51 protein-coding genes (2 of these 51 running past the window's edge) are annotated in these 56,607 nt (G+C 70.3%); 27 read left to right on the top strand and 24 right to left on the bottom strand.

Going from position 1 to position 56,607, the window contains the following annotated elements; all coding sequences use genetic code 11:
• Nucleotides 1–5, top strand: the 3' portion of a protein-coding gene (locus ACIBVQ_RS33430) for a hypothetical protein (RefSeq protein ID WP_352012354.1). 304 nt of this gene lie to the left of the window's left edge; the window shows 5 of its 309 coding nt (coding positions 305–309); its start codon lies beyond the left edge, outside the window; its stop codon occupies nt 3–5.
• Between the two features lie 68 nt (nt 6–73).
• On the opposite strand, the gene ACIBVQ_RS33435 is transcribed toward ACIBVQ_RS33430, so the two are convergent.
• A complete protein-coding gene (locus ACIBVQ_RS33435) occupies nt 74–664 on the bottom strand; it encodes a hypothetical protein (protein ID WP_399182406.1) in 591 nt (196 codons plus the stop codon).
• A gap of 306 nt (nt 665–970) precedes the next feature.
• On the opposite strand from ACIBVQ_RS33435, the gene ACIBVQ_RS33440 reads away from it, so the two are divergent.
• The gene (locus ACIBVQ_RS33440) at nt 971–1,939 is read left to right on the top strand and encodes a pirin family protein (protein WP_399182408.1); all 969 of its coding nucleotides are present in this window, start codon (nt 971–973) and stop codon (nt 1,937–1,939) included.
• 67 nt (nt 1,940–2,006) lie between these two features.
• Here ACIBVQ_RS33440 and ACIBVQ_RS33445 read toward each other — a convergent pair whose 3' ends face one another.
• Nucleotides 2,007–2,387 carry a glutaredoxin domain-containing protein gene (locus tag ACIBVQ_RS33445; RefSeq protein WP_399182410.1) on the bottom strand — a complete coding sequence of 127 codons (381 nt, stop codon included), beginning with the start codon at nt 2,385–2,387 and terminating at the stop codon, nt 2,007–2,009.
• Between the two features lie 271 nt (nt 2,388–2,658).
• Between ACIBVQ_RS33445 and ACIBVQ_RS33450 the strand changes: the two genes are divergently transcribed.
• Nucleotides 2,659–3,987: an SWIM zinc finger family protein gene (locus tag ACIBVQ_RS33450; protein ID WP_399182412.1), complete on the top strand. Its 1,329-nt coding sequence runs from the start codon at nt 2,659–2,661 to the stop codon at nt 3,985–3,987.
• Nucleotides 3,984–7,208, top strand: a complete 3,225-nt coding sequence (locus ACIBVQ_RS33455; RefSeq protein WP_399182414.1) for a DUF6493 family protein — start codon at nt 3,984–3,986, stop codon at nt 7,206–7,208. Before ACIBVQ_RS33450 ends, ACIBVQ_RS33455 begins: the two co-directional genes overlap by 4 nt.
• Before the next feature lie 246 nt (nt 7,209–7,454).
• Here ACIBVQ_RS33455 and ACIBVQ_RS33460 read toward each other — a convergent pair whose 3' ends face one another.
• A complete protein-coding gene (locus tag ACIBVQ_RS33460; RefSeq protein WP_352012348.1) occupies nt 7,455–7,709 on the bottom strand; it encodes a hypothetical protein in 255 nt (84 codons plus the stop codon).
• A 418-nt stretch (nt 7,710–8,127) separates the two neighbouring features.
• Between ACIBVQ_RS33460 and ACIBVQ_RS33465 the strand changes: the two genes are divergently transcribed.
• The gene (locus ACIBVQ_RS33465) at nt 8,128–9,300 is read left to right on the top strand and encodes a helix-turn-helix domain-containing protein (RefSeq protein WP_399182416.1); all 1,173 of its coding nucleotides are present in this window, start codon (nt 8,128–8,130) and stop codon (nt 9,298–9,300) included.
• Between the two features lie 277 nt (nt 9,301–9,577).
• Here ACIBVQ_RS33465 and ACIBVQ_RS33470 read toward each other — a convergent pair whose 3' ends face one another.
• On the bottom strand, nt 9,578–10,261 hold the full coding sequence (locus tag ACIBVQ_RS33470; protein WP_399182418.1) for an alpha/beta fold hydrolase: 684 nt from the start codon (nt 10,259–10,261) through the stop codon (nt 9,578–9,580).
• Nucleotides 10,262–10,359: 98 nt separating this feature from the next.
• Here ACIBVQ_RS33470 and ACIBVQ_RS33475 point away from each other — a divergent pair, with 98 nt between their 5' ends.
• The gene (locus ACIBVQ_RS33475) at nt 10,360–10,956 is read left to right on the top strand and encodes a TetR/AcrR family transcriptional regulator (RefSeq protein ID WP_399182420.1); all 597 of its coding nucleotides are present in this window, start codon (nt 10,360–10,362) and stop codon (nt 10,954–10,956) included.
• A gap of 93 nt (nt 10,957–11,049) precedes the next feature.
• Here the strand turns inward: ACIBVQ_RS33475 and ACIBVQ_RS33480 are convergent, their stop codons facing one another.
• The 5 genes from ACIBVQ_RS33480 to ACIBVQ_RS33500 form a co-directional block, all read right to left on the bottom strand.
• On the bottom strand, nt 11,050–11,736 hold the full coding sequence (locus tag ACIBVQ_RS33480; protein ID WP_352012344.1) for a flavin reductase family protein: 687 nt from the start codon (nt 11,734–11,736) through the stop codon (nt 11,050–11,052).
• Nucleotides 11,737–11,943: 207 nt separating this feature from the next.
• The gene (locus ACIBVQ_RS33485) at nt 11,944–12,324 is read right to left on the bottom strand and encodes a hypothetical protein (protein ID WP_352012343.1); all 381 of its coding nucleotides are present in this window, start codon (nt 12,322–12,324) and stop codon (nt 11,944–11,946) included.
• Nucleotides 12,321–12,878: a MarR family transcriptional regulator gene (locus tag ACIBVQ_RS33490; protein WP_362782629.1), complete on the bottom strand. Its 558-nt coding sequence runs from the start codon at nt 12,876–12,878 to the stop codon at nt 12,321–12,323. Before ACIBVQ_RS33490 ends, ACIBVQ_RS33485 begins: the two co-directional genes overlap by 4 nt.
• A gap of 49 nt (nt 12,879–12,927) precedes the next feature.
• Nucleotides 12,928–13,635 carry a DUF998 domain-containing protein gene (locus tag ACIBVQ_RS33495; RefSeq protein ID WP_399182423.1) on the bottom strand — a complete coding sequence of 236 codons (708 nt, stop codon included), beginning with the start codon at nt 13,633–13,635 and terminating at the stop codon, nt 12,928–12,930.
• Between the two features lie 308 nt (nt 13,636–13,943).
• A complete protein-coding gene (locus tag ACIBVQ_RS33500) occupies nt 13,944–15,314 on the bottom strand; it encodes an aminotransferase class I/II-fold pyridoxal phosphate-dependent enzyme (RefSeq protein WP_399182425.1) in 1,371 nt (456 codons plus the stop codon).
• A 180-nt stretch (nt 15,315–15,494) separates the two neighbouring features.
• On the opposite strand from ACIBVQ_RS33500, the gene ACIBVQ_RS33505 reads away from it, so the two are divergent.
• The 8 genes from ACIBVQ_RS33505 (at nt 15,495) to ACIBVQ_RS33540 (ending at nt 27,369) form a co-directional block, all read left to right on the top strand.
• Nucleotides 15,495–17,207 carry an ABC transporter family substrate-binding protein gene (locus ACIBVQ_RS33505; protein WP_362782639.1) on the top strand — a complete coding sequence of 571 codons (1,713 nt, stop codon included), beginning with the start codon at nt 15,495–15,497 and terminating at the stop codon, nt 17,205–17,207.
• Entirely contained in the window at nt 17,197–18,687 is a 1,491-nt protein-coding gene (locus tag ACIBVQ_RS33510) for an ABC transporter substrate-binding protein (RefSeq protein WP_399182427.1), read from the top strand. The genes ACIBVQ_RS33505 and ACIBVQ_RS33510 overlap by 11 nt, the downstream gene beginning before the upstream one ends.
• Nucleotides 18,688–18,741: 54 nt before the next feature.
• Nucleotides 18,742–20,232, top strand: a complete 1,491-nt coding sequence (locus tag ACIBVQ_RS33515; protein WP_399182429.1) for an ABC transporter substrate-binding protein — start codon at nt 18,742–18,744, stop codon at nt 20,230–20,232.
• A gap of 24 nt (nt 20,233–20,256) precedes the next feature.
• Nucleotides 20,257–21,246: an ABC transporter permease gene (locus ACIBVQ_RS33520; protein WP_352012336.1), complete on the top strand. Its 990-nt coding sequence runs from the start codon at nt 20,257–20,259 to the stop codon at nt 21,244–21,246.
• Nucleotides 21,236–23,158 carry a dipeptide/oligopeptide/nickel ABC transporter permease/ATP-binding protein gene (locus ACIBVQ_RS33525; RefSeq protein WP_399182431.1) on the top strand — a complete coding sequence of 641 codons (1,923 nt, stop codon included), beginning with the start codon at nt 21,236–21,238 and terminating at the stop codon, nt 23,156–23,158. The genes ACIBVQ_RS33520 and ACIBVQ_RS33525 overlap by 11 nt, the downstream gene beginning before the upstream one ends.
• Nucleotides 23,159–23,192: 34 nt before the next feature.
• Nucleotides 23,193–24,170: a dipeptide ABC transporter ATP-binding protein gene (locus tag ACIBVQ_RS33530; protein ID WP_352012334.1), complete on the top strand. Its 978-nt coding sequence runs from the start codon at nt 23,193–23,195 to the stop codon at nt 24,168–24,170.
• 504 nt (nt 24,171–24,674) lie between these two features.
• Complete coding sequence (locus tag ACIBVQ_RS33535) at nt 24,675–26,108, top strand: MFS transporter (RefSeq protein WP_399182433.1); 1,434 nt, start codon at nt 24,675–24,677, stop codon at nt 26,106–26,108.
• Between the two features lie 43 nt (nt 26,109–26,151).
• A complete protein-coding gene (locus tag ACIBVQ_RS33540; RefSeq protein WP_399182435.1) occupies nt 26,152–27,369 on the top strand; it encodes a cytochrome P450 in 1,218 nt (405 codons plus the stop codon).
• Nucleotides 27,370–27,376: 7 nt separating this feature from the next.
• Here the strand turns inward: ACIBVQ_RS33540 and ACIBVQ_RS33545 are convergent, their stop codons facing one another.
• Nucleotides 27,377–28,561, bottom strand: coding sequence for an FAD-dependent monooxygenase (locus ACIBVQ_RS33545; protein ID WP_399182437.1), 1,185 nt, complete (start codon nt 28,559–28,561; stop codon nt 27,377–27,379).
• A gap of 66 nt (nt 28,562–28,627) precedes the next feature.
• On the opposite strand from ACIBVQ_RS33545, the gene ACIBVQ_RS33550 reads away from it, so the two are divergent.
• Nucleotides 28,628–29,212 (top strand): helix-turn-helix domain-containing protein, encoded by a 585-nt coding sequence (locus ACIBVQ_RS33550; RefSeq protein ID WP_352012329.1) that lies wholly within the window; start codon nt 28,628–28,630, stop codon nt 29,210–29,212.
• Between the two features lie 727 nt (nt 29,213–29,939).
• Here the strand turns inward: ACIBVQ_RS33550 and ACIBVQ_RS33555 are convergent.
• Nucleotides 29,940–30,896, bottom strand: a complete 957-nt coding sequence (locus ACIBVQ_RS33555) for an AraC family transcriptional regulator (protein WP_362913125.1) — start codon at nt 30,894–30,896, stop codon at nt 29,940–29,942.
• A gap of 89 nt (nt 30,897–30,985) precedes the next feature.
• Here ACIBVQ_RS33555 and ACIBVQ_RS33560 point away from each other — a divergent pair, with 89 nt between their 5' ends.
• Together ACIBVQ_RS33560 and ACIBVQ_RS33565 are read left to right on the top strand one after the other, a co-directional pair.
• Entirely contained in the window at nt 30,986–32,605 is a 1,620-nt protein-coding gene (locus tag ACIBVQ_RS33560; RefSeq protein ID WP_399182440.1) for an alcohol dehydrogenase catalytic domain-containing protein, read from the top strand.
• Entirely contained in the window at nt 32,602–33,159 is a 558-nt protein-coding gene (locus ACIBVQ_RS33565; RefSeq protein ID WP_352012324.1) for an NAD(P)H-dependent oxidoreductase, read from the top strand. Before ACIBVQ_RS33560 ends, ACIBVQ_RS33565 begins: the two co-directional genes overlap by 4 nt.
• A 271-nt stretch (nt 33,160–33,430) precedes the next feature.
• Here the strand turns inward: ACIBVQ_RS33565 and ACIBVQ_RS33570 are convergent, their stop codons facing one another.
• The 5 genes from ACIBVQ_RS33570 to ACIBVQ_RS33590 form a co-directional block, all read right to left on the bottom strand.
• The gene (locus ACIBVQ_RS33570; protein WP_399182442.1) at nt 33,431–35,242 is read right to left on the bottom strand and encodes a cellulose binding domain-containing protein; all 1,812 of its coding nucleotides are present in this window, start codon (nt 35,240–35,242) and stop codon (nt 33,431–33,433) included.
• A gap of 215 nt (nt 35,243–35,457) precedes the next feature.
• Nucleotides 35,458–36,231 carry a hypothetical protein gene (locus ACIBVQ_RS33575; protein WP_399182445.1) on the bottom strand — a complete coding sequence of 258 codons (774 nt, stop codon included), beginning with the start codon at nt 36,229–36,231 and terminating at the stop codon, nt 35,458–35,460.
• A gap of 262 nt (nt 36,232–36,493) precedes the next feature.
• On the bottom strand, nt 36,494–37,507 hold the full coding sequence (locus ACIBVQ_RS33580) for a HEAT repeat domain-containing protein (RefSeq protein ID WP_399182447.1): 1,014 nt from the start codon (nt 37,505–37,507) through the stop codon (nt 36,494–36,496).
• Nucleotides 37,508–37,513: 6 nt separating this feature from the next.
• Nucleotides 37,514–38,170: a HEAT repeat domain-containing protein gene (locus ACIBVQ_RS33585; protein ID WP_352012319.1), complete on the bottom strand. Its 657-nt coding sequence runs from the start codon at nt 38,168–38,170 to the stop codon at nt 37,514–37,516.
• A 34-nt stretch (nt 38,171–38,204) separates the two neighbouring features.
• Nucleotides 38,205–38,756, bottom strand: a complete 552-nt coding sequence (locus ACIBVQ_RS33590) for an Lrp/AsnC family transcriptional regulator (RefSeq protein WP_399182449.1) — start codon at nt 38,754–38,756, stop codon at nt 38,205–38,207.
• Nucleotides 38,757–38,762: 6 nt separating this feature from the next.
• Between ACIBVQ_RS33590 and ACIBVQ_RS33595 the strand changes: the two genes are divergently transcribed.
• Nucleotides 38,763–39,044: a hypothetical protein gene (locus ACIBVQ_RS33595; protein ID WP_399182451.1), complete on the top strand. Its 282-nt coding sequence runs from the start codon at nt 38,763–38,765 to the stop codon at nt 39,042–39,044.
• 15 nt (nt 39,045–39,059) lie between these two features.
• Here ACIBVQ_RS33595 and ACIBVQ_RS33600 read toward each other — a convergent pair whose 3' ends face one another.
• Nucleotides 39,060–40,271, bottom strand: a complete 1,212-nt coding sequence (locus ACIBVQ_RS33600) for an FAD-dependent monooxygenase (protein WP_399182453.1) — start codon at nt 40,269–40,271, stop codon at nt 39,060–39,062.
• Nucleotides 40,272–40,301: 30 nt separating this feature from the next.
• Between ACIBVQ_RS33600 and ACIBVQ_RS33605 the strand changes: the two genes are divergently transcribed.
• The gene (locus ACIBVQ_RS33605; RefSeq protein ID WP_386195214.1) at nt 40,302–41,042 is read left to right on the top strand and encodes a TetR/AcrR family transcriptional regulator; all 741 of its coding nucleotides are present in this window, start codon (nt 40,302–40,304) and stop codon (nt 41,040–41,042) included.
• Here the strand turns inward: ACIBVQ_RS33605 and ACIBVQ_RS33610 are convergent, their stop codons facing one another.
• Entirely contained in the window at nt 41,043–41,684 is a 642-nt protein-coding gene (locus ACIBVQ_RS33610) for an HD domain-containing protein (RefSeq protein WP_352012314.1), read from the bottom strand. It abuts the gene before it with no gap.
• Nucleotides 41,685–41,785: 101 nt separating this feature from the next.
• Here ACIBVQ_RS33610 and ACIBVQ_RS33615 point away from each other — a divergent pair, with 101 nt between their 5' ends.
• The 3 genes from ACIBVQ_RS33615 (at nt 41,786) to ACIBVQ_RS33625 (ending at nt 44,575) form a co-directional block, all read left to right on the top strand.
• Complete coding sequence (locus tag ACIBVQ_RS33615) at nt 41,786–42,724, top strand: GlxA family transcriptional regulator (protein WP_399182456.1); 939 nt, start codon at nt 41,786–41,788, stop codon at nt 42,722–42,724.
• Nucleotides 42,725–42,808: 84 nt separating this feature from the next.
• Nucleotides 42,809–43,249 carry a YybH family protein gene (locus ACIBVQ_RS33620; protein WP_399182458.1) on the top strand — a complete coding sequence of 147 codons (441 nt, stop codon included), beginning with the start codon at nt 42,809–42,811 and terminating at the stop codon, nt 43,247–43,249.
• Nucleotides 43,250–43,483: 234 nt separating this feature from the next.
• A complete protein-coding gene (locus tag ACIBVQ_RS33625; RefSeq protein ID WP_399182460.1) occupies nt 43,484–44,575 on the top strand; it encodes a hypothetical protein in 1,092 nt (363 codons plus the stop codon).
• Nucleotides 44,576–44,585: 10 nt separating this feature from the next.
• Here the strand turns inward: ACIBVQ_RS33625 and ACIBVQ_RS33630 are convergent, their stop codons facing one another.
• The 5 genes from ACIBVQ_RS33630 to ACIBVQ_RS33650 form a co-directional block, all read right to left on the bottom strand.
• The gene (locus tag ACIBVQ_RS33630) at nt 44,586–45,761 is read right to left on the bottom strand and encodes a low temperature requirement protein A (RefSeq protein ID WP_399182462.1); all 1,176 of its coding nucleotides are present in this window, start codon (nt 45,759–45,761) and stop codon (nt 44,586–44,588) included.
• 767 nt (nt 45,762–46,528) lie between these two features.
• The gene (locus ACIBVQ_RS33635; RefSeq protein ID WP_399182464.1) at nt 46,529–46,933 is read right to left on the bottom strand and encodes an arsenate reductase ArsC; all 405 of its coding nucleotides are present in this window, start codon (nt 46,931–46,933) and stop codon (nt 46,529–46,531) included.
• Entirely contained in the window at nt 46,926–48,029 is a 1,104-nt protein-coding gene (arsB, locus tag ACIBVQ_RS33640) for an ACR3 family arsenite efflux transporter (RefSeq protein ID WP_399182466.1), read from the bottom strand. The genes ACIBVQ_RS33635 and arsB overlap by 8 nt, the downstream gene beginning before the upstream one ends.
• A gap of 36 nt (nt 48,030–48,065) precedes the next feature.
• The gene (locus ACIBVQ_RS33645) at nt 48,066–48,425 is read right to left on the bottom strand and encodes an ArsR/SmtB family transcription factor (protein ID WP_399182468.1); all 360 of its coding nucleotides are present in this window, start codon (nt 48,423–48,425) and stop codon (nt 48,066–48,068) included.
• Nucleotides 48,426–48,525: 100 nt separating this feature from the next.
• Nucleotides 48,526–49,176: an arsenate reductase ArsC gene (locus ACIBVQ_RS33650; RefSeq protein WP_399182470.1), complete on the bottom strand. Its 651-nt coding sequence runs from the start codon at nt 49,174–49,176 to the stop codon at nt 48,526–48,528.
• Nucleotides 49,177–49,657: 481 nt separating this feature from the next.
• Here ACIBVQ_RS33650 and ACIBVQ_RS33655 point away from each other — a divergent pair, with 481 nt between their 5' ends.
• The gene (locus ACIBVQ_RS33655; protein ID WP_399182472.1) at nt 49,658–50,485 is read left to right on the top strand and encodes a sulfite exporter TauE/SafE family protein; all 828 of its coding nucleotides are present in this window, start codon (nt 49,658–49,660) and stop codon (nt 50,483–50,485) included.
• A 23-nt stretch (nt 50,486–50,508) separates the two neighbouring features.
• On the opposite strand, the gene ACIBVQ_RS33660 is transcribed toward ACIBVQ_RS33655, so the two are convergent.
• Complete coding sequence (locus ACIBVQ_RS33660) at nt 50,509–51,585, bottom strand: GNAT family N-acetyltransferase (protein WP_399182474.1); 1,077 nt, start codon at nt 51,583–51,585, stop codon at nt 50,509–50,511.
• Nucleotides 51,586–52,025: 440 nt separating this feature from the next.
• Between ACIBVQ_RS33660 and ACIBVQ_RS33665 the strand changes: the two genes are divergently transcribed.
• The 4 genes from ACIBVQ_RS33665 to ACIBVQ_RS33680 all read left to right on the top strand — a co-directional run.
• Entirely contained in the window at nt 52,026–54,779 is a 2,754-nt protein-coding gene (locus ACIBVQ_RS33665) for an AAA family ATPase (RefSeq protein WP_399182476.1), read from the top strand.
• A 126-nt stretch (nt 54,780–54,905) separates the two neighbouring features.
• On the top strand, nt 54,906–55,211 hold the full coding sequence (locus ACIBVQ_RS33670; RefSeq protein ID WP_399182478.1) for a putative quinol monooxygenase: 306 nt from the start codon (nt 54,906–54,908) through the stop codon (nt 55,209–55,211).
• Nucleotides 55,208–56,137, top strand: coding sequence for an alpha/beta hydrolase (locus tag ACIBVQ_RS33675; protein ID WP_399182480.1), 930 nt, complete (start codon nt 55,208–55,210; stop codon nt 56,135–56,137). Before ACIBVQ_RS33670 ends, ACIBVQ_RS33675 begins: the two co-directional genes overlap by 4 nt.
• Nucleotides 56,134–56,607 carry the 5' portion of a class I SAM-dependent methyltransferase gene (locus tag ACIBVQ_RS33680; protein ID WP_399182482.1) on the top strand. The gene runs 114 nt beyond the window's last position, so the window shows 474 of its 588 coding nt (coding positions 1–474); its start codon is at nt 56,134–56,136; its stop codon lies beyond the right edge, outside the window. Before ACIBVQ_RS33675 ends, ACIBVQ_RS33680 begins: the two co-directional genes overlap by 4 nt.

Consider the following 56,607-nt stretch of genomic DNA (forward strand, 5'->3'; position numbering starts at 1 on the left):
CCTGATCCACCCCTGTGAGCGAAGGCGGAACCCCCGGCGCGCGCCGGGGGTTCCGTCGTGCCGGGAGCCTCGCTCAGGCCGGCAGCGCTTCGGGAACCAGCCTGGGGACGAGGCGGACGAGGACGACCATCGCCACCAGTTCGACCAGGGTCTGGGTGACCACCGCCAGCGGCGCGATGTCGAGTACGGCGGGCAGGGCCAGGGCGAGCGGCAGCACGACCAGGGAGTTGCGGGTGGCGGCGGAGAACATCACCGCCCGGGTGGCCGCCACATCGAGGCTCGCCGTCCGGGCGGCGAGCCTGCCGACGGCGACGGCGACGGCGAGCACCACGAAGGCGGCGTACAGCGGGACCAGGCGTAGCAGGGCGAGGGCCTGGGAGCCGACCGCGGAGATCTGGGAACCGACGACGACGGCGAGAGTGGCCATCATCAGCGGCACCATGGATCCGGCCATGACCTCCTCGACGATCCGGCCGGCCCGGTGGCGGCGCGCGAGCGCCTGTACGACCGCCGCGGCGGCCAGAGGCGCGGCGATGAGCACACCGAACGCCTCCAGGAACGGGGTGACCTCGACCACGGCGAGCCCCGCGAACGCACCGGCGGAGATCGCGATCAGATAGAGGGGGATCTGGTGCCTGTCCCACCACTCCACGGCTCGGCTCATGTCCACGGAGTCTCTTCGTTCCTCTCGTCCCGAGGGCACGCGCGCGCCGCCTGCCCGGGCCGGTCGCGACCTCGGAAAACGCGCACGCCGGCAAGGCTAGGCCTTCGGGCCGGCTCGGCGGGTTCCTGCCCACGGCCGGTAACCGCACCGTCAAGAGCCGTGCCTCACGGCATGCTTGTGCCCGGAGATCACCTGGCGTCGAACCTTGCCACCGGACGATCACTGCGCGCGGCGGTCCACCGCCCCGGAATAGTTGAAACATCAACTGAGTTGTGAGTGGCGAACCACGCTGAAGGGAGCGCAGACATGCCCGCCGTAACCGTCGACAACGTCCTGGCCCTGCCCCGCATCCCGCAGGACCTGGGGATCGGCCGGAAGGTGCTCGCCGTCGAGACCGCGCCCAGCGGCTTCGAGGGCGAGGGCTTCCCCGTCCGCAAGGCCCTGGCGGCGATCAAGCTCGAATACCTCGACCCGTTCATCATGATGGACCAGATGGGCGAGGTGGACTACGCGCCGGGTGAGCCCAAGGGCACGCCGTGGCACCCGCACCGCGGCTTCGAGACCGTCACCTACATCATCGACGGCACCTTCGTCCACCAGGACTCCCACGGCGGCGGCGGTGTCATCGCCGACGGCGACACCCAATGGATGACCGCCGGATCCGGTCTGCTGCACATCGAGGCCCCGCCGGAGTGGCTCGTCCAGCAGGGCGGCCTCTTCCACGGCATCCAGCTCTGGGTGAACCTGCCCTCCAAGGACAAGATGCTCACCCCGAAGTACCAGGACATCGGACGTTCCAACGTCGCCCTGCTCAGCAGTCACGACGGCGGTGCCCTGGTCCGGTTGATCGCCGGTGACGTGGCCGGGTACGCCGGGCCCGGTGCGACCCACACCCCGATCACCCTGCTGCACGCCAGTATCAGCCCCGGGGCGCAGCTCACGATGCCCTGGCGCAAGGACTTCAACGCCCTGGCCTACGCGCTGTCCGGTAAGGGCAGCGTCGGCGCGGAGAAGGCGTCCATCACCGGCGGGCAGCTCGCCGTCTTCGAGGGCTTCGGCAACCGGCCCGGCCTGGCCACCGACGCCGAGACCATCACGATCACCGCCTCGCCCACCTCGGGCCTGGAGGTCATCGTCCTCGGCGGCGAGCCCATCGGCGAACCGGTCGCGCACTACGGACCGTTCGTCATGAACACCCACGAGGAGCTGGTCAAGGCCTTCGACGACTACAAGGCAGGCCGTCTGGGCTCGATCCCCGCGGGGGACCACGCCTGACGCACCCGTCTCCACCGTCTGGGCGGGTCTGACCCGCCCAGACGAACATCGGAATCTCCGGGGCCGGTCATGTTCCGGTTGACCTCCCGGCGCCGGGCATCAGGTGTGGGGCGTGCTCCCTGACCGCCTCGAACAGCCGACTCCTGGAGGGGTTCACCATCGCCTCCCCGGCCACGGTCACGGTCGGCACGGTCTCGTTCCCGTCCGCGACCGAGCGGACGAACGCCGCCGCGTCAGGGTCCTTCCAGATGTTGACCTCGCTGTGGCGCAGCCGTGTGAAGCGCAGCTGTGTGCGGAGCCTCATGCAGTACCTGCAGCCGGGGCGCCAGTAGACGACCACGCCCTTGTGGTCGGCGTCCCTGTACGACGTCGCCCGGCCTCGGCGTGGAAGGTTCGTGGCGATCAGCAACACGAGCACGATGACGAGGACGACCTGCGAAGAGGACATGGGGAAATCATCTCAAAGCCCCCTCCACATCTCGCTGGTCCCTGTCAAGGTGCGCATCACCCCGGCCCGCGGCCTCCGGACCTCGCGGTATCCGCGGCGACAGGCCGTCACGCACCACCGCGATCCGCACCGTCACGTCGGGTGCCTCCCACACCCGGCCAAGGCGGTCGCCTCGGCGAAGCGGGGCGGCGGCTCCTTCGCAAACGGGGCTCAAGCCTGGCCGGGTTCGCCGTCCCTGGGGTTGTCGGTGGGGTGATCTAGTGTCCCGGCCATGACTTCAGCGACGCAGGCGTACACGTACGCCGCGCCTTCCTCCCTTGTCGACGGCCGTCTCGGATTGGCGACCTCCGGCGGGCGGGCCCTGTCCGGCCCGGCCGTGGCCCCCCGGTTCTTCAGCGGCGTGGTGACCCAGGCGGCCCCCGCCGCGGCTGCCCTGCTCGGCGTCGCCGACGTGGCGCTGGCCCGCTACCACCAGCCGCAGGCGCGGCCCGGCTGGGTGCGTGACCCGGTGGTGACGTGCAACGGAGACCGGTTGCGGTTCGAGTCGTTCTCGGCCTGTGGTGGCGTGTACGCCCGGCTTGACCTGCTGGGCGGCGCGCTCGACGGTGAGGTGTTCGACCGGGGCACCACCAACGTCGATGTGAACGCGCCGCTCCGGGAGGCGTTGGCGCGTATCGGCGCGCGTGACCCGTTGCACCTGGGGGTCGGGCTCGACGAACTGGTCGTGACCACGATGGACGGCGCGGTGGTGGAGAAGAAGGTGCCGCTGCCCGAGCGTTGGCTACGCGGCTTCGCCGAGGTGCAGGTCATCGCCTCGGACATGGACCAGCGCGGTGAGCTGACCGGCATGGCGGCGGTGCGGTTCCTGCGTGGGCTGCCCAAGAAGGGCACGGTGTGGGTGGCGCAGGTGGGACGGGAGCTGAAGGTCTCCGACCGCAGGGTTCCCGGCTCGGTCCAGCTCGCCGGCCCCAACCGGCTCGGCACCCTCCTGCCGCTGCTGCGCTTCGCGAAGTCCCTGCGGGTGTACGGCCCGGCCGACGCCGCCTGCAGCGCCTGGGAACTGGAGCTCCCCGGTATGCGCTACACGCTCACTCTCTCGCCTGAGCGCTGGCGCGGCTTCTCCGGTGAGGGCGCGGTGCTCGACGACCTGGCCACCGACGAGGCCGAGAACGACGCCGACGTGGTGGGCATGTTGCTCAACTTCGAGCCCGAGATCGAGATCGGCCTGCTGGCCGACCGCGCGGGCATCCCCGCCGGCCGGGTGCGGGCCGCGCTGACGCAGCTCGGTGTCGCCGGCCGGGTCGGCTACGACCTGTCGGAGGCCGCCCACTTCCACCGTGAGCTGCCCTACGACAAGGACAACGTGATCCTGCTCAACCCACGGCTGGCCAAGGCGCGCAAGCTCGTCGACGCGGGAGCCGTACACCTCGAAGGCGAGCTGGCCACCGTCCGGACCTCGGGCGGAGCGCGCCGGGTCTCGCTGACCGACGGGTCCTGCACCTGTGAGTGGTGGTGGGACCATCGCGGCTCCCGTGGGCCGTGCAAACACGTGCTGGCCGCCCGGATCGTCGCCCGTGCCGCCGTGGAGGTCTCCCGATGACTCTCTGGGCGGAGATCTGTGACCTGGTCGCCCGTGACCAGGTCACCCGCCTGGCCGCCCGGCTGGTCACGCTCACCGAGGAGGAGCGCGCCGAACTGGGCGGGCGGTTGCCCGGCCTCGTCAAGGAACTGCGTCGTACCCTCACCGAGCGGGTGCGCGCCGATCACCCCGACGACTTCGAGGAGACGGCCTTCTGGGAGATCAGTGAACTGCTCGACAGACTGGCGGGCGGGCTGCTGCTGACCGGGGTCGGCGTCATCACCGGCCCTGCGGCGGCGGTGACGTGGATGACCGGCCGCGACGTCAACCGCCGCTGGGCCGAGGCTGTTGACGTCGCCCAGGTGTGCCGGGTGGCGGCCACCCGCCCCCAAGAGTGGCGTCGTGATGTCGCGGTCCGGCTGGTCCAGCGGGTGCGCCGTCCCGGCGACCGCATCGCGCCGCTGGCCGTGGCGCTGCTGCGTGAGTCCGGCGCGGTGCCGCCCGACCACGACCCGCTGGTGGCCGCCTGGCTGGCCGCGCCGAGCGTGGCCGGTGACCCGCTGACCCCCGTGCTGCTGCCTCGTGTCTTCGACGCCGACGGCGCGGGTCGCGCCCTCCGTGACGAGCGGTTGGAGCCCCGGCCAACCCGTTGGCTGGCCGCCGCCGCCCGCGAACTGCCCAGGAAACAGGCGCTCGACGGTTGTGTGAGCCGTTTCCTGCGTGGCGGCGAGGTGCAGGACCTGCGGTTCTTCGTCCGGCTGCACACGCTCCTCGCCCCCACTCCCGAGGAGTCCGCGCCCCGGCTACGTGACTACCTGCGGTTGTTGCCGTCGGCTCCGGGCACGGTCGCCGAACTGGCCGCCGAGCAGGTACGTGGGGCGATGCCGCTCGACCATGCCGACCTGGTCGAGGCCGTCGAGGCGCTCACCTTCCGGGATGAGGCCAAGCTCGCCGCCACGGGCCTGCGCTGGCTCGACCAGGCGATCCGGGCCACGCCCGAGACGGCCGCCGATTTCGTGACCGCGCTGACCACGGCGTACGCGCACAAGTCCTTCGACGTGCGCAACCGCGCGGTTGAGCTGGCCCTGAAGCACGCAGGCCTGTTCGCCGACCACCCTGAGGCGATCCTCGACGGCGTCCACCACCTGCCCGTCGATCTGGGGGTGAAGCTGGCCGAGCGGTTCGGCGGGGAGGTTCCGGTTGAGGAACCGCTGGAGCGCAAGGAGTTCCCGCCGCTGCCCGCGCCTCCGGAGGCGCGGAGGTTCCCCGAGCCGTCGATCTCCCCCGGCCACGATGAGCGTTGGGTCGGCCAGGAGCGCTGGCTAGCGGCCTTCGTCACCGGCATCGCCGACGACCGGGCGGAACTATGCCGCAGACTCAAGCCTCGTGTCGAGCAGAACCAGGGGTACTGGCGCTCCAGGGAGGCGCGTCTCGACCCCGACGACTGGCAGTCGGCGCTGTCCGCCGAGCTCGTCACCCCCGGAAGCGTTCCAAAGCTGCCGCCGGTCGAGCCGCAGAAGTTCTGGGACAGCGCGAACCACTCCGTGAGAGTACGTGTCCTCACCCGTGGAGAGGAACCCGATCCGGAGCCGGGGCCTCGGCGGATCACGATAGGCGGCGTCTACCGGCCCGGCCGCTACCTCGACGACGACACCCCGCTGCGCGCCTTCTTCATCACCTGGAACAGCGACGACGGCCCGGACGGGGCGACTGCCCGCGAGGGCGATGAGCGGGTCCCCTTCAGCGGGGGCCGGATCCACCTGTACGACTCCCCCGCCGACGACGAGCTGCCCCGTCCCTCCGACGCCTTCAACGACGAGGAGAACGACGACGAACTGCCGGATCACCTCCATCCGGCGCGGATGAGACCCGGTGTCCTGTACGACGACTCCGACGAAGCCATGCCGTCCTTCATCCTCGACCACGCCTACGAGCGCATGGCGGAGCTCGGTCTGGACCCCGCCAGGATCGCGGCGATGCGGGCGGGCGAGCGGGTACCCCCGCCAGGCCCGGACGAGCCGCTCGTGGAGGTGACCGTCGTCTTCGTCCCGTCCCGGCTGCGTTCCTTCATGCCCAAGGAGTTGCCCGAGCACGACGAGTGGCGGCGGCGCAACCACCTGCCCCACCCCAATCGTGTCTCCCCGCCCCATGATTTCCTGCTGCACCGCTACGCGGAACTCGCCGAAGCCCTCCGAAACGACACCCTGCCGCCCGTGCTGCTGGCCACGCCGACCTGGATGAGCGGCCACCTCGATCCCGACGCGCTGGTCGACCGGCTGGAGACCTGCGCCGCCGCCGGGGTCGAGCCGCCTCCGGCCGACCTGGCGCAGGCGTTGTTGCGGTTGCCCCGGGGCAGCCATCAGGCCGCGGCAGAGCGGGCCGCCAAGGTCGACTCGGAGGCGGCGCGTTCGGCCGCCCGCTGGCTCGCCGGTGACGGCATGGCCGATCCCGAGTGCGGCCACGTGTGGCGCCACATGGTGAACGCGTCCATGGTCGAGTTCGGCGACGGCGAACCGGAGCACTTCACCGATGTCAGGCTGCAGCCGGTGTTGCGGGTGACGGCCCCGACCGGCCATCGGCTGATCGACGAGGTGCTGCTGCGTCAGCCGTTCGACTGGACGGTCGAAGGGGCCGGCAGCACGCTCCGGGCGTGGCCCGCCATGCTGCCCTCACACCGCGAGGTCGCGGCTGTCAACTACCTGCCCTACCTGCTGGGCGGCTACTGGAGCACGCAGGTGACCCCCTCGGAGATCACCGGCCTGGAGATCGCCCAGGGCCCGATGGGCGAGTCCACGGCGGTGATCCTCGCTTACCTCCTGGCCGGCGGCGTGCCCGGTGTGATCCCGCTGGTCCTGAGCATGGCCGCCAGGGGCGAACTGCCCGCCGAGGCGATCGGCCGTCAGCTCGCGCTGGTGCTGCGCCGTACCTGGCTGGACACCCGTTCCGCCATCGCGGCCCTGACCGGGCTGGCCGACGCCGGTGGCCACCAGGAGGTGTGGAACATCCTGTGCGCTCTGCTGCCCGGGATGTTGCCGGGCGAGGGACAGCGCATCACCGTGACCCACGCAGAACTCGTCGCCTTCGCCACCGACGTGGCGCGCTGGACCGGTGCGAGCGGAGAGATTCCGGTCGTCGCCGTTTTCGCGCGCAGCCGCCGGAGGATCCGCTTCGTCCACGAGTGCAAGCGTCTTCACTCCCAGCTCACCGAGGGCACCGCGTTCTCTCCTGCTGGCCAAGGCTGAGACTTTTCGCCGGGCGACGGTGGTCGCCGTCTCCGAGGGGCGGTGGGAGGGCTGCGGCGCCGGAACCCTCGGCGGCATCGGCTCGGATCCGTCCGCCGGAGATGACTTTCCGGCCGCCGCCCGTCCGATGAGACCGGTTCGCCGCTCCGGCCGCCACGAACACATCGGGCCGCGCGGATTCCGCGCGGCCCGATGGAGGAGCGATGTGACACCGGCCGGTCGCCGATGCCCGTCCGTGCCGGAGGATCAGGCGATCTGCCCTCGGTACCCGACCGGCCCCTCACCGGGGAAACGGGCGGTCCCCTCGAACTTGGTGCCGTCGTCGAAGAAGGTCACCGAGCCGTTGCCGGCGTTGTCGCTGCTCCAGGTGACCGTGGTGCCCGTGGCCGGACGGCCGTCGCCGGGGACGACCTGGCCACGACTGGCGATGGACAGGATGAGAGGAGTGTCCTGCTGCCATCCGCCGCCACCCGTGTGGATCTCGGTGTTGTACCTGGCCACTGTTGTCTCCTTCGCTCGGTTGAAGATGGAGACGCGGTCGGGTCGTTCGGGAACCCTCGCGCGCCTTTTCATCCTGCCACCACAGACAGTGATTCATAAGTCACTTATAGTTGTCTCAGGGCGATGAAGATGTGACGCCAGAGACAGTTGGGGCAGTTCTGGCCACGCACCGTATGGCTTCACGAAGAATGGGGCGGTTTCGGGCGTGTCCGGCGGTGGCCTCCGCCGGCGTGTATCGCGCCTTTTCTCATGTCCGGTGCCGGTTCTCCAAACAATTCACCGGCCACCCGTGTCTAAACAGTCGCAGGAGACCCGCGCAATCTGGGACGCGAAAGGATCGTTTCGTGTGTGTCAGTGAATACGGGAGACCGATAACAATTTTTTTGACAGTGGCGAATTCTGTCATGGAAAACCAGCGATGAACGAGGCCGTGTCCCACAGCGAGGACCTGCCCGCCTCCGACCGGTTCGGCCGGTGGCATGAGACGGCGGACCGGTCCCTGATGCCCACCGTGGTGCACAGCGACCACGGGGCCGACTTCCGTGCCACCATGCGTGTGCTCGATCTCGGCTCGACGCAGGTGTACGCGGTGACCTGTCCGTCCCTGCGGTCGCGCCGTACCTCGGCGCAGGTTCGCGGGTCCGATCCCGAGACGTACTGCCTGTCGCTCTCTCGGCGCGGCACCACGCAGATCACCCAGTTTGGCAGGCAGGCGACCGCGGGGCCCGGGGACATGGTGTTCTACGACAACTCACATCCCTGTCACGGTGAGATCGTCGCCGACGAAACCGGCAGTTTCGAGGGGCTGGTCCTGCAGGTCCCCAAGGCCGCGCTGTCGCTGCCCGCCGACGCGCTCACCTCTCTGGCCTCGGTCAGCCTGCCCTCCCGCGACGGCGTCGGCGCCCTGCTGCACCGCTATCTGGAGGAGTTGATACGCAACGCCTCCGGCTACACCATGGCCGACGCCTCCCGCCTGTCGGCCGTCACCGTCGCCCTGTTCACCGCGATGTGCGCCCACCACCTTGAGGCCACCGAGGCCCTGCCGCCCGAGACCCACCGGCAGGTGCTGAAGACGCGCATCCACGCCTTCATCCAGCGCAGCCTCAGCGACCCGGCACTGTGCGCCGAGACCGTCGCCGCCGCCCACCAGATCTCCGTCCGCCACCTGTACCACCTCTTCGAGGAGCAGGGCCTGACCGTGGCGGCCTGGATACGCCGGTGCCGCCTGGAACGCTGCCGTCACGACCTGGCCGACCCGGCCCAGCGCTCCCTGCCGATCCACGCCATCGCCGCCCGGTGGGGGTTCGCCAGCAACGCCCACTTCAGCCGCACCTTCCGCGCCGCCTACGGTCTGTCCCCCGCCGGCTATCGCTCGTCGCGCGAATGGGTGTGGCACGGCCGTGACCGGCGGGGAGGTGGGAGACCACTGTCGCCGCCGGAGAGCGTGTTCTCCCGTGAGGCCGGGCGGGAAATATCAGTAACCGGTGCGGCAGCCGTCAATGACATACCGGCTATAAGCCGACAAACTAATCACAAGCTGTTTCCGAGCGAGGGGCAGGGCACCCAGGAGGCCGGTCCCATCGGTTCATGAACGGTCCCGCCGCGAGACCTTTCGCGTACGGTGGCGCGTGAGGCACCAACCCTCTCAAGCCCGGATCGGCGGGCGAGCCACGTACGCCCGCCGATCCGTTTACCCGTCGTCGTTCTTCGCTCCGAGGGTGATTCGCCGCATGCTCCCACTGCGCGAACCGACCGGTCCCCGCACATGGAACCCGCCCTCAGAACGCCCGGAACCCCCGAGGCGTCCTGAAGCACCGTAGGACGACCGCCGCCCCGGCCTCGGAAACGGAGGCCGGAGCGGTCTCCGATCAGGGCGTGACCAGACGTTCGCGAAGGAAGGCACGGATCTGCCCGGCGACCGCCTGGGGCGCGTTCAGGTCGGGGGCGTTGTGGTCCAGCCCGCGCGAGATCACGTACCGGGCGTCGGGCATCACCTCCGCCAGGCGGGGCAGCACGCCGGTCAGATAGCCGGGCGTCTTCTCCCCGCCCAGCAGCAACGCCGGGGAGGCGATGCCCGCGTATCTCGTGCCGTCGGAGTCGAGGCGGCCGATCTCGCCGATCTCCGCCGGAGTGGTCGCCATCATCGCCCGCATGTCGCGTCCCTCGGCCCCGCTCAGCATCATGAACGCCATCAACGCGGCCACCCTTCTGCGCAGCCCGAGATGCAGGGCCGTCAGACCTCCGTAGCTGTGCCCGAAGACCAGGTCCGAGCCCGTGCGCTCCATGACGGCGACCGCGTCGTCGACCTCGGTCTCGACACCGTAACCCGGGCCCTGCGGCCCGCTCAGGCCACGCCCCCGTCGCTCGATCACGTGCACCGCGTAGGTGTCCGAAAGCTCCCGGGCCAGGACGCCGTAGTGGTGGGCGCGCCGGTTGTTCCCGGGGATCACCACCAGCCCCGGCCCGTTTCCCTGGCTGAGAAACGCGATCGTCGTCCCGTCCGCGGAGGTCACCACGTCGTCATGCCACTCGATCTCCGCCCTGCCGCTCATTCGCCCCGTCCTCGGTGGAAACAGACGTCGTTGCCGCACGTGAACCGGTACGGCTAGGATATGAAGTGTACGGTACGGTCTCGTTCGGTTAGGTGGGCATGGTCAGAGGAATTGCGCGCGAACAGGCGATTTTGACGGCGACGATCGAGTTGCTCGGCGAGATCGGTTACCAGGCGCTGACGATGGACGCGGTGGCCCAGCGGGCACGCGCCAGCAAGCAGACCATCTACCGCCGGTGGCGGGGAAAACCGGAGCTGGTCAAGGCCGCGCTGGACGCGCGCGACGCCGTACAGGTGGCCGAGATCCCCTCTACCGGCACCTTGCGCGGTGACCTGCTGGCGGCGCTTGACACATTGTGCGCCCAGGCCGACGACCGGTACCTGACCATGATGACCGGGCTGATCCACGCGATGCGGACCGACGCAGAACTGGCCGAGACCTTGCGCTCGCACGTGGCCGACGAGGACCAGGGGCCCTTCCGGGTGATCGTGGAACGCGCCGTGGCCCGTGGCGAGGTGCCCGCGAGCACATCGACCGAGCTGGCGCATCAGGTGGCGGAGGGGCAGATCATGCGCCGGATGATCCTCAACGGCCCGCTCGACCACGAATTCCTGACCGGCCTGGTGGACGACCTGCTCATGCCCCTGCTGAACAGGAGCTTCCCCGTCGAGGTGGACGACCCGCCGGGCCGCTGAGGGCCGTCCTGGTCGTTGGGAGCCCGGCGCGGCGCGCGGCGGTGGTGTCAGGAAGCGGGGCCGGTTGTCTCGATGGAGGACCCGCTGCCCGCCTCAGCTGGGCACCGTGTCGGTGAGCGCGGCAGGTCCCTCGAAGGTGCGGGGTGTCTGGGTGCGGTAGGAGTGGCCGAGCTCCGGGCCGAGCCCGAAGTAGTGGCGGAAGTTGTAGATAAGGGGGCTCCAGGCGGCGGGGTCGATGTGGTCGGTGCCCGGAACGACGATGCGGGAGTCGGCGTGCACCTTGCACACGACGGCCTCGACGATGAGGAAGTCCTCGAAGAGATCCGGCCGTACCCGCTCGGCGCGGGCCTCCAGTTGGATTGGGCATCCGGCGACGCGAGGCGGCCGGACCAGATGGGAGGGTTCGCCGGTCACGCCTGCGGCGGCGAACTTGTCCGGCTCGAAGCGGCAGCCCTTGGGTTTGCCGGAGGGAACCGGATTCCGGCCGGTCAGCGGCGCCAGCCGCTCCACGGCCGGCCACTGGGCGGGGGCCGGCAGGCTGATGACCAGGTCGGGGCGGCTGCCGAGGTTGGACGCGGTCTGCCCGTCAAGCCCCAGTCCCATCACCACCGTCTGCCCAAGGGCCCATGCGGACGATATCGGGGCGAGGTTAAACGAGCCGTCCGGATTCTCCGTCGTCAGGAGCACCACCGGCGTCCCGAAGTACAGGATGCTCGGCTCGATCTCCAGGTGGGTCACGACCGTCTGTTCGGGCAGGGTGTGGGGAGATGCCGCGTTCATGGTGGCAGCCTAGGATCCGGTCGTTTCGGCCAGGGCCGAAACGTCGAAGGGGCCGACGGGCCGCACGGACACGCGGTGCGCATGCGGCCGGTCCCGGCCCGGCCATCGTGGCGAAGCTGCTGGCCGATGGTGTGTGAACAGGCTTTGCCCGGCTCTGCTCGACGGCCGGACTCGGTCGGCATGCTCTTGCCCGTGGCCGCCGACCTGTCACGGTTCGATGTGGGCCTTCATCGACTGCCAGGGGGAGGCGTCGAACAGCAGCATGATCGAGACGATCCTGCCGTCCTCCAGGCGGAAGTGCTCGGCGGTGCGTTGCGTGCCCACCGGTGTGGCGGTGTGCACGTCGTAGACGAGGGTCGCCTCCGCCTCGCCGTACAGCTCGCTGATCAGTTCCACACCGGTCACGATCGACACGAAACCCGGCAGTGTGGCCAGGTGGCCCGTCCGGTCGTCGGAGCTGATGAACGGGCTCTGGAAGTGGAACGGCTCCCCCAGGTGCTCGGCGGCGGCGGTCACGTCGCCGCGGAAGCGCGCCTCGTGATAGCCGCGTACGGCGTGGCGGGTTCGTTCCGGAGAGGAGGTGGTCATGAGCGGGGTCCCGTCTGGCGGAGGTGGCCGGTGAGGCGGTGCTGGTTGGCGGCGAGCCGCAGGCACAGGTCGCGGAAGGTGACGAGGTCGTCGGGGGTGAACCCCTGGAACATGGCCCGCATCGCCATCCGCGCGGGCTGGCGGAACGCCTCGATCCACGCCTGTCCCTCGGCGGTGATCTCGGCCAGGACCGAGCGCCTGTCCTCTGGGTCGGGGACGCGGCGGACAAGCCCGTCGCGTTCCAGGGTGTCCACCAGGCCGGTGACGTTGCGGGAGCTGACCCCGGCGGCGCGGGCGAGGTCACCGATGCTGATGCCCTGGCCGGCCGCGCCGAGCCGGATCAGCAGGTCGAGGGCGCCCGCGCTGACCCCCCTGCCCTCGGAGCCCTGGGCGCGCACGCGTTCCACGGAGTGGTAGGCGGTGCGGACGGCGGCGCCCGCCTCGAAGGCGAGCAGTTGGTCGCCGTCTTCGGCGAACCGCGCCATCGCCTCTCTGACGCGGGGGTCGTAGAGGGTCCCGTCCTCGTCGTGCCCGTAGTTGTGTACGTCATTCATAGTGAGAATGGAGATTAGTACCTACTTCCAGATCTCCGCAACGAGGCCGCTACGCCTTTTCGGAGAGCGGGCGAAAGGCCCCGCTCCGGAGCAGCAGGTGAAGGGCCAGCAGGCTCAGCCAGCACCACCCGATGATGATCGCCACACGCTGGAACAGCCCGCTGAGACCGGCCAGTCCTTCGGCCTGCTCGAAACCCAGGCTGGAGAGGGTCATCGCCACCGTGAAGGCGATCCCGGTGAACGCGGAGTAGACCGCCCATCCGCGTTCTCCCCAGCCGGCGAAGCGCCGGGTGAAGACGAAGCAGGCCGCCACCAGGGCCACGAAGGTGGCGAACGAGATGCCGTCGTGCAGGGCGGCGTGCGTACTGCCGTAGTGCGTGAGCCTGGCCGGGGTGCCCGGCGGATAACCGTTGATCGGGTCGGTGACGAAGATCCCGGCACCGAGCAGTCCCAACGCCCAGACCGCCACCAGTAGAGGCCCCCAGGTCGAGCCCCCGAGTGGCTGGAGCGCGCGCCGTAACCCGACGGCGAAGGCCAGGGTGAGCAGGCCCGCGACGAGGAAGTTGGCCACCTGTACCCACCCGAGATCACCCAGGGCGAGTGAACTGACCGGATGGCGCAACAGGTCGTAGCCGGCTCGGGCGGCGCCCGCGACGAGGAAGGTGAGGACGAACAGCGGGCCTGCGATCACCCCGCAGGCGAGGAGGGGGGCGGTCCGTGCCGCCTCGGCCAATCGGGAACGTGTTCGCGCTGACATGGATGGCACTGCCCCTCTGGGAATGGGTGACGATGCGGCTTCGTGTACCCGGTGGCGAAGAAGCGGGACGTGTCGCCTCCGGGTGTTTGTCAGTTTGGGTTGACAGCCGCCCATGTGTCAACCCGGGTTGACGCATGAGGGAAGTTCTCGAAGAGGCGCCGATCGTGCGGCAGGCAGCCCCCCTGCGCCCGCTCTGTCATCAAGCGCGAGCCACCTCCCGCGAGCGACCTGACCCCGCCGTGGCGTCGAGGCGACCACGCCTCGACGCCACGGCCGGACGCGGTCGCATACGACCGTGAAGGGCGGGGTCACCGCCTCCGGCGGGATCGAGGGCCTGACCCCAGGGCGAAGTCGGCGGCGTCGGCGATCGCGTCCGCGAAGTACTCGGTCGCCTGGGCGGCCGTACCGCCGTTCACATGAATGTGGTCCGGGGCGGCGGGCTGTTTCCTGAACAGGAACCCCGGCAATATGGAGACGCCTTTCCTGGCCAGCCGCGTCGAAACCGAGTGCTCATCGGGAACCGGCACCCAGACGCTTATTCCCGAGTCGCTTCCGATGTCGAATCCGCGTTCTCTCAACGCCTCGACGAAATCGGCGTGCCTTCGCCGGTAGGTGGCGGCCGAGGAGGTGACGGCCGCGACGGAACCGGCGTCGGTGAGATGGAACGCGAGGGCGTTCTGCAGAATCCGGCTCACCCACCTGCTCGAATAGGTGATCTTAAACCACATCCGCTCGACGTGGTGGTGCGTTCCACCGACGACCGCCACCCGGGAGTCGGAACCGTGGGAGAAGATGAAGTTCTGGACCTGGACGATCTGCCTGCCCAGATACGGCCCGAGCGACGGCACGCCGTTCTCGGCGAGAAAGGGGATGATGACGACCTCGATGACGGTGACGGACGATTCCGCGAGCAACGAGGCCGCCCTCTCCAGCCAGGCCGGAGTGACCGAACGCCCCAGCGGGACGTGGCCGAACGGCTGATAGATAAAGGCACTCGGTTTGTCGGCCAGTGCCTTTTCGAGAATGTCGAGATCCGGCCCTCCATCGCCATAGGGAATGGAGACGGGCGTCGCCCCGACGGATTCGACGATGTCGAAAATGCGGGGAAACGACGGCTCCTCGACCATCACACGGTCACTTGCCTTGACCGATGTGCCGAGCGCGAGGTCCACACCGTCCATTCCGCCGTGCACGACCAGGAAATCCTCCGCGGGGAACGGCCAGATCGGCTCGACCGCGTCGCGGAGCTCAGGGGTGATCAGCTCGGGTTCGAGCAGGTGCAGCTTGGGCGTCCCCGCCGCCGCGAGCAGCGCCGCCCGCGAGTCCGGTAGCAGCTCCGGGTCGTAGTTGAGGTTCCCCAGGTCGACGGGCATCCCGGCGCCGGCCCGCAACATGCGCTCAAGCCGTGAGGCACGGGGGACGGACGGTGGCCCGGTGACGATCGTCCCGCCCCTGCGGCGTGTCTCGACGACACGGCGGTCGGCGAGGACGCGCCAGGCCTGCGCGACGGCCGACGGACTCATCCTCAGCTCGTGGGCCAGCGCGCGGATCGTGGGCAGCCGCGTCCCCGGCGGGATCTCACCGGAGGCGATCAGTTCGAGCACGGTACGCGCCAGCACGCTCGCGTTGTGCAGCGGCGTCCGGGTCGCGATGAGCCTGCGAAGCTCGTCGGGCTCCACGCTCCCCCCGTTCCGGATCGGGCTGTCGCGTATATGTACGTGTACATAAGTGCATTGACGTGCTGTGTGTACGTTCCGTACGGTCCGAGCTTACTCCGGGTCGGCCCCACCCCCCACGGTGGCCGATGCCCGGCCCAGGCCGACGACCTGTCGCCGGCGAGGCGCACGAGGGAGAGCGCGATGACGCGGATCAAAGGTGCACGGATCAGATACGGCGCGGCGCTGGCCGCGGTCGCCGTGCTCGCCGGGTGCGGCACCACAGACGGAACCGAGGGCGGCCAGACCGTGGCGACCGGCATGCAGGCCGGTCAGCTCGACGCCAACCAGGCCGAGGTGCGGGACGGCGGCGCGGTCACCTACTCCATAGAGGTCGACGTCAAGAACTGGAACATCCTGCACGCCACCGGCGACGTCTTCGGCTACCGGCAGATCCTCAACCCCGTCCTGCCACACGCGATGATCTCCATGCCGGACTTCACGATGGCGAAGAACGACGCGCTGCTGCTCGACGCCAAGGTCGTGAAGGAGTCGCCGCAGACCGTCGAGTACACGATCAGGCCGGAGGCCGCCTGGTCGGACGGCACACCGATCACCGCCGAGGACTTCAAGTACACCTGGCAGGTCCAGGACCCCGGGCAGTGCTCGACCTGTCAGCCCGCCACCACCGCCGGATACGACCAGGTGGCCTCGGTCACCGGCGGCGAAGGCAAGACCGTCACCGTCACCTTCGAGAAGACCTACCAGCCGTGGCGGCTGATGTTCCCGTACCTGCTCCCGGCCCACATCGCCGCCCAGCACGGAGACCTGGCGGCCTCCTTCAACGACTTCTTCGCCACCACCGTGCCGACCTGGTCCGGCGGGCCGTACCTCATCGAGCAGCACGTGCCGAACCAGTCGGTCACCATGAGGAAGAACCCCAAGTGGTACGGCGACGGCCCGCGGCTCGACCAGCTCATCTTCCGGATCCTCACCGACGAGCGGCAGGCCGTGACGGCCATGGCCAACAACGAGATCCAGGTCGTGGCGCCGCGCCCGACCCTCGACCTCGTCGAGCAGCTCAAGGGCATCGGCGGCGTCACCACGATGATGGCCTCCGGCCTGCTCTACGAGCACCTGGACATCAACACCGCGCACCCGGCCCTGTCCGACCAGGCGCTGCGCCGCGCCGTCTTCACCGCGATCGACCGGAAGGCGATCGTCGACAAGACCATCGGGCAGTTCTCCCCGAACACCGAACCGCTGGGCAACCGCAACTTCATGCCGGGTCAGAAACTGGAGGGCACCGACGCCTACAAGGACAACGTGACCGGCAAGGGCCTGGGTGGCGGCCAGATCGACGCCGCCAAGAAGATCCTCACCGACGCCGGATACACGATCGGCGACGCCGGGCTCACCGACCCCAAGGGCAAGCCGGTTCCCACGCTGCGGATGCGCTACAGCAAGGGCAACCAGATGCGGCTGGACACCTCGGTGCTCGTGCAGAACCAGCTCAAGCAGCTGGGCATCACGCTCCAGCTCCAGGAGACCGACAGCCTCGGCACCACGGTGAACACCGGTGACTTCGACCTGATCGTCTTCGGCACCAACCTCGACGTCATCCCCACCGCGACGGCGCAGTCGGTGTTCGGCTCCAAGGGCACCCACACCGGATACAAGGACTCCGAGGTCGACGGCTGGCTCTCCGACGCGGCCCAGACACTCGACCCCAAGCAGGTCGTCGACCTGCTGAACAAGGTGGACGAACGGATCAGCGACCAGGCCGTGACGCTGCCGCTGTACCAGACGCCGACCCTGCTGGCCTACCGCGGTGACCTGGGCAACATCCGGGTCAACCCCACCCGCTTCGGCACCGGCTACAACGTCCAGGAATGGGGTGTCAAGAATGGCGGCTGACCGTCGGCCGAGCCTGGACTTCGTCGTCGAGGTCCCGGCCCCGGCCGTCGAGTTCAACGAGGTCTACCGCAACTTCGTGGGCTCCGCCGGATACTTCGTCGCCAACAACGTCTACAGCCGCCTGGTGGTCTACGACACCGGTTCACCGGCCGCCTTTCCCGACCTGGCCGAGCACTGGGAGATGGCGCAGGACGCCCGGACCCTGCGCTTCCAGCTCAACCGGAACGCCCGCTGGCACGACGGGCACCCGGTGACCGCGCACGACGTCGCCCACACCCACCTCACCGCGCTGGCCAACGGCTACCACGCGGCCTCCTTCCTGCAGGACGTGCAGGACATCGAGGTGATCGACGACCACACGCTGCGGTACGCGCTGCGCAGGCCCAACGCCGGGTTCCTCGCCCAGCTCGGAAACCTGGTGTTCGCCCATGTGCTGCCCAGGCACCTGTACGAGGGCACCGACTGGGCCGACAACCCCCACAACCAGCACCCGGTCGGCTCTGGACCGTTCCGATTCGCCGAGCACGTCCCCGGGGAACGGATCGTCCTCGAAGCCTGGAAGGACTACTGGGGGCCGCCCGCCGGCGTCGACCGGGTGGTGCTGGACATCGAACCCGACCTCGACGAGGCGGTCCGCAAGGTCGCCGACGGCCGGGCGCACTACATGGTCCAGGACGTGCTGACCTTCCCCAGGCTGCACCTGGCCGAGCACAGCACGACCGCCTCGCTGTGGCGCAAACGGGGCCCCGGCGTCGCGGTACTCGGCTTCAACCACACCCGGGAACGCTGGCGCGACCGCCGGGCACGGGCCGGGGTGGCGCACGCCGTCGACCGGCGCGACCTCGAACCGCTGGCCGACCCCGGCTGGTCGGAGCCGTACGCGCACTACCTGCCGCGCAGCGTCGAGTGGGCCTACGCCGACGACGCGACCGCGCCCGCCTTCGACCCGGAGCTGGCCGGTCGCCTGCTCGGCGAGTGCGGCGTCACCGGTACGGCGCCGCTGCGGCTGGTGTACATGAAGACCTTCACCGGGCACGCGGGCATCGCCGCCGTGGTGGCCGAGAACCTGCGCGCGGCCGGCGTGGACGTCGAGGTCGCCGGGCTCGACTCACCGGCCTGGTCGCGTGAGGTGGCCGGGGAGGCGGACTTCGACCTGTCGATCAGCGGCGGCAACATGATCCCGGACCCGGAGATCACCTCCAGCCGGTTCGAGACCGGCGGCGGACGCAACCACACCCGGCTGTCCGACCCCGAGGCCGACGCCTGCTACGCCGCCGCCCGCGCGAGCGTCGACCGGGTACGGCGCGGCGAGCACTACCGGGAACTGCAGCGGGTCTGGGCACGCAACGTGGACTGGGTTCCGCTGTTCTGGTACGCCGCCTACTACCTGCGCAGCGACGACTTCTTCGGCTGGCCCGACCAGATCGGCTTCCGGGTCCCGTTCTGGCACTGGGGCCGCATCCGCCCCGCCACCCCCTGACCAACCGTTTCCCGCCTGAGATCCAGGCATTTCACGAAGGAGAGGAAAAGGGACTTGGACGAGTACATCGTCGTCGTACCCGTGGACGCGACCGAGATCAACGAGTCGTACCGCAACGTCGTCGGAGGCGCGGGTTACTTCGTCGCCAACAACGTCTACAGCCGCCTGGTCGTCACCGAGGTCGGCGGCGCGGCGTCCTACCCGGACCTGGCCGAGCACTGGGAGTGCCTGGACGGCGGGCAGCGCTGGCGGTTCGCGCTCAACCGGCACGCCCGCTGGCACGACGGCCGTCCGGTCACCGCGCACGACGTCGCCTACACCCACCTCACCGCGCTGGCCAACGGCTACCACGCCGCCTCGTTCCTGCACGGCATCGCGGACATCACGGTGCTCGGCGACCACCTGGTCGAGTACGTCCTGCACGAGCCCAACGCCGCGTTCCTCACCCAGCTCGGCAACTTCGCCGCCACCCACGTGCTGCCCAGGCACCTGTACGAGGGCACCGACTGGGCCGACAACCCCCACAACCAGCACCCCGTCGGCTCCGGACCGTTCCGGTTCGCCGAACACGTCCCCGGGGAGCGGATCGTCCTCGAACGGTGGGACGGCTACTGGGGGCCGCCCGCCGGTGTCGACCGGGTCACCCTGCTCATCGAACCCGATCTCGACGAGTGCGTCCGGATGATCGCGGACGGCCGGGCGCACTACGCGCCGCAGGACGTGCTGACGATGAAGCGGCTGCCGCTGGCCGAGGGCGCGGAACACGCCGAGGTGTACCGCGAGCGCGGACCCGGCATCGCACTGCTCGGCTTCAACTACCGCCAGGAACGCTGGTCGGACCGCAGGCTGCGGCTGGCGCTCGCCCACGCGGTCGACCGTGAACGGCTGCGCCGCTTCGCCGAACCCGGCTGGTCGGAGCCGTGGGCGAACTTCCTCCCCGGCAGCAGCTTCGCCGTGGCCGAGGACGTGACCGCGGTCGGGCACGACGCCGCCCAGGCCGAGAAACTGCTCGACGAGGCCGGTTACCCGCGTGACGCGGACGGCTGGCGGATGTCGCTGCGGCTGTACTACATGGCCACCTTCGACGGGCACGGCGGCCTGGCGGCCAGCGTCGCCGAGGACCTCGCCGCGGTCGGCATCCGCGTCGAGCACGGCGGCCTCGACTCCGAGACGTGGAGCCGCCAGATCTCCGGAGAGGGAGACTTCGACCTGACGATCAGCGGCGGCAACATGATGCCCGATCCGGACATCACCGCCAGCAGACTGTCCACCGGCGGGCAGCGCAACCACCTGAAGCTGTCGAACCCGGAGGCCGACGCCTGTTACGCCGCGGCCAGGGCGACCGTCGACCGGCGGGAACGGGTCGCGCACTACCGGCGGCTGCAGGAGGTGTGGGCCCGCGACGTCAGCGTGGTCCCGCTCTTCTGGTACTGCATCTACCTGCTGCGCAGCGACAAGTTCTTCGGATGGGCCGACCAGATCGACTTCCGGGTCCCGTTCTGGCACTGGGGTCGCATCCGCAGGATCGCCGGCGGCGAGGACTGACGGACGACGGGCACGGAGACTCTCATGGAGATCCTGGGCTTCGCCCTGAGGCGGCTGCTGGTCGCCGTCCCGGTGCTGCTCGTGTCGACGTTCCTCATCTTTCTCACGGTCGCCGGGTCGGGTGACCCGCTGACCGAGCTGCGGGAGCGTCAACCGCCGGTCCCTCCGGAGACGATCGCCGCCGAGGAGGTACGGCTCGGGCTGAACCACCCCGTGCTGGAGCGGTACTGGCACTGGCTGACCGGGGTCGTGCGAGGCGACTTCGGGCCGTCGGTCAACCGCAACGCCTCCATCGCCGTGGAGATCGGCACACGCCTCGGCGTGACCATGCGCTTCGTGCTCGTCGCGATGCTGGTGGCGGCCGTGCTGGCGATCCTGGTCGGGGTCGTCAGCGCGGTCCGCCAGTACTCCTGGCTGGACCACCTGTTCACCTCGGCCGGGTTCCTGTTTCTCGCGATGCCGTCGTTCTGGCTGGCGATCCTCCTCAAACAGGGAGGCATCCAGTTCAACCGGGCGACCGGTACGGACACCTTCTACATGATCGGCGACAGGTCGGTGCCGCCGCCGCCAACCCTTCTGGCACAGCTGGCCGACATCGCCGGGCACATGATCCTGCCGACCGTCACCCTGGTGCTGATCCACTTCGCGGCGTGGAGCCGCTTCCAGCGCTCGTCCATGCTCGAAGTCCTCAACAGCGACTACGTCAGGCTGGCCACCGCCAAGGGGCTGCCCCGGCGCACGGTGCTGCGCAAGTACGCGCTGCGCACCGCGCTCACCCCGCTGATCACGGTCATCGCACTGGACTTCACCGCGGTCTTCGCCGGCGCGGTGATCACCGAGACGGTCTTCCAGTGGCGGGGCATGGGCGACTACCTGCTGTCGTCCATCAACGCGCGGGACGTCAACGCCGTCATGGCCTGGCTGCTCGTGGCGGCTCTGGCGGTGATGGTGTTCAACCTGGTGGCCGACATCCTGTACGCCGCCCTCGACCCGAGGATCCGTCATGTCCGCTGACTCCTCACCGGCACCCGTGACCGGCACCGAACCCGGCCGGTGGCGCACCGTCGCCGCCCGTTTCCTGCGGCACCGGCCGGCCGTCGCGGCGCTCGCCGTACTCACGCTCGTGGCGTTGTTCGCCTTCGTCGGGCCGTCGCTGTGGCACTACGGGTACGACCAGATCACCCCGGACAACTCCCGGCCGCCGTCGGCCGCCCACCCGCTGGGCACCGACTCGCTCGGCCACGACCTGCTGGCCCAGGTGATGCGCGGCACCCAGCAGTCGCTGCTCATCGCGCTGAGCGTGGCCCTGGGCGCGGCGCTGATCGGCACCCTGGTCGGCGTCGTCGCCGGGTTCCACCGGGGCCGCGCCGACGCGCTGCTGATGCGGGTCGTCGACCTGTTCCTCACCGTCCCGACGATCGCGGTCGCCGCCGTGCTCGGGCACAACTTCGCCGGGGAGAGCGGCTGGTTCCTCATCGCCGCGGTGCTCGCCGCCCTGATGTGGACCACGGTCGCCCGGGTCGTCCGGGGGGTCGTGCTGGGCCTGCGGGAACGCGAGTTCGTCGCCGCCGCCCGCGCGCTCGGCGCCTCCAACACCCGGATCATGGTCTCGCACATCCTGCCCAACATCGCAGGACCGATCATCGTTTCGGTGACGGTCCTGGTCGCCGGCGCGATCCTCGCCGAGACCGCGCTGTCGTTCATCGGCTTCGGTGTCCAGCCGCCGGACACCTCGCTCGGTCTCCTGGTCGCCAACGCCCAGTCCGCGGTGGGCACCCGGCCCTGGCTGTTCTACTCCCCCGGCGTGGTCATCCTGCTGATCGCCCTGTCGATCAACTTCATCGGGGACGGGCTGCGCGACGCGCTGGACCCGGCGCAGACCCGGGGGCCACGCAGGCGCCGGTACCTGGCCCGGCCGGTCGAGCGCACCGACGTGATCCCCGACGACGTGCTGCTGTCCGTCCGGGACCTGAGAGTGGTCTTCGCCGCCCCCGGGGACGACGTGCCCGCGGTCCGCCACCTCGACCTGGACCTGCGCCGGGGCGAGGTGGTCGGCCTGGTCGGGGAGTCCGGTTCCGGCAAGTCGGTCAGCGCCGCCGCGATCATGGGGCTGCTGCCGCCGGCCGCGACCGTCAGCGGCTCCATCCGCCTGGCCGGTCAGGAGCTCGTCGGGCTGGCCGAGTCCCGGTACCGGCGGCTGCGCGGGCGGCGCGTCGCGATGGTTTTCCAGGACCCGATGTCCTCCCTCAGCCCGGTGCACACGATCGGCGACCAGGTGGCGGAGGCCGTGCGGGTGCACCAGGGGGGTTCCTGGGCCGCCGCCCGCGACCGGGCCGCCGAACTCCTGGACATCGTCGGCGTGCCCGACGCCCGCAACCGGCTGCGCGACTACCCGCACCAGTTCTCCGGCGGGATGCGTCAGCGGGTGGTGATCGCCATGGCCATCGCCAACGACCCGGACCTCATCATCGCCGACGAGCCGACCACCGCGCTGGACGTGACCGTGCAGGCGCAGGTGCTCGCGGCGCTGCGGGCCGTACGGGAACGCACCGGGGCGGCGATCCTGCTGATCACCCACGACCTGGGCATCGTGGCCGAGGTGGCGGACCGGATCGCGGTGATGTACGCGGGCCGCCTGGTGGAGACCGGCACCGCCGCGGACGTCTTCGACCGTCCCGCCATGCCGTACACCCGCGGCCTGCTGGAGTCGGTCCCCCGCCTGGACCGGCCCGCCGAGGAGGAACTGTGGGCCATCCCCGGCTCTCCGCCGACGATGACCGCGCTGCCGTCCGGATGCGCGTTCGCGCCCCGCTGCGCGAGCCGTACCGCCGAGTGCGCCGAGAGCGAGCCCGGCCTGCGCCCGGTGTCCGCCGGGCACCTCGCCGCCTGCCTGCACCTGACCGCCGAAAGGACACCACGCCGATGACCTCCCACCCGTACGGCTTCCGCCGGAGCGTGTCATGACCGGTGAGGAACTGCTGACGGTCGAGGACCTGACCAAGCACTACCCGGTACGGCGGGGGCACGTCGTCAGACGGCGGGCCGGGGTGGTCAAGGCCGTCGACGGCGTGTCCTTCGAGCTTCGGGCCGGGGAGACGCTGGGAGTCGTCGGAGAGTCCGGGTGCGGCAAGTCGACGCTCGCGAAGCTGCTCATCCGGCTGGAGCAACCGACCGGCGGGCACATCCGGTACCGGGGCGCCGACATCGCGACGCTGGGCGGACGCGGGCTACGCGACCTGCGCCGCAAGGTGCAGATCGTCTTCCAGGATCCGTACTCGTCACTGGACCCCCGGATGACGGTAGGCCAGATCATCGCGGAGCCGTTCGCGGTGCACCGTGACGCGGCGCCCGACGACCGGCGCGGCCGGGTGCGGGAACTGCTGCGGACGGTCGGTCTCAACCCCGAGCACATCGACCGCTACCCGCACCAGTTCTCCGGCGGGCAGCGTCAGCGCATCGGCATCGCCCGCGCGCTCGCGCTCCGTCCCGACGTCCTGGTGTGCGACGAACCGGTCTCCGCACTGGACGTGTCGATCCAGGCCCAGGTCATCAATCTGCTGAGGCAGCTGCAACGTGACTTCGGACTGGCCTACGTCTTCATCGCGCACGACCTGGCCGTGGTGCGGCACATCTCGCACCGCGTCGCGGTCATGTATCTGGGGAGGATCGTGGAGACCGGCACGGCTTCCGAGATCTTCGAACGGCCCGCGCACCCCTACACGCGCGCCCTGCTGTCGGCGGCCCCGGTGCCCGACCCCCACCACCGGGGAGAGAGGATCATCCTGCGCGGTGACCCGCCGAGCCCGATGAACCCGCCGAGCGGTTGCGCGTTCCGCTCCCGCTGCCCGCACGCGGTGGACGCCTGCGCCGAGCGTTTCCCCGAACTCACCGAACGCGGCGCCGGGCACCCGGTGGCCTGCCTCTTCGGCGGCGGCTGAGCCCGCCGGGCCGTACGGCCACGCGGAGGCCGGAGTCCTCGCGGCGATGACGGCGGCGCCCGGAGCCGATGCCGGTGGTGGGTGCCCGAACCGCTGCTGAGCCGTTCCCCCAAGGGGGTACGTCACTGAGCGGTACGCCGGGACGCGCCGCCACGGCGGAGAGCTGCTGGAGGTGTTCGGCGACAGGGCCCTGGCCCGGCTGCGGCCACACCGCATCCGGGCGGTCCTCACCCGGGCTCGCCGGGTACCACCGCCCGATGATGACCATCGGCTGCTCGGAAATCACCGGATGACACGTCGGCGTGCGGGCTCTCCCTTGGTTTGAGGGTTCTCGCGGGTCGTCCGCTGGCCGGAACGGGTGGCAGGGGACGGAAGTCTCCGGGATTCGTTCAACGACAGCCTTGATGTCATGAGTGTTTGCGACAGAGAACGAACCCTCGTCAAGGACCTGGGTGGTCACGGCCCCGTAGGGCGTGCCGTACCCGGTGGAACAAGGGTGACGGCGTGACGAGCGTGCCGCCCTCGTGGCGGGAACTGCTGGGCCCGGAGCACGCCGGTGCCGCGATCGTGCTGGCCGCGGGGGTGCTCGTCGGCGCGGTCAACATCTACCTGGCCTCAAGCCTGCTGCCGACCGCGGTGGCCGAGATCGGCGGCGCCGGCTTCTACGCGTGGAACATGACGATCTACCTCGTCGCGATGGTGGTCGCGACGATGCCGGTCAGCCGCCTCCTGACCCGCTGGGGCAACGTCGGTGCCTACCTGCTCGGCTTCACCGTGTTCCTGGTGGGTTCGCTGGCCTGCGCGGTGAGCCCGGCGATGCCGGTGTTGCTGGCCGGTCGCGGTGTTCAGGGACTGGGGGCGGGGCTGCTGTCCGGGCTGGGTTTCGCCGTTGTCCGGTCCGCCCTGCCGAGGCGGTTGTGGACGCGCGGCAACGCGCTGATGTCGGCGATGTACGGCGTGGGCAACTTCGTCGGCCCTGCGCTTGGCGGGCTGTTCGCCCAGTTCGGCGGGTGGCGGCTGGCATTCGTGACGATGGCGGCGATCGCGGCGGTGTGCGCCTCGTTCGTGCACCGGGTGCTGCCCGCCGGTGAGCGGGGTGGAGCCGGGGCGCCGGTCCCGGTCGTGTCGTTGCTGCTGGTCACGGCCGCCACCACCGCGGTCAGCGTGGCGGGGGTGTTGTCCGGCCCCCTGGCCATGGCGGTCGGTGTCGCGGTCGCGTTGCTGCTGGTGGTCGCGTTCGTCGCTCATGAGCGGCGCGGTGGGCCACGAGTCTTCCCGTGCACCACCTACCGGCCGGGTTCGCCGTTGAAGTGGCTGTATCTGACCCTGGCGCTGCTGGCCTTCGGCGTCGCGGTCGAGTCGTTCCTGCCGCTGTTCGGCCAGCGGCTGGGCGGGCTGGCCCCGGCCGCGGCCGGGTTCTTCGGCGCGGCCATCTCGCTGGGCTGGTCGGCGGCCCAGATCGTCAGCTCCTCGGCGGTCAAGGAACGCACGGTTCTCCGGTCGCGTGTCGCGGGCCCGCTGTTGCTGGCGTCCGGTCTCCTCGTCCAGGGGCTGCTACAGCGGCAGGACTCGCCGGTCTGGCTGGTCCTCGTGTGGGTGCCGGTGTTGTTCGTCGCCGGTGCCGGCATCGGGCTGGCCTATCCGCATCTGTCGGTGGCGGTGATGTCCAGCACCCGGGATCCGGAGGAAGGCGGCCGGGCGGCGGCCGCGATCGCCACGGTGACGAGCCTGTCGATCGCGTTCGGTACGGCGGTCGCCGGGGTCCTGGTCAATCTGGGCGGCGCCTCGGTGCTCGACTCGGCCCGCTACATGCTGTTCGGGTGCGCGGCCGTCTGCGCGGTCGGCGCCGTCACCGCCCGTACGGCGGCTCGCCTCAGCCCTTCGGCACCGGCCGGTCGGCCCGCTCCGCGACCTGTCCCGCCCATCGATGCGAGCTGAACCGCGGCTCGACCATGTCCGTGTACGACCCGATGGAGACGCCATGCCCGACGACCTGTCCGAGACGCCGATGTTCCCGATGGCCCGTGCGATGGGCTGCCCTTTTGATCCGCCTCCGGAGCTGAGCCGCCGTGGCGAGCTGAGTCCGGTTTCGCGCGTGCGGCTCTGGGACGGCAGCGGCGCGTGGATGGTCACCCGCCACGCCGACGTACGCGCGCTGCTCGCCGATCCGCGGGTCAGCGTCGATGTCGCGGAGCCCGGCTTTCCGCACACCAACGCGGTGAGCAAGGCACGCGACGCGCGGATGAAAACGCTGATGCAGATGGACGCGCCGGAGCACATCGTTCACCGGCGTCGGCTGACCGCGGACTTCACGGTCAGGAAGATGGAGGCGCTGCGGCCCGCGATTCAGCGGATCGTCGACGGTCTCGTCGATGACCTGCTCGCCGGGCCGAACCCGGCCGACCTGGTGGAGGCGTTCGCCCTTCCGGTTCCCTCGCTGGTGATCTGTGAGCTGCTGGGCGTGCCCTACGCCGACCGTGGCTTCTTCCAGCGGGTGGCCGGTGAGCTCGTCATGGACGAGGGCGACCCGGCCCACGCCCTGGCCGCCAGTGAGGAACTGAACGCCTACCTCGAAAGACTGCTGGAGGAGAAGAACGCGGAGCCGGGCGACGACATGCTCAGCGGGCTTGCCGTCGAGCAGTACCGTACCGGTGCCATGACCCGGCGGGAGATCGCCATACTGGGGCAGCTCCTGCTGGTGGCCGGGCACGACACCACCGCGAACATGATCGCGCTGGGTACGGCGGCGCTGCTGACGCATCCGGAGCAGCTGAGCGCGGTCCGCGGCGGCGCCGACCACGCCCGGGTGGCGGGCGTCGTCGAGGAACTCCTGCGTTATCTGTCCATCACCCACACCGAGGCCCGTCGTGTCGCCCGCGAGGACCTTGTGATCGGCGGGCGGCTGATTCGCCGGGGTGAGGGCGTCATCGCGGTGAAGAGCACCGCCAACCGCGACCCCGCCGTCTTCGCCGATCCCGACGTGCTCGACGTCCACCGCGACGCCCGCCATCACGTCGCCTTCGGCTACGGCGCCCACCAGTGCCTGGGCCAGTCGCTGGCCCGTGTGGAGCTCCAGGTCGTCTTCGGCACCCTGTTCCGGCGTGTTCCCACGCTGGCGCTGGCCGTACCGCCACAGGAGCTGACTTTCAAACCCGACGCGGTCTTCTACGGAGTCCGCGACCTGCCCGTCACCTGGTGAGGACGGTTCAGGCGCCGTTCCCGCGTCGCCCAAGGGCGTATTCCGGCAGGGGGCGGGCGTTCCTGGCCTGTGCCCGGCGCTCAACGGCGCCGATGGCCTTCATCAGCGGCAGGCGGGCGACGACGTCGCGGACGCACCGGCCGCCTTCGGTCCTGGGCACCATGAGGCGGACGTTGGGGCCGATCCGCTGCTTCGCGTCGACCAGTGGGCGGTGGGCCGTGTCGTAGCGGGCGAAGGCGACACGGTGGTCGCCGCCCGACGCGGCGAGTTCCCCGGCGAGGAGGTGGGCCCCGACCAGGGCGAGTTCCGCACCCGCGCCCGAGACGGGAGAGGCACACCAGGCGGCGTCGCCGACGAGGGCGACACGGCCGTCGGACCAGGAGCTCATCCGCACCTGGCCCAGGGCGTCGAAGTAGAAATCGGGGTCGGCGAGGGCCGCGTCGAGCAGTTCCCTGGTCCGCCAGGACGGCTCTCGCCCGAACGCCTCGCTGATCAGGCGCTTGTGTTCGGCGACGTCCCGGTGGTCGTACCGTAGCGGCGCGGAGCGGAACATGAAGTACGCCTTGGCCTGGGGGTGGTTGCCGGATCGGTAGATCCCGGTCATCCTGCCCGGCGTGTTGAACATCGTCACCCAGCGGTTCTCCCCAAGTGAGGCGTCGGTGTCGGCGAAGGCGAAGTAGTGGTGCTTGAACTGGACGAACCGCTCTTCGGGCCCGAAGACGAGCCTGCGGACGTTGGAGTGCATTCCGTCGGCGCCGACGACGAGGTCGAAGCGACGGGCGGGGGCGTGCTCGAAGGTGACCGACACGCCGTCGTCGTCCTGTTCCAGGCCGAGGATGGAGTCACCGAACAGGATCTCCACATCGGTCACCTCGTGCAGCAGGGTCACCAGGTCACCGCGCATGATCTCGATGGAGGCCGGGTCCCTGGTGTCGATCCGGGCGACGGCCCGATCGGCGGCGTCGACGAACTTCATGCCGTGGACGTCGGTGGCGAACTCGTGGATCCGCGACAGGATTCCCATCCGCTCGGCCACCTCGGTGGCGTTGCCGCGCACGTCGACCCCGTTGCCGCCGGAGCGCGGTGCCGGGGCGCGCTCGACCACGGTGGGTCTGAAGCCGTACCGGGCCAGCCAGTGGGCCAGGGTCAGGCCGGCGATGCTCGCACCGGAGATCAGGATGCGTTCGTTCACAGGACGCCTCCACGCTAGAATAAATGAAATGCATGTTCCATTTATTATGTGGAAGGGGCATTCCATTTGTCAACGCCCGCTGGATCCCGACGCCGAGCCGACGCCGTCCGCAACCGTCAGCTCGCCCTGGACGCCGCCACCGCCCTGATGGCCGAACCCGGCGCGTCCCTCACCGTCGAGGCCATCGCCAAGAAGGCGGACCTGGGGGCGGCGACCGTGGTGCGCGCCTTCGGCGGCAAGGACGCGTTGCTGGACGCCGCCGTGTCACGCCTGCTCGAACCGGTGGTGCGACGCGCCCGTGACCTGCTCGCCGAGACCACGCCCACGCGAGCCCTGCGGGTCTTCCTGCGTGAACTGATCGCCTTCCAGGCGGCGCACCACGCCGTCAACGACCAGTTGGGCGGCCTGGAGTTGCCCGCGACCACGGCACTGCGCGCCGACCTCGTCCGGGCCGTCGAGGAAATGATCGACGGGGCACGCCGTGAGGGTACGGTTCGCACCGACATCGACCCTGTCGTCACCACGACTCTGATCGGCCAGACAGCCCTGGCGGTCGCTCGCACCCGGCCCCCCTCCCAGGACCTCGCCGACGCCTATCTCACCGTCCTGCTGGACGGCCTCCGCCCGCGTTCGGAACGAACCGGGGACTGACGAACCGGGGACCGGCGCGGATCTCTGGATCGCGACGTACCGCGGCGGACCTGGACGGCGGATATGCCGGCATCGCATCGGAACGAATGGTCGCGTTGGCGGTCCTGGTGGAGCCGGTGTGGTGCGGATGGTCGTTCTGACGCGCCTGAACTGGGGTTTGCGCCGTTCGGGGGGTGTTTCTGGCCTGGGTGGCAACGATCCGACCTTGGTGGGGTTCGGCTGGCAGGCAGGTCCTAGCGTGTGTCCTTGATGAGGGAATCGAGCAGGATCCGTCGGCTGGTCTGGGAGGTGAGGCTGCCGTACGCGTCGTCGAAGGCGTGCTCGGTAAGGGCAGTTCCTCGGCCTCGACATGGACGTCCTTCTTCCTGAGCGCGTCGCCGAAGCCGGTGACGGTTTCGGGGCGGGCGCCGCGGTCGCGGTCCCCGACCACGAGCAGGGTGCGGGGCAGGCCGGCGCGAATGTCAGAGGTTGGGGACACCTCGCGATAGCGGTCCGGGTACTGCTGCGGGGTACGGCTTCGGCCAGTTGGGCTCCGGAGGCGTCTTTGAGGAGGAACCCGCTGGAGCAGGCCGCCGAGGCGCAGCGCCGGGTCGTCGAGGACCGCCCGATCGGCAGGGTCCTCCTCGATCCGAGGGCATGGCAGCGGAACCGATCGCAGGCGAGGCGCCGCTGCTTCTGGCCTACCAGGTACGACGGGGTTTCCGCTCCGCCGTTCCCCAAGCCCCGTTCAGGGTTGCGGGGCTGTCGTCGTCCGGTCCGGCGGGCAGCCCAGGCGGCGGTATCTGCCGGGGGCCATGCCGTACTCGCGTTTGAAGGCGTTGGCGAAGGCGAACTCCGAGCCGTAGCCGACGGCGGGGGCGATCTCGCTCAGCGCGGCATCGGAGTCGCGCAGCATGCGCGCGGCCGTGCCCAGCCGCCACCAGGTCAGGTAGGTCAGCGGTGGTTGCCCGACGAACCGGGTGAACCGGCTGGAGAACGCCGCACGGGACAGTCCGGCACGACGGCCCAGCGACTCGACCGTCCACGGGTGGGAGGGGTCGCGATGGATGCCGTCGAGCGCGGCACCGACGGCCGGGTCGGCCAGCGCGGCGGCCCAGCTGTCGACCGCGCAGTGCTCCGTCGAGGTGTCGAACCAGGCCCGCAGGATGTACAGCAACAGCATGTCCAGCAGCGCCGACACCACCAGGTCCGCGCCTGGCCGGGGGTTCTCGATCTCCTTGCCCAGCAGCTCGACGGCGGCGCGCAGCTCGGTGTCGCGTCCCAGCCTGGCGGGCAGGTGAATCATCTCGGGCAGCCCGCTGAGCAGCGGGTGCGCCCGGCTGGAGTCCAGCCGGTAGCCACCGCAGAGCGTCACGGTGACGGGCCCGGCGCCCTCGACGGAGGCCGAAGAGAACAGCTCGGTCTCGGCGTAGGGGTCGCAGTCGGGCTCCTCGACGGGGGTCGCGGGCGAGTCGGCCAGCGCGTAGCCGTGCCCGTGGGGGAAGAACAGCACGTCCCCCGTCGCGACCGGAACCGGCTCCCCCTCCGGCGGGATCACCCAGCACGAGCCCCGCAGCACCACCTGGAAGCCCGCCGAGCCGGGCGCCGACGGGAACCGCCGTCCCCACCGGGCCGGCCACTCGACACGCGCCGAGCGGGGCACACCCAAGCGCATGAAGGCGACCACGTCGCTCAGCACGTCCATGACATGAGTCTAATGCCGAAGACGATCGCGTATTAAACACAGACAGAGGCGCATTGGTTGTCTCGGCTGTGGCTCATATCGTTGACGGCGTGACAAAAGTACTGGTCAGTGGGGCGACCGGCACGATCGGCCGCCCTCTGGTGAACCAACTCGAAGACGCGGGCGCCGACGTCCGCACGGTGACGAGGGAGCTGACCGATCCGGTCGCGTTGGGGGCGGCCCTCGACGGCGTCGACGCGGTGTTCCTGCTGTGGCCGTTCGCCTCGGCGGAGGGCGCCCGCGAGGTGCTGGAACTGATCGGAGCGCGGCGGGTGGTCTACCTGTCCTCGGCCGCCGCACGCCCGCACGAGGTCGAGATCGAGCGCCTGATCGCCGGGACCGCCCGGGAGTGGACGGTGCTGCGCCCGCACGCCTTCGCGGCCAACGCCCTGCGGTGGGCCGCGCAGGTTCGGGCGGGCGTCGTGCGGCAGCCGTACGGTGATGTGGCCTTCTCTCCCGTCCACGAGCGGGACGTGGCGGCCGTCGCGGTGCGCGCGCTGCTCGGCGGGGGGCACCACGGCGTGGTCCACACACTGACCGGGCCCCGGCCGCTGACCCAGCGGGAACAGACGCGGGCGATCGGTGACGCGATCGGCCTGCCGGTGCGCTGGGAGGAGGAGCCTCCGGAGGAGGCCAGGCTGCGGTTGCTCGGGCTCGGATGGCCCGCTCCCGCCGTGGACGGCATGCTGCGCGGCCTGGCCGAGCCGGGCCCGGCCACCGACACCGTGGAGAAGGTCACCGGAGTGCCCGCGAGCACCTTCGAGACGTGGGCGAGCGAGCACGCCGCCGACTTCCTCGGCACCATGCGGGCCGCCCGCATCCATGAGTACGGCGACGCCTCGGTGATCTCGCTGGAGGAGGTGCCGGTGCCGAGGCCGGGGCCGGGCGAGGTGCTCGTCAGGGTGGCCGCCACGTCGTTCAACCCGTCGGAGGTCGGCCTGCGAACGGGTCTGCTGCGGGACGTGCTCGATGTCACGCTTCCGCACACGTTCGGCTGGGACGTCGCGGGCACCGTGGTCGTCGGGGCCGGTGACCTCACCCCCGGCGATCGGGTGATCGGGCTCATCGGCGGGGCGGCCGCCGAGTACGCGGTCGCGAAGGCGGACGCGCTGGCCAAGGCACCGCGGCGGATTCCGCTGGCGGACGCGGCCGCCGTGCCGGTGGCCGGGCTCACCGCGTGGCAGGCGGTCTTCGAGCACGCCCGCATCGGTCGCGGCAGCCGGGTGCTGATCAACGGGGCGGGCGGCGGCGTCGGGCTGTTCGCCGTGCAGCTGGCCAAGCACGCGGGCGCGTACGTGGTGGCGACCGCCGGGCCGCGCAGCGCCGCCGCCGTCCGGGCGCTGGGCGCCGACGAGGTCGTCGACTACACCACCACTCCCCTGCCGGGCGGTAACGACGTGCTGATCAACCTCGTGGCCGACGTGCCCGCCTCGGCGACGGAGCTGGCCGAGGAGTTCGTCTCGATCACCCGGTCGATCGAGCACCCGCGCGCCGTCCGGTTCGTGGCCCGCAACGACCCGGGCCAGCTGGCCGAACTCGTGGCGCTGATCGACGAGGGCGTGGTGGACGTCACGGTGGACGTTCGCCCGCTGGATTCCCTGGCTGCTCTGCACCACGAAGCAGAGCGCGGCCTTATTCGCGGAAAAATCGTATTGAAGGTGGGTAAATGATCAAGATTGGCATCATCGTCGGCAGCACGCGTCCGGGACGCAACGGCGAGGCCGTGGCCCGCTGGGTCCACGACCACGCGGTCAGACGTGGCGACGCGCACTACGAACTGGTCGACCTGAAGGACTACGACCTGCCCCATCTGGACGAACCTCTCGCCGCGGCCACCGGGGTGTACGAACACCCGCACACCAAGAAGTGGTCCGAGACCGTCGCGAACCTCGACGGCTTCGTCTTCGTGACACCCGAGTACAACCACTCGATCACCGGAGCACTCAAGACCGCCATCGACTTCCTGTTCGCCGAATGGCACGACAAGGCCGCGGGCGTGGTCGGCTACGGCGTCAGCGGCGGCGTGCGGGCCGCCGAGCACCTGCGGCAGGTGCTCGGTCAGGTCAAGGTGGCCGATGTCCAGGTGGGCGTGGAGCTGCTGTTGCACACCGACTTCGAGAACTTCACCACCTTCAAACCCGCCGCGCACCAGGAGGACACCCTGGGCAGGTTGCTCGACCAGGTCGTCTCCTGGAGTACGGCGCTGCGACCGCTCAGGGCGTGACCCGTCCAACGTCGTACGGCGAATCGGGAGCCGCCTCTTCCGACCTCACCGCTCCCGCCCCGCCGGAATCACGAGCGCCTTGTGGTCGGGGGCCCACGCGAGGATCGACGCGTGCGTGAGGGCCGCCTCCGCCGGGTCGTGACAGAAGCAGCTCGACATCTCGGGCGTCAGAACCTCGGCTGAGGCTTGGCAGGCCGCTGCCCCGACCCCGCACACGGCAGGAGGCGGCGCGCACCGTGGCCCGCCGCCTCCCTCGTTCACTGCCGTGCCGTCAGCCCACCGTGCAGGCCGAGCCGTTCACGGTGAAGGCGGTCGGCGCCGGGTTGGTGCCGGTATGACTGCCACTGATCCCAACCGAGACGGACTCGCCGGGAGCCACGGTCTTGTTCCAGGTCAGGTTGTCGGCCGTCACGTTGGCGCCGTTCTGGCCCCAGACGGCGTTCCAGCCGCTGTTCACGTGCTGGCCGGCCGAGAAGGACCAGGCGATGGTCCAGCCGGTGACCGTGTTCAGGCTGGTGTTGGTGTAGGTGATGTCGGCGTTGAAGCCGTTGGACCACTCCGAGGCCAGGTTGTAGGTCACCTTGCATGCGCCGACGCCCGGATCGGCCGGGGTGGTCAGGCTGACCGTGCCGGACGGGTCCGAGACGTTGCCCGCGTCGTCACGGGCCCGTACGTAGTAGGTGTAGGTGGTGTTCGGGCTGAGGCCGGTGAGCGCCGCGCTGGCGCTGGGGTAGGTGCCGACGGGCTGGCCCGAGCCGGTGAACAGGTCGTAGCCGATGACACCGACGTTGTCGGTGGAGGCGGTCCAGGTGAGCGTGACCGTGCGGGAGGTCAGGTTGCTCGCCACCGGGGTCCCCGGCGTGCTCGGCGGGACATCCTCCACCGGGGTGGTACCGGGCTCGGCGTACAGCAGCCGGTTGGGCGAGCCGTCGCCGATGTTGGTCAGCACGTTCTTGGTGGAACTGCTGATGAGCGCGGCCTTGGTGTCGGCCATCGTCGCCGTCGGGTTGTCCTGGAGGTAGCGGGCGACCCAGCCGGTCACGTGCGGGGCGGCCATGGACGTGCCGGACCAGGAGCCCGAGGCGTTGTCGTCGGTGTTGACCGAGGAGGTGATGGAGACACCGGGCGCGAACACGTCCACGCAGGTGCCGTAGGAGGAGAACGTCGCCTTCTGGTCGGTGATGTCCGTCGCCCCGACCACGATTCCGCGCGGCGAGCGCGGCGCGTTGGTGCAGGCGTCAGTGTTGTAGTTGTTGGCGATGAACACGGTCTGGACGCCAGAGTCGATCAGACCCTCGGCGGCGTCGTTGGCGGCCGTGCCGTAGCCCTGGAGGCTGAAGTTGGCCACCGAGCGCGCCGGGTGGTTGAGCGCGACCCAGTCCATGGCCGCCACCAGGTCGCTGGTCAGGCCGCTGTTGGCGCAGTTGAGCACGCGCACGGCCACCAGGTTGACCGCCTTGGCCATGCCGTAGGTGGCGCCGCCGACCGTGCCCGCCACGTGCGTGCCGTGACCGTGGCAGTCGTCGGTCCTGCCGTCCTCGACGAAGTTGGCGCCGAAGGACGCCCGCCCGCCGAACTCGGTGTGCGTGGTACGGATGCCGCTGTCCACGATGAACGCCGTGCTGCCCGCACCGGTCGTGGTGTAGGTGAAGCTGTTGTCCAGCGGCAGGTTGTGCTGCTCGACGCGGTCGATACCCCAACTCGGCGGGTTGGGCTGGACCGTCTGGCCACTGATCGCCGAGTCGGGCTCGACGTAGGCCACGGCCGGGTTGGCACGGACCGCGTCGAGGGCGTCGTCGGGCAGGACGGCGGCGAAACCGGCGATGGCCTTGGCGTAGCGGTGGGTGATCTGGCCGCCTTCGACGACCGCGTCACGCTCCAGCGACGCGCGTAACTCCCCGGACAGGGTCGCCGACTCCTTGACGACCACGATGTAGTGGTCTCCTCCGACGGCCGTCGGGCCGGCTACGAGGAGTGGTGCCAGACCCGCCGCCTCCGCTTGGGCGGGAATCGCCGTCGCTGTCAGGGGCAGGGTGAGTGCGGCGCAGGCCAGGGTCAGTCTGCGCTTCCATGCGAGAGGCAAAGGGTTTTTCCTTCCGGAGGGATCTTGCCTCCGTGGACACTAACTGATCTTGAAACCCGGCGAGCAAGGCAATTGTTGAATGTCCGGCGTCGCCCGTGTGTCCACCGAGTCATGCTCGTCTTGAGGTGCCGCCGGAATACGGCGGAAACGGGTCGCGTCCGCTGGAGACCGCACGTCAGGCGGCGGAAGCCGAAACCCGGCTTGCGAAACCTTCGTTAGCGCAGGTCAGGCTGTACTTCGTTGGGAATTTCCTCATTGCTACCGGGGCCTCGGCGGCCCGGTGACGCGATAGACGGGCAGGTCGTGTTCGGTGCCGATCGCCACCGGTTCGCGGCAGAGGTCGTCGCGTTCGGGCAGGCCGCGATGGCCGCGGATAAGGACCTGGATGGCCGCCGCCCGCAGGCGAGGTGAGGTGAGGTGGCGAGGTTGAGCGCCTCGCGGGCCGCCGCCAGGGCGGTGGGGTCGTCCTCGCCGACCAGTTCTTCGGTGTAGGCGGCGAGCAGGTCACCGCCCGACCGTTCGGTTCGCAGGTACATCAGCCCCTCCTCGCCCTCGGTGCAGAAGAAGCTCAAGTGGGCGAACAACTCGGGCGACGTGCGGTCGGCCAGCGCCTCCCGCCACTCCTCGGCCGCCTCCGCCTCAAGGGGAAGGAGGCTTTCAGGGCCCGTGCCGAGCGCGGTGGCGACCCGCATCGTGTCAAAGAGTGTGTCGTCCGAGACCAGCCGCGGGTAGCAGACGGTCCAGGTGCCGCGCAGATCGGACGCGGAGAGGCCGTGTCGCGCCAACACAGGAGCCAGGTCACCACCCAGGACGAGACGGCCGGAGAAACACGCCGCCGCGAGGTCCGTCTCGAACTCCGGCGGAAGCCCCGCCTCGTCGAACTCGAAAACCGACCGGCTTGCGTCGAACTCCAGCAGCGGCTCCTCCAGGTCGAAGACCGGGCAGTCCCAGACAACCGGCTCAGCACCGCGGAGGACGGCCGGGCTCATCCAGATGGAGTCCCGCGTGAAGCCGAGCTCGTTGACGAGGTCGCCGCCGAAGAACGTCGCGTAGACGGCGTTGCGTCGAAACCCGCCAACGGACGACCGAGCAGGATCTCAAAGGCACCGGTCAGTTGTTCCGACCACGGGCCTAAGACATTCGAGGAGGGGGAACTCATGCCGCGACCATATAGACCGAACCCGTCATTCTAGACTGGGCCGGGCCGGCCGGAGTCTCGGACGATACGCGTACAGCCCTGGGGACGGACCGTCATCGGGCGTCGCGTATGCCGAGGATGTATGTCGCGGTGAGCGCGACGGCGCGGTCCTCGTCGTGCGACAGATCCGTGAGGGCTTTCGACGCCGTGGTTCCCGGGACGTCCGCGAGCGCCTGGGCCAGCCGCAGGCGTACGGACGGTCCGGCGGCGCCGTGGGCGAGGCGATCGACGAGCCCGGTGGCGATCCGGTCCGCCAGGGCGGGACGGCTCGCCAGCGCCCCCAGGGCGTCGGCCGCGTCGACGTCGTTCGTCCCCTCGACGACGACGTCGATGAGCGCGGGGATCGCGGCGGCCACCCCACGTGCCCCGAGCGCCAGCGCCGCGTGCCTGCGGACCACGCCGTCGGGGCTGGTGAGAGCCTCTCTCAACAGCGTGGTCGCCTTGTCGTTCTGGATCTCGGCGACGGACTGGACGGCACGTTCGCGCACCTCCGCCACCGGCGAGCCGAGGCCCTCCGCCAGCAGCGCCAGAACGTCGTCGCCCGACTGCGCCAGAGCCCAGCGGAGGGCTCCGGCGACGTGGGGGTCCTTTTCGCTCAGCGCCGCCTCGACCAGTGCCTCGACCGGCACCGCGACCTCCTCGACCGAGGACACCGAGGACAGGGCCGCGCGCTGTCGCCTGCCCGCGCTCTTCGAGCCCAGCGCCTGCAGGAGCGCGACGACCTGGAGGACCTCCTCCCAGTCCGCGGGCTCCACGGCGTCGATCTGACGCAGTCGCGTGAGCAGCTCGGTCTCGGCCGCGATGCGTTCCCGCGTCTGGCGGATGAGGTCGTCGACGAGATCCGAGGGCGTGAAGTCGGGATCGTCGAGCGCGCGCCCGACGTCACGCAACGACAAGCCCAGAGAGCGAAGACTCTCGATGTGGAAGATCCGGCGGACGTCCTCGCTTGAGTACTCCCGGTAGCCGGCGCCGCTACGGCCCGTCGGCCGTACCAGGCCGAGCGAGTCGTAGTGCCTGAGCATGCGGGCGCTGACCCCCGACCGTCGTGCCACATCACCGATCAACACCGCCTGTCACTCCTCCCTGCCGGTCGGGCCGAGGGCTACGACGCGCTTGGCCTCCTCGATCGCGAACTCGAATCCGGTTTCCGGGTCGTTCAACAGCCGTTCCGTGGCGATCGCGTGCGCGCGCACGCGCGGCCTGGGGTCCGTCGCCGCTGCGCGCAGGGCCGGCACGATCGCCTCACCGAGCGCGACCAGCGCCCGGCTGAGGCTCAGCTGCGTCTGGCGTCCGCCGCGCCCGAGCTGTGTCGCCAGTACCGCGGCCAACCCGGCCTCCTCCCCTTCGGGCACGAGTATGACCGCTGCCCGCCAGGCGCTTCGCGCCACCTCGTCGTCGGAGTCGGTCAGCAGCGCCTGGGTGATCGCCGGCCATGTCCGCCGATCGCCGATCTTGGACAGCGTGTGCAGCGCCTGGCTCCGTGCCTGCGCGCGCTCGGAGCGGAGTTCCTTGAGCAGCGCCGGGATCGTCACCGATGCCGGGTGGCGGGTAAGTGCCCAGGTCAGCATATCGCGCACGTAGAATTCGGGCTCGATCGCGCATCGCTCGACGAGCCTGCCGACGAACAGCGGGTCGGGGGTCGTGCCGATCGCCATCGCGGCCCGCAGCCGTACGGACTCGCGGCCGTCCTCCAGTCCTCGAAGAACCGCGTCCTGTTCCTGAATGGTCATCGGGACCACCTCCTCGGCAGCAGTGAAGACCTTGTCACCGTGTGAAGGTCAAGCGGGATCCGGAATCCCGTTCGCCCGGCCGTAGGAACCGGTCGCCGGCGCAGGCCTCAGCCGTCGAGGGTGGGCCGCAGGAGACGGCCGAGGCGTTGCGGGTCTGGATGATCGGGGTCGTCTCCACATGGGTGATGGCGGGCAGGGCCGCCAGGCGCTGGGTGAGGTACCGGAAGGTGTCGTGGGCGTCGGTGCAGATCACCGTGGCGGCCAGGTTGGTCGGCCCGGTGGTGGCGGCGGCGAAGACCACCTCGGGATGGGAGGCCAGAGCCTCTCCGGCGGCGGTCAGCTCGGCGGGCGGGACCGAGGCCCACAGTCGCGTCCCCGCGCGATAGCCGAGGTAGGCGACGTCGAACTCGGTGTAGAAGTGGAGCGCCCCCTGGGCCTGGAGGTCGTCCATCCGCCGCCGGACGGTCGACGGTGACCAGCCGGTGGCCGCCGCGAGCTCGGTCAGTCCGGTACGGCCGTCGTAGGCCAGGACGTTCAGCAGGCGAAGGTCGTCGGCGTCGCAGTGGGGAAGGCCGGAGCCGGTCACCGCGTCGTGCCCGGGAGCCTCGACGCGCCCGGCGGGCTGGACGAGGCGCTGACCGGGGTCGGGACGGTCTTCCTGATCTGGCCCTTCACGACCCAGGGCGCGCCCGCGGTGCTGGAGGCGATCGGCGGGCACGCCCGGCGGTTGGTCTATCTGTCGTCGATCGGCGTGGACGGCCGGCCCGAGGAGCAGGACAACCCCATCTTCAGGCTGCACACCGACATGGAGGGCCTGATCGAGAGGTCCGGCCTGCCCCGGACCGTCCTGCGGGCGGACACGCCGAACCGGTGACCGCCCCCGGTGCCGTCACGCACTACGAAACAGGCCGGTCACCGGTTCGTCCCAGTCGATGCGGTAGTCGTAGATCCAGCGACTCGGATCCGCGCCCCTGCGGGCCATGAATCTCATCCCCGCGGCCATGACGAGGTCACGCGGTATGCGCGCCAGGGGCCCGAGCCCCTTCCAGCCTCCGGTGCGGTTGCCCTGGTCGACGACCCGTTCCACGCGCTCGCGCCGGAGCCGTTCGTAGGCGGTGAAGGCGGTGGTGACGCCGGGGCTGTCGCGCAGGCACTTGGCCAGGACGACGGTGTCCTCGATGGCCATGGCAGCGCCCTGCCCGATCGAGGGGGCGGTGGCGTGGGCGGCGTCCCCGATGACGATCATCCGGTCGCGGTGCCACCGGGGCACGGAGGGGACGTCGTAGGTCTTCCAGGCGGGGAAGATCTCGTCGGAGGCCGCGACGAGGTCGGCGGCGGGACCGGCGTCGCGCCGGAACAACTCGACCAGGTGGGCCCGCCACTCCTGTGGGTCGATCGCGTCCAGCTCGGCGCGGGTCGGCTCGGCCTTCCTGGCCGGGTTCGCCGCCCACCAGACCTCCCCGCTCGGATGGGTGAGGTGCACGAAGAAGCAGTGCCTGCCGAAGATCGCGCTCATCACCCCCGGCTCGGCGCCGGTCCGGACGCCGCGCGTGTAGCCACCGGTGTTGAGCAGCCCGGAGTAGCGGACGCCGGGGGCGGCCGGGTCGATGATCTTGCGGGTACGCGACCACAGGCCGTCCGCGCCGATCAGCAGGTCTCCTTCGGCCGTGCTGCCGTCGGCGAACCTCGCCAGCACCCCGCCTCCCCCGCCGTGGGCGTCCACGAGCCGCCTGCCGTACTCGATCCGCACGCCCTGCCGTACGGCGTGCTCGCGGAGCAGGCGGTAGAGGTCGGCTCGCTTGACGGTCCTGCTGACGGTGCCGTCCGGCAGGGGCTCGCCGTACCGGAGCTCACCGAGTTTCCTGCCGGAGCCGCTGGTGAGGGTCATCCTCGGCGTCTCGAAGCCGATCCCGCCGACATCCACGCCGAGGGTGCGTAACGCGGCGAGCGCGTTCACCGCGAGTGTCAGGAATGCGCCCACGTTGTCGGCGCCGTGCTCGTAGGCCTCGTAGACGACCGGCTCGATGCCCGCCTTGCGGAGAGCGATCGCGCTCAGTGTGCCCGCGATGCCGCCGCCCACGATCAGTGAAGTGTATGTCATACACATAAATCTATGTCATACACTTCGTGGGTGACGGAAGAAGAGCTGCCCGCGGGTCTCAGCGCGCTGTGGGCCCGGTTCGACGAGCCCGAACCGGAGCGGAGAAGCCGGCTGACCCTGTCCCGCGTCGTCCAGGCGGCGGTGGAGCTGGCCGACGCCGACGGCCTCGACGCCGTGTCGATGGCGCGGGTCGCCGAACGGCTCGGCTTCACCACGATGTCGATCTACCGGTACGTCAGGAGCAAGAACGAGCTGCTGCTGCTGATGCTCGACCAGGTCGCGGCGCTGCCCGCCGAACTGGACGAACCCTGTGGCGGCTGGCGCCCCGGCCTGGAGCGCTGGTGCCGCGCGCAGTGGGAGATGCTGCACACCCACCCCTGGATCGTGCGCCTGCCGATCACCGGGCCACCGATCACCCCCAACCAGCTTGCGTGGACCGACCGTGCCCTGGGGGCGTTGAAGGACACCGGGCTGAGTGAGGCCGACAAGGTGGGGGTCGCCCTGCTGGTCGCCAGCCACATGCACACCGTGGCGCGGCTGAGCGCCGACCTGGGGCAGGCCGCCTCGGGCGAGTCGATCGCCGCCTACAGCGACCTGCTCGGCGGCCTGGTCGACGGGCGGCGCTTCCCCGCGCTGCGCGCCGCCGTCGACGCGGGCGCCTACGACTACCCCGCGGAGACCCCGGCGGACGAGCGGCGGCTGGACTACCGGTTCGGGCTCGCCCGGATCCTGGACGGCGTGGCCGCGCTGATCCGCGCCACGGGCGGATGACTACTCGGGCCAGTCGGAGTCCTTGATGACCTCGACGAAGTCACCGCGCCGGAAGCCGGGAACGTAGTGGGCCAGTACGTCGGCCTTGACGTTGCCGAAGGTTGTCTCCGGGCGGTCCTTGACGCCCTCGGTGAAGGCGGCGAGAATCCGGTTCTTGAAGTCGGGCCGGGGGTGGGCCGCGACCACGGCCTCGCGCTGCTCGTCGGAGACCGCGTGATAGCCGATGCCCAGAACGTCCAGCTCCACGCCACGGGTGATCAGGGCGACCTCGGGCGCCATGTGCAGCGGGATCTCCGGGGTGGTGTGCAGGGCGATCCCCGTCCAGACCCGGTCGGCAGGCTCTCCGGTGACACCGTGGGCGTTCAGGAAGCGGCGGGCCTCGTCGGCGCCGTCGATCTCGAAACGCTGGTCGGTACGGCGGAAGCGCTCGGTCAGCCCCAGGTCGTGGAACATGGCCCCCACGTACAGCAGCTCCGGATCGAAGTCCAGCCCCTGCTCCCGGCCGCGTAGTGCCCCGAACAGGAACACCCGCCGGGAGTGGTCGAACAGCAGCGGGGAGGCGGCCTCACGCACCAGTTCGGTCGCCTCACGCGCCAGGGCGCTGTCCGGGATCCGTACACCCGCGATCGATTCACCCGTCATGACTGCCTCTCCTCACCCTCGATCGGTTGACTCCTCCAGATTCACCCGGTGCCATACCCTGACACCATGTCCATACGGCCATGTGAACCACAGATTCCGACATGACGCATCGAGTGGCCTTTGTGGTGTTCGACGGCGTGACCCTGCTCGACGTCAGCGGCCCCCTGGAGGTGCTGCACCAGGCGGGCCGGTACACCTCGGTCCTGGTCTCCCCCCACGGCGGCGACGTCCGGACGGCCTCCGGACCGGCGCTGGCCGCGACGACGACGGCGGCCGACGCCGGGCCTGTCGACACGGTCGTGGTCGCCGGAGCCGACCACCTCGCGGAGCGGAGCCCCGAGGACGAACTGCTGACGACGGTCGCCGACCTCGCCGACCGGGCGGCACGGGTCGCCTCGGTCTGCAGCGGCGCCTTCGTCCTGGCGGCGCTCGGCCTGCTCGACGGCCGGAGGGCGACCACCCACTGGAGGCACGCGCGGGCTCTCGCCCGCCGCCACCCCCTCGTGCGCGTCGAACCGGACGCCCTGCACATCCGGGACGGCCGTTACGTCACCTCCGCGGGGATCAGCGCGGGCATCGACCTGGCCCTCGCGCTGGTGGAACACGACCACGGAGCGGGCGCGGCCCGGGACATCGCCCGTGAACTGGTCGTGTTCATGCAGCGCCCGGGCGGCCAGTCACAGTTCTCCACGGCGCTGGCGACCCCACCGGCACGCGGCGACCTGCTGCGTTCACTGACCGCCTCCGTACTCGCCGACCCGGCGGCCGACCACAGCCTGCCCGCCATGGCCGCCTCCGCGTCGGTCAGCACCCGGCACCTGACCCGGCTGTTCCAGGCGGAGCTGGACACGACTCCGGCCCGCTGGGTCGAACGTGTCCGTCTCGACCGCGCCCAGCAGCTCCTCCTCGACGGGCACAGCATCACCTCGGCGGCACGGCACAGCGGTCTCGGCAGCGACGAGACCCTGCGCCGCACCTTCGCCCGCCACCTGGGCACCACGCCCACCGAGTACCGCAGACGTTTCGGCACCACGACCTGACATCGACCTGACATTCGAAGCGGCCACGCCGTCGTAACGGTGAGGGACAGGAAATCCACACCGGAAGAAAAGGGGCGGGCGGCGATGACCACGCGACGCGAAACAGACGAGACCGTTCTCCGGAGGCACCTCGGCAGGCTGGTCGAGGCGATCCAGGCCAAGGACCTTGAGGGCCTGGAACGTCTCTACGCGGCGGACGTCGTGTCCTTCGACGTGGAACCTCCGCTGCGGCACGTCGGAGCGGAGGCGAAACTCAGGAACTGGGCGAACGTGTTCGCGTTCTTCGCGGACGTGACCTACGAGGTGCGCGACCTGAGACTCGTCGTGGGTGACGACGTGGCGTTCGGGTACGGCTTCGGCCGGCTCAGCGGCACGTCGAGGAACGGGACCGCGACGAGCGGCATATGGGTCAGGGGCACCTTCTGCTTCCAGAAGATCGACGGCGACTGGCTGATCGTGCACGACCAGGCCTCCGTGCCGTTCGACATCGCGACCGGCAGAGGGGTGATCGACCTGGAACCCTGACGGCAGACGGGAGACTCGGTCTGAGGTGGCCCGGCCGGTTCGCGACTCTCACGGGGAGATGGGATACCTTGGCGGGACGGCGACCGTCCGCGCCGAACCTCCGGCGACCCGCCCCAGCCGGGTCACCCACGGAGGCAAAGGGAGGCCCACCTCTCGGCCGGAGCTTCGTTGCCGATCGCGTGCCCGCCGTACCGGTCGCTGGGGGATCCACGGTTGGCCGCGTGGGAGACGACCATGACGAAGCAGCCCGACTTCAAACGACGCGTGCGCGCCCGGATGACCAAGACCGGCGAGTCGTACGCCGCCGCCCGTGGCAGGCTCCTCGCCGAACGGCCGGCCGACGACCGGATGGCCACGGCGTTGCATGTCAGCAACGGCGACGGCACGGCCCTGCCGGAAACCGGGCTCGCCCGGCGCGTGCTGTTCTGGCGTGACGTCCTGCACGACGGCCCGGTGCCCGCGGTGGGGGCCGGGGAGCTCCGCCGTGTCAGGGCCGGTTTCCTCGCCGAGGCGGGCGCGGACGAACGGGGTGAGGCCGCGGCGATGTTCGCCGAACGCGACCGCGTCCTGGAGGACAACCGGGACGGCGAGTACGTGCTGTGGTTCGAGGCGGACCTGTACGACCAGCTGCAGATCATCCAGATCCTCGCCCGCCTCGCCGACCTGGGTGTTCCCGCACGGCGCATCACCTTGATCTGCATCGGCGAGCATCCCGGCATCGCCCGCTTCGGCGGCCTCGGCCAGCTGACCGTGGAACAGCTGCGCGAGCTGCCCGCGACGAGGGCGTGCGCCCGGCTGACCCCGGACGCGCTGCGGCTCGCCACCCACGCCTGGGACGCCTTCCGGGCGCCGACCCCCGACGGCCTCGGCGCCGTCGCCGCGAGCCACTCGGCTGAGCTGCGCTTTCTCGGCGAGGCGTTCGACCGGCTCAGCAGGGAGTACCCGGCCACCCGCGACGGGCTGTCGCTGGCCGAACGACGGGTACTCGCCGCGGCCGCCGACGGCGCGCCCGACGCAGGAACCGTGTTCATCCGCGCGGCGGCGCGGGAAACACGCCCGTACCTCGGAGACATCTGGTACTTCGCGATGATCGACCGGATGGTCCGTGCTCCGGTTCCGCTGCTCGACGCCGAGCGAGGGGGCCGCCGGGTCGGCCACACCACCCGCCTGCGCCTGACCGAAACCGGAGCACGGGTACTCGCGGGCGAGGCCGACCATGTCGCGCTCAACGGCCTCGACCGCTGGATCGGCGGCGTCCACCTGAGCGGCCGCCACGTACGCTGGCGCTGGGACGACGGGCTCGAAACCATCACGGGAAAGGCCTGACGAGCGCACGTCAACCGCGCCGCCGGTCTCCGCCTCCGGCGTCCAGCGCCTCGACCACCTGGCGGTGCACCCGGGTCAGCACGACGACCAGCACCACGAGGACGACGTCCAGGATCAGCACCGAGACCAGCGGCGGCAGCCACCGCGCCGCGAACCCGACCGCGGCGCAGGCGCCGCACGCGAGAAGCCGTGCGACCCACGCCCGTCCCGTGGTGACGTAGTACCACCACGCCTGCGCGACCAGGTACAGGATCGGGCCACCACACAGGAGCAGGCCCACCTGGGCGTTGCCGGGGCCGGTGGCGTGGCCGATCACCAGCTCGGAGCCGACCGCGCCGATCACCAGGCCTGTCAGCGTGCCGTACAGGCCGTTCACCGCGCGGTGGATCGATCGCATCGGGTCGGCTGTGATCGCGATCTGCCGTGTCACGATCTTCTCGCCGCCGAGGAAGTACGTGGCCCACAGGCACACCAGCGCGACGAACACCCCGAAGGCGGCGGCCGTCGTCGGCACGTCGACCGGGGCGTCGGAGATCGCCGACCCGATGGTCAGCACCGTCTCACCGAGCTGCAGGATGAGGAACAGCCGGATCCGTTCCACCATGTGCTCGGCGTCGAACACGAAGTGCCGGGACGGGAAGACCCTGCCGGGCAGCGGGTGCCTCAGCCACGTCCCGGCCAGGTCGACCGCGGCGGCACCGGCCCACCAGACCAGCCGGGATCCGGGATCGGCCGCGGCCCCGGCCAGCCACAGCGGAATCGAGACCGCGGCCCACACCAGCACCCGGTGGTAGTGGCTGCGCAGGACGGCCACCGAGGTGGTCAGGGCGGCCGTCGCGCCGGTCAGGAGCAGGATCGCCACCAGAGGCACCGTGAACGCCCACGGGCGGGCCGCGAACGCGTGCGGGATCTGGGCGTTCATGAACAGGCCCAGGCCCATCACCGCCAGCACCAGCCCCTGGGTCCGGGGCCGCGTGATGTCCAGGAAGGTGGCGTCGAAGCTGGTGAGGACCCAGGTGCTGAGGACCGCGACCAGCATCACCGCCGTCTCGGCGGCGCCACGCCAGGACAGCTCGGCGTGCAGATGCTCCGCGAGTTGCCTGAGGGCGAAGACGAAGGCCAGGTCGAAGAACAGCTCCAGCGGGGACACGGCACGGCGCAGCCCGGCGTCCGACGTCGCGCTCACGCCGGGACGCCTGACAGGGTCACGGCCCGACTCGGCATGCCTTCACGATAAGCCAGATGATCGTCACAGCGGGTCACGACACCGGGCGGACGTCGACGTGGCTCTCTCACGAACGACGGCTTTCCAGGCCCGGCGCCCGGGTCGGCGTCACCGGCCGCGAAGAAGCGCGTCCGAGCCGGTCAACGGCCCAAACGGCGGGGCACGGCGGTCGGCCACCCGCTCAGCCGAACAGCGACAGATCTGTGACTCCTCCGCTCCCTGAAGGGGGTTCCAGTAGTAATCACGGAAAATCCAACGGACCTGCCGAAGACCAGACAGAACCTTTGTTCCATCCGGTTCTTGGGATTCCGTCTGACCAGGTCAGCGCAGTGGAAGCGCTGCGGGAGCCAATCCGGCCCCACGCCGGGCACGACTATCCACGGCCGAAACCCCGGCTTCTGCGGCGCCTTCGTTAGCGCAGGTCAGAAGGTACTTCGTTGGAAATTTCTTCATTGCTACCGGGACCCCCAGGGAGGCGGCCAAGGAACTGACCGGGCAGATCGTCTCCAGCGCTCGCCCCCATCTCGAGGTGACCGTCTTGCGGTACATGGAGAACAACGCCGCCCAGGCCGCCCGTGACGCCGTCAACGACATCGTCCGCGAGCTTCCCTAGACGCCGCGCTCCACCGGCCGCGAGAACCTTTCGACGTGGTTTGCACGACCGATGGAGGCGGTGTCGTTCAGGCCGGGAGGACTCCGGACTTCCCTTTACGCGGGAGGGGAGTCGGTTAAGCGGCGTCCAACTCGGCGATGAGTTTCTCGATCCGGCTGCGGATCTCGTCGCGGATAGCCCGGACGGCCTCGATGCCTTGACCGGCAGGGTCCTCCAGCTTCCAGTCCTCGTACCGCTTGCCGGGGAAGAACGGGCAGGCGTCGCCGCAGCCCATGGTGACGACCACGTCCGAGGCCTGGACCGCCTCGGGGGTGAGGATCTTCGGCTTCTGGTCGGTGATGTCGATACCGGCCTCGGCCATCGCGGCCACCGCGACCGGGTTGATGGTCTCGGCCGGGGCCGAACCGGCGGAGCGGACCTCGACGCGGTCTCCTGCCAGGTGGGTCAGCCAGCCGGCGGCCATCTGGGAGCGGCCGGCGTTGTGGACGCAGACGAACAGGACGCTGGGCGTGTCAGACATGGGCCGGCCCCTTCGAGGCGGTGGTGGTGAACAGGCGTCGGCCCCACAGGCTGACGTAGACCAGGGCGACCAGGACGGGCACCTCGATGAGCGGGCCGACCACCCCGGCCAGGGCCTGGCCCGAGGTGACGCCGAACACGCCGATGGCCACCGCGATGGCCAGTTCGAAGTTGTTGCCCGCCGCGGTGAACGCCAACGTCGCGGTGCGGTCGTACGGCAGGCCGATCGCCCGCCCGAACAGGAACGAACCGCCCCACATCACGGCGAAGTAGACCAGCAGCGGCAGTGCGATCCGGGCCACGTCGCCGGGCCGTTCGCCGATGGTGTGTCCCTGGAGGGCGAACAGGATGACGATGGTGAACAGCAGGCCGTACAGGGCGACGGGTCCGACCTTGGGCAGGAACCGCTCCTCGTACCAGTCGCGGCCCTTGCTTCTTTCGCCGAGTTTGCGGGAGGCGTATCCGGCGGCCAGGGGGATGCCCAGGAAGATCAGGACGCTTTGCGCGATGTCCCACGCCGACACCTGCAGTGCGGTGCCTTCGCCCAGGCCCAGCCAGGCGGGCAGGATCTGCAGGTAGAACCAGCCCAGTGCGGCGAAGGCGACCACCTGGAAGATGGAGTTGATCGCGACCAGGACGGCGGCGGCCTCCCGGTCGCCGCAGGCCAGGTCGTTCCAGATGAGCACCATGGCGATGCAGCGGGCCAGGCCGACGATGATCAGCCCGGTGCGGTAGGCGGGCAGGTCGGGCAGGAGCGTCCAGGCCAGGGCGAACATCAGCGCCGGGCCGACGACCCAGTTCAGCAGCAGGGAGGACAGGAGCAGGCGGCGGTCGCCGGTGACGGTGCCCAGCCGGTCGTAGCGGACCTTGGCCAGCACCGGGTACATCATCAGCAGCAGGCCCAGAGCGATCGGCAGCGAGATCCCGCCGACCTTCACCGTCTCCAGCGCCGTGTTCAGGCCTGGTACGGCCCGGCCGAGCAGCAGCCCGGCGGCCATCGCGACGCCGATCCACACCGGCAGGAAGCGATCCAGTGTGGACAGCCCCTTGAGCACGGCCGGGGCGGCGGCCGGAGGGCGGGTGGAAGGTGATGACATGCGGTGTCCTTGGATGTGTCGTACAGGGCGTACGGGTCAGGCCGTGACCGGGACGCTGAGTAGGTCGGACAGTTCAGCCAGCCGTTCGGGCACGGCCCGGTAGTAGACCCAGGAGGCGCGGCGTTCGGAGGTGAGCAGGCCGACGTCCTTGAGGACCTTCAGGTGGTGGCTGATGGTGGGCTGGGAGAGATCGAAGGCTCCGGTGATGTCGCACACGCACGCCTCACCGCCCGCGTGGCTGGCCACGATCGACAGGATGCGCAGCCGTACCGGATCTCCCAGGGCCTTGAACACCCGCGCCACCGTGGCCGACCGTGGGGCGTCCAGCGGTTCACGCACCAGCGGCGAGTCACAGTCCAGGATCTCCAGCGGTTCCATCGTCTCCCCTTCGGTCATGTCAACGAGCAGCAGGTTTCCACTCTCATCTATATTGACATCTATCTATGGATGGTTGACGCGGGGGGTGACGATGAGGTGGCCGGTTGGCGCATGGGTGTCAGGCGGCGGGTACGCCGAGTTCGCCCAGCAGGGCCCGCACCCGCCCTTCGATCTCGTCGCGGATCGGTCGCACGGCTTCGACGTTCAGGCCGGACGGGTCGGCGATGTCCCAGTCCAGATACCGCTTGCCGGGGAAGAGGGGGCAGGCGTCGCCGCAGCCCATGGTGACCACGACGTCGGCGGCCCGCACGATCTCCTCGGTCCAGGGTTTGGGGAACTCGCCGGAGATGTCGATGTCGGCCTCGGCCATCGCCGCCACCGCGGCCGGGTTGATCCGGTCGGTGAACTCCGAGCCGCCCGACCAGGCCACGGCGTGCTCACCGGCCAGGTGCCGGAAGAAGCCCAGCGCCATCTGCGAGCGGCCGGCGTTGTGGACGCACAGGAACAGCACGATCGGCCGCCCGTCGCCCTGGCCCTCCACCCGCGCCAGGGCGAACAGGCGCTGGCGGGCGAATCGCTCAGCCAGCAGCGGCAGGAAGGTGGCGATGGCGGCGGCGGAGGCGAACTGGTCGTAGCTGGTGTGCAGGAAGCGCTCGACGGTCTCGGCGGAGAAGGTACCGGCGAACTCCTCGCCCAGCCGGCGGGCGGAGCTGGTCAGCGCCAGGTTCTGGTCGATGTTGAGGTCGGCGCGTTTGTAGGTGGGGTTCATGATCGGCTCCTGGAACGGCAACACATGGAATCGATATCTGTCTAATTCGACAGAAGCCAATATTGACATCTATCGATTCCGAGATGGGTAAACGGCCGATGAACAACCGACCTCTCCCTGATCCGCCATCGCCTGCCACGGAGCGGCCACCCATCCGTCCGGGAGGGCTTGGGCATGACGAAGGCCCTCGCCAACGGCGAGGGCCTTCGGTTCAACGAGTGCGTACCGGTGTGCAGGTCGCCTCTCGGCGGAAGGCACAACGCGGCTCCAGCCGAACGGTAGTCCGCGAAGGCGATAGGTGAGGCCCGGGGACACTGGGCACACCGGCCACGCCATCCTCAACCACCATCGCCCGCCGAATGTTCCCCGCTTCCGCGCACACGTGAGGGCGAAGCCTGGCTCTGGAAAGAACGGCCCGAGACCCTGGAGATCCGGCGCACACAAAAGTGCGACAGCGCAGAAACGAAGGAGCGCAACCGGCATGACCCTGGACGAAAACACCGCACCCGCCCAGGCGGTGCGCTCAATGCCGCTGGCCTTCGCCGCCGGGGCGGTGGTGGGCGCACTTGGCGGAATGATCGGCCTGGGAGGCGCGGAGTTCCGGCTACCGCTCCTGATCAGCCTGTTCGGATTCGCCGCGCTGTCGGCGGTCATCGTGAACAAGGCGATCAGCCTGGTCGTGGTGCTCACCGCGCTACCCGCCCGCCTGTCCGCCGTCTCCTTCGCCGACCTGGGCACGCACTGGACAGTCGCGGCCAACCTGCTGGCCGGAAGCCTTCTGGGCGCATGGGCCGGAGCGTCCTGGGCGGTACGAATGCGCACCGCCACCCTGTACACGGTGCTGACGGCCTTGATGACGTTCATGGCCGCCGCCCTGCTGTTCACCCATTTCACCGCCCTGGGTTCACCGGCCCTGCCCGGCCCGGTGCAGACGGTCGCCGGGGTCGCGGCCGGGTTCGGCATCGGCGTGGTGGCCGCCATCATGGGCGTGGCCGGCGGTGAACTGCTGATCCCCGTGATCGTGCTGCTGTACACCGTCGACATCAAGACCGCCGGGAGCCTGTCACTGCTGGTGTCGCTACCCACCATGCTGGTGGCCTTCGCCCGCTACAGCCGAGATGGCAGCTTCGCCGTCCTGGGCGCCAACCGGCGATTCGTCGCCGTCATGGCCGCCGGGTCGATCACCGGCGCCCTGCTGGGCGGCCTGCTGCTCGGTGTGGTCCCCGATCTGGTCCTCATCCCCGTCCTGGCCGCCGTTCTGCTGATCTCAGCGATCAAGCTGTCTCGTCACGCCTCCGCGAGCGAGTGAACACCGCTCCGGAGGCGTCCCGGCTATTGTCCGGTGACGGCGCTGCGCCGTTCCAGCAGGACCACGTCCCGCCAGAGGCCGCGGTGGCAGCCGACGCGTTCGCGGGTGCCGACCACGCGGAAACCGAGCCTGTCGTGCAGGGCGAGGCTGGCGGTGTTGCCGGGGAAGACCCCGGCCTGGATCGTCCAGATCCCGGCGTCCTCACTGGCGGCGATGAACTCCTCCAGCAGCGCCCGGCCGATGCCGTGCGCCTGGCACCCCGGGTGGACGTAGACGCTGTGCTCGACCACCCCGGCGTACACCGGCCGGGCCGAGACCGGCGAGGCGGCCACCCAGCCGACGACCTGATCGGTCGCGGTGTCGACGGCCACATACCGCAGGTGCGCCAGCTTGCCCGCGGTGAACCCCTCCCAGGAGGGCGCCGTCGTCTCGAAACCGGCCTGTCCCGTATCCAGGCCCGCCTGGTAGATGGCCAGCACCTGCTCGGCGTCGCTCTGCAACATCGGCCGGATCTCCAGGCCCGGCCCGGCGGCGGGCTTGACCGCCTGGACGATCGCTGAACGCACCCCGTCGCCGTGATCGGTGGTCAGCGCGATCCGCATGCCGACGAACCCGGCCCCCACCAGCAACTCGCGGCAGGCGGCCACCGGCAGCGCCCCGGCCACGCAGCCGATGCGCTGCCCGGCCACCCGGCGACACTCCGAATCGAGTTCGCCGTCCACCACGACATCGCTGACTCCGAACCGGCCGCCCGGCCGCAGCACCCTGAGCGCCTTGGCCAGCGCCGCCGCCTTGTCGCCGGACAGGTCGATCACACAGTTGGAGATGACCACGTCCACCCAGTGGTCAGGCAGCGGCACTCGCTCGATCGTGCCGTGCAGGAACTCGGCGTTGGTCACCCCGGCCTGCTCGGCGTTGCGGCGGGCCAGCGCGATCATGTCGAGGCTGGCGTCCAACCCGTACACGGTGCCGGCCGGGCCGACGCGGCGCGCCGACAGCAGCACGTCGATGCCGCCGCCCGAGCCCAGGTCCAGAACCGTCTCGCCCTCATGCAGCGAGGCAACGTTGACCGGATTACCGCACCCCAGGCTCGCCCGCACCGCCGCTGCGGGCAGCGCGCGATCTGCTGCCCAACCCGGAGCGTTCGGTCACCTCGATCGCCAAGCTGCTGGGTGTGTCGGTCGGGACGCTGTACAACCACATCCCCGACCTCCAGGAACTCCGCGCGGGCAACCCTGTACGGCTTGCGCTCCACCTGTGATCACGGGGCCGACGCCGCCTCAAGCGGAACCGACAAAGCAGCGCCTGGCGCAGAGAAGCGGCGACGGCGTCGGCCAGGCGCTCGAACCCGGTACGGGACAAGCGGTCGAGCAGGTCCTGCTGGGTCTGGATCGGTCTCTACCGCGGTCCTCCCGGATCCCTTTTCATCAAGGGTCGGCCGACTTGCCTGATCGTCACGAACGCTTGCTGGATTCCGCTTTCGCCAGGTGAGCTGGATGATCGCGGTTATCCTCGCAGCAGCCGACGCCGCGAGGTATCTGTGTCCACCCATGAACTCTTCGGCCGCCGTGCTGAGCTGGCGGAGCTGTCAGGGCTCCTTGATCGTGCGCACCTTCAGGGGGAGGCGCGGCTGATCCGAGGCGAGCCGGGGGTCGGGAAGTCCGCGCTCCTGTCCGCGGCGGCCGGTCTCGCCGTCGCTGCGGACCTGCGCGTGCTTCGTTCCTCCGGCTCGGAATTCGAGGCGGACATCGCCTACGCCGGACTCAACCAGTTGCTCCTCCCGGTGCACGCGGATGTCGAGCGGTTGCCCTCCGGGTTGAGGGAAGCGCTGTCGGTGGCGCTCGGTTTCGCGGTTGGCGCGCCGACGGACGCCTTCCTGGTGTGCAACGCGGCGCTCTTGCTGATCAAGTCCGTGGCGGCCGACACGCCCCTGGCGTTGCTGGTCGACGATGTGCAGTGGATCGACCGCGCCAGCGCCACGGTGCTCGGCTTTCTCGCCCGCCGTCTGCATGGAGTCAGGGCCTCGTTGCTTGTGGCTACGCGTACTGAGTCTTCCGCGTTTCTCGATCCTCGTGGCTTGCCCGAGCTGGTGATCGGCCCTCTGGATCATGAGGCTTCCTGCTGGCTGGTCGACGCCCGCTTCCCCGCCTTGCTGCCGCCGGTCCGGCAGCGTCTGCTCGATCTGGCTCAAGGCAATCCGCTGGCGCTCGCCGAACTGCCCTCCACACTGACCGGCGTGCCGCAGGTGGCACGCGCAGAGGTGGTACCGCTCAGCGAACGGCTCCAGGCGATGTTCGCCGCCCGGATCGCGGGGCTGCCGGAGGCCACGCGCAGCGCCCTGCTGCTGGCGGCCTTCGAAGGCGCCGGCGACGTCCGGGTCGTGCGCGCCGCTTTGACCGGCGGTGCAGGATTGGCCGTTCTGGCTCCAGCCGAGCGGGCGCAACTCGTGAGCGTGGACGATGTCACGGCGCGCATCGCCTTCCGCCATCCGCTGATCCGCTCGGCTCTCGTGGCCGGGTCCACGCACGAGGAACGCCGTGAGGCGCATCTCGCTCTGGCCGCCGCGCTTCCTCACGACCAGGAGCGCCGAGCATGGCACCTCGCGGCTGCTGTCACCGGCCCGGACGAGTCCGTCGCGCTGCTGCTGGAGAACGCGGCGCACCGCGTCATGCTCCGCGGGGACGCCGTTGCCGCGGTGGCGGCGCTGGTGCGCGCCGCCGACCTGAGCGAGACCAGCGCTGATCGGGGCCGCAGACTTTCCGAAGCCGCCTATATCGGGGCAGAGGCCGGTGGAGCGATCGAGGACGCGAAATCTCTGCTGGACGACGCCCGCCGTGCCGTACCTGACGCGGCAGGTTCGCTCCATTCCGCGAACGCCGCCGCCTTCCTGCTGCTCAACGGGGAGGGCGATGTCGCCACCGCCCACCGGCTGCTGACCGGCGCCATCGAGACCGCTGGCCATGGCTACCGAGCCGACGATGCGGCGCTCATCGAGGCGATGCACACCTTGATGCTGTTGAGCTGGTACGGCGGCACACCAGAGTATTGGGAGCCCTTCACCCGAGTGCTGCGGCGCCTGGAGCCGCGGGCCCCGGACGTGCTGGCCCTGGCGAGCATGACCTTCCCCGATCCGGTCCGCACCGGCGTCGCGGCACGGGAGCGCAGCCGCGCCGTGCTCGCCTCGCTCGCCGAGGAGAGCGACCCCTCGCGGATCGTGCGGATCGGCACCGCGTCCGTGTACCTCGATCGCCTGAGTGACTGCCGCGCTTCCTCGTGGTGGCTGGTACGGCAAGGCCGCGAGGGCGGCCCACCACGACGGCATCTCGGCGCCCTGATGCATCTGTGCCTGGACGACTATCTCTCCGGGCAGTGGGACGAGGGCGAAGCGCTCGCTCTGGAAGGGCAGCAGGTCTGCGACAGGGCCGGGTATCCCTTCTTCAGGTGGTATTTCCTGTACAGCCGGGCCGTCTTCGCCGCCGGGCGAGGCCGGTTCGACCAGGCGCGGGAGCTGGCTGACGAGATCACGCATTGGGCGTTGCCTCGCGGGGTGAGGGCTGCGGCCCTGTTCGCCCAGCATCCGCGCACGCTTGCGGCCCTGGGGGAGGGCGACTACGAGTCCGCCTTTCACCACGCCTCGGTGATGAGCCCGCCCGGGGTGCTCGCCTCGCACGTGCCGCACTGCACCTGGGTGATGTTCGACCTGGTCGAGGCGGCGATGCGGACTGGGCGGGTGCGGGAGGCGAGGGCGCATGTCGAGGCGATGCGGGCCGCGAACGTGGCCGCTCTGTCGGACCGGATGGCGCTGATCCAGGCGGCGGCAGAGCACCTCGCGTTCGACGAGGGACCAGCGAGAGTGGAGGCTCTGCTGTCCACTTCGGGGCGCTGGCTCTGGGAGGCGTCTCGGGTCAGGCTCGTGCTCGGCGAGGGGATGCGGCGCGCCAGGGCCACCGCCTGCGCTCGTCGCGTGCTCGACGCCGCCCACGACGGGTTCGCCGCGATGGGCGCAGGGCCATGGGCCGAGCGGGCCCAGCGGGAGATCCGCGCCACCGGTCACCGGCCGGCCGAGGGGTCGGCCGGTCCGGCCACCCTGACCGCCCAGGAGTTGCAGATCGCCCGGCTGGCGGCGACCGGGCTGACCAACAAGCAGATCGCCGAGCGTCTGCACCTGTCCCACCGCACGGTCGGCGCTCATCTCTATCGCATCTTCCCCAAGCTCGGCGTCGCGACGCGAGCCGGGCTCAGTGCCGCGCTCACGGACTCGTCACGCATCGATGATCCGTCGCCGCGGCACTGAGGCGCATCAGTCATTCGACCTAATGCCGCCAGCCGGCGAGTGCAGAGTCGGATGACCGATGTGGTGCGGCGCGGCCGGTCCGAGAGTGGGCTTCGACAAGCCCGCACGAGCTGAGGAGCGACCCTCGTGACCATCGGACATGGCTTCCACGCCGTCATGAAAGCCCGACCCGGCCTGGGCGGCGAGCTGATCGGCGAACTGCTGAACGCGCCGTCCCTGCCGCACGACGACTGCGTCGTCTTCCTGGTGGGACGCTCGGCCGCCGACCCCGACACCGTCCACGTGACCGAGGGCTGGGTCAGCGCCGAAGCCCACGCCGCGTTCTTCGCCACCGAGCCGGCGCAGAAGCTGGTGGCGAAGCTGCAGCTCCTCCTGGACGGCGAGTCGACCTACTTCGACGAGGTCCCCGTCGGCGGCAAGGCCGTCCTGTGAACGCCTCAACCGCCCGCCCGGGCCTCGACCCGGAACTGCGGGAGCTGCTCAGCGGCCTGCCGCTCGTGCCCGAGCTCACGCCCGAGCTCCTCGCCCAGTTCAGGCTCGTCCCGTCGCCGCCTCCTGACCTGGACGGCCGCGCCGTGGAGCGACGAGAAGTCTCAGGAACCGTCCCGCTGTCGGTCTTCAGCCCGCCCGGCCATCCGGCAGGAGCGCCCGCCGTCCTCTGGCTCCACGGCGGCGGCATGATCATGGGCGACCGCTACTCGCAGCTCGACATCCCGCTGGAGTGGCTCGACCTGTTCGGCGCCGTCGTGATCTCCGTCGAATACCGTCTGGCGCCCGAGGCCATCGGTACCACCCTGGTCGAGGACTGCTACCGCGGGCTGCTCTGGGTCGCCGAGCACGCCGGTGAACTCGGCATCGACCCGCAGCGCATCGTCGTCGCGGGCACCAGCGCCGGCGGCGGACTGGCAGCAGGGCTCGCGCTGCTGGCCCGCGATCGCGGCGGGCCGCGGATCGCCGCGCAGATGCTCATCTGCCCGATGCTCGACCACCGCAACGACACCCCTTCCAGCCGACAACACTCCGGCGGGCCCGGTGTGTGGACCCACGAGACCAACGCGTTCGCCTGGCGATCGGTCACCGGCGGCGAGGAGGTTTCCGCCTACGTGTCGCCGGCGATCGCCGAGGACCTGTCCGGCCTGCCGACCGCCTTCATCGACGCCGGAACGGCCGAGGTCTTCCGTGACGAGGACGTCGCCTACGCCACCCGGATCTGGGAGGCCGGAGGTCAGGCCGAGCTGCACGTGTGGGCGGGCGGCTGCCACGGCTTCGACGCGCTCTTCCCGAAGGCGCGCCTCTCGATCGCCGCTCGCCGTACCAGAAACGACTGGCTCGCCCGCATCCTGCAGGTCTCACCATGAGCGATCACGCGGCATTCCTGCACGAGTTCGTCCGCGCCCCCCTCACCGTCGGAGCCGTCGCCCCTAGCGGGAAATCGCTGGCCGACCTGGTCGTCGCGCCCGTGCCGCGCGAGGGTGACCCTGTTGTGGTCGAGCTCGGGCCCGGCACAGGCGCGTTCACGGCGGCCATCCAGCGCCGGCTCGGCGGCCGGGGCCATCACCTGGCCGTGGAGATCAACGAACGGTTCACCTGGCAGCTGGCCGCGCGCTACCCGCGGGTGGACGTCGAGGTGGCCGACGCCCGCGCACTACGCGAGCTGCTCAGGGTGCGCGGCCGCCATCAGGCCGATGTGATCGTGAGCGGGCTCCCGTGGGCGGCATTCGCCGCGGGCACGCAGCGGGATCTGCTCGAAGCGATCACCGGCACGCTCGCCCCCGGCGGAGCGTTCACCACCTTCGCCTACACCTACACCCGGTGGGCGCCGCCCGCC

It is taken from the genome of Streptosporangium sp. NPDC049376, from assembly GCF_044466505.1.
In the GTDB taxonomy this organism is placed as follows: Bacteria; Actinomycetota; Actinomycetes; order Streptosporangiales; family Streptosporangiaceae; genus Streptosporangium.

Coding starts and splice junctions, on each gene's coding strand:
- ACIBVQ_RS33455 (WP_399182414.1), top strand. CDS start 3,984: ATGACTCTCTGGGCGGAGATCTGTGACCTGGTCGCCCGTGACCAGGTC.
- ACIBVQ_RS33655 (WP_399182472.1), top strand. CDS start 49,658: ATGACCCTGGACGAAAACACCGCACCCGCCCAGGCGGTGCGCTCAATG.
- arsB (WP_399182466.1), bottom strand. CDS start 48,029: ATGTCATCACCTTCCACCCGCCCTCCGGCCGCCGCCCCGGCCGTGCTC.
- ACIBVQ_RS33650 (WP_399182470.1), bottom strand. CDS start 49,176: ATGAACCCCACCTACAAACGCGCCGACCTCAACATCGACCAGAACCTG.
- ACIBVQ_RS33465 (WP_399182416.1), top strand. CDS start 8,128: ATGAACGAGGCCGTGTCCCACAGCGAGGACCTGCCCGCCTCCGACCGG.
- ACIBVQ_RS33495 (WP_399182423.1), bottom strand. CDS start 13,635: ATGTCAGCGCGAACACGTTCCCGATTGGCCGAGGCGGCACGGACCGCC.
- ACIBVQ_RS33645 (WP_399182468.1), bottom strand. CDS start 48,425: ATGACCGAAGGGGAGACGATGGAACCGCTGGAGATCCTGGACTGTGAC.
- ACIBVQ_RS33470 (WP_399182418.1), bottom strand. CDS start 10,261: ATGAGCGGCAGGGCGGAGATCGAGTGGCATGACGACGTGGTGACCTCC.
- ACIBVQ_RS33505 (WP_362782639.1), top strand. CDS start 15,495: ATGACGCGGATCAAAGGTGCACGGATCAGATACGGCGCGGCGCTGGCC.
- ACIBVQ_RS33575 (WP_399182445.1), bottom strand. CDS start 36,231: ATGAGCCCGGCCGTCCTCCGCGGTGCTGAGCCGGTTGTCTGGGACTGC.
- ACIBVQ_RS33490 (WP_362782629.1), bottom strand. CDS start 12,878: ATGAATGACGTACACAACTACGGGCACGACGAGGACGGGACCCTCTAC.
- ACIBVQ_RS33610 (WP_352012314.1), bottom strand. CDS start 41,684: ATGACGGGTGAATCGATCGCGGGTGTACGGATCCCGGACAGCGCCCTG.
- ACIBVQ_RS33600 (WP_399182453.1), bottom strand. CDS start 40,271: ATGACATACACTTCACTGATCGTGGGCGGCGGCATCGCGGGCACACTG.
- ACIBVQ_RS33450 (WP_399182412.1), top strand. CDS start 2,659: ATGACTTCAGCGACGCAGGCGTACACGTACGCCGCGCCTTCCTCCCTT.
- ACIBVQ_RS33475 (WP_399182420.1), top strand. CDS start 10,360: ATGGTCAGAGGAATTGCGCGCGAACAGGCGATTTTGACGGCGACGATC.
- ACIBVQ_RS33585 (WP_352012319.1), bottom strand. CDS start 38,170: ATGACCATTCAGGAACAGGACGCGGTTCTTCGAGGACTGGAGGACGGC.
- ACIBVQ_RS33485 (WP_352012343.1), bottom strand. CDS start 12,324: ATGACCACCTCCTCTCCGGAACGAACCCGCCACGCCGTACGCGGCTAT.
- ACIBVQ_RS33435 (WP_399182406.1), bottom strand. CDS start 664: ATGAGCCGAGCCGTGGAGTGGTGGGACAGGCACCAGATCCCCCTCTAT.
- ACIBVQ_RS33540 (WP_399182435.1), top strand. CDS start 26,152: ATGCCCGACGACCTGTCCGAGACGCCGATGTTCCCGATGGCCCGTGCG.
- ACIBVQ_RS33565 (WP_352012324.1), top strand. CDS start 32,602: ATGATCAAGATTGGCATCATCGTCGGCAGCACGCGTCCGGGACGCAAC.
- ACIBVQ_RS33445 (WP_399182410.1), bottom strand. CDS start 2,387: ATGTCCTCTTCGCAGGTCGTCCTCGTCATCGTGCTCGTGTTGCTGATC.
- ACIBVQ_RS33635 (WP_399182464.1), bottom strand. CDS start 46,933: ATGTCTGACACGCCCAGCGTCCTGTTCGTCTGCGTCCACAACGCCGGC.
- ACIBVQ_RS33530 (WP_352012334.1), top strand. CDS start 23,193: ATGACCGGTGAGGAACTGCTGACGGTCGAGGACCTGACCAAGCACTAC.
- ACIBVQ_RS33510 (WP_399182427.1), top strand. CDS start 17,197: ATGGCGGCTGACCGTCGGCCGAGCCTGGACTTCGTCGTCGAGGTCCCG.
- ACIBVQ_RS33615 (WP_399182456.1), top strand. CDS start 41,786: ATGACGCATCGAGTGGCCTTTGTGGTGTTCGACGGCGTGACCCTGCTC.
- ACIBVQ_RS33520 (WP_352012336.1), top strand. CDS start 20,257: ATGGAGATCCTGGGCTTCGCCCTGAGGCGGCTGCTGGTCGCCGTCCCG.
- ACIBVQ_RS33480 (WP_352012344.1), bottom strand. CDS start 11,736: ATGAACGCGGCATCTCCCCACACCCTGCCCGAACAGACGGTCGTGACC.
- ACIBVQ_RS33440 (WP_399182408.1), top strand. CDS start 971: ATGCCCGCCGTAACCGTCGACAACGTCCTGGCCCTGCCCCGCATCCCG.
- ACIBVQ_RS33525 (WP_399182431.1), top strand. CDS start 21,236: ATGTCCGCTGACTCCTCACCGGCACCCGTGACCGGCACCGAACCCGGC.
- ACIBVQ_RS33555 (WP_362913125.1), bottom strand. CDS start 30,896: ATGGACGTGCTGAGCGACGTGGTCGCCTTCATGCGCTTGGGTGTGCCC.
- ACIBVQ_RS33620 (WP_399182458.1), top strand. CDS start 42,809: ATGACCACGCGACGCGAAACAGACGAGACCGTTCTCCGGAGGCACCTC.
- ACIBVQ_RS33625 (WP_399182460.1), top strand. CDS start 43,484: ATGACGAAGCAGCCCGACTTCAAACGACGCGTGCGCGCCCGGATGACC.